A 56,153-nucleotide genomic window follows, 5' to 3' on the forward strand; every position below is an offset into this window, starting at 1 on the left:
GTCCGCACTCCATGCGGCGGTTGTTCATATACGGTTCTGGCTCGGTTTCATACGCCCAGTTGTAGCGCTTGCCCTGCAGCGGAAACGCCAGCGCGGCGGGCATCTGGGTGCGGAAGTCAAAACGGTAATCCGGGCCGCCCGCTTCAAGCAGCAGTACGGTGGTGTTCGGATCTTCGGTCAGTCGTGTTGCCAGCACGTTGCCGGCAGAGCCGGCTCCAATAATGATGTAGTCAAATTGCAAATAAACCTCCCGGTTAAAATATGGACTGGAATTTACCCATCTCAACCTGGATGGACTTCACCTGGGTATAGCTCTGGAGCGTCATCACCCCATTCTCGCGGCCAATGCCGGAGTGTTTATAGCCGCCGACCGGCATCTCTGCGGCGGATTCACCCCAGGTGTTGATCCAGCAGATGCCCGCTTCGAGCTGGTGGATTGCACCGTGGGCGCGGTTCAGATCGGCGGTGACGATACCTGCCGCCAGGCCGTAGTCGGTGTCGTTGGCGCGACGGATGGCTTCTTCGTCAGTGTGATAGGTGAGAATGGACATCACCGGCCCGAAGATCTCCTCGCGCACGATGGTCATCTCGTCGGTGCAGTCGGTGAACACGGTCGGGGCCACCCACGCGCCGTTGTCAAAGCCTTCACCTTTCAGCACGTCGCCGCCGCACAGTACGCGCGCGCCTTCCTCTTTGCCTTTGGCGATGTAGCGCAGCACGTTGTCGCGGTGCGGGAAGCTGACCAGCGGGCCAAAGTTGGTGTTTTCATTGAACAGATCGCCCGCACGGATGCGGCCCACGCGCTCGACAATTTTCTGCTCAAATACGGCTTTGTATTTCGCAGGCACAAACACGCGGGTGCCGTTGGTGCACACCTGGCCGGAGCTGAAGAAGTTGGCCATCATGGCGATGTCTGCCGCGAGATCGAGATCCGCATCGTCGAAAATAATCAGCGGTGATTTGCCGCCCAACTCCATCGTCACCTCTTTCAGGGACGAGGCCGCCGAGTTTGCCATCACTTTTTTGCCGCTGGCGACACCGCCGGTAAAGGAGACCTTCGCGATGCCCGGATGTTCGGTCAGGAACTGGCCGGTTTCTGCCCCTACGCCCGGCAGGACGTTAAACACGCCGTCCGGCAGGCCCGCCTCGGTGTAAATTTCGGCAAGCTTCAGGGCGGTGAGTGGGGTGACCTCGCTCGGTTTGAAGATCATCGCGTTGCCCGCCGCCAGCGCCGGCGCGGATTTCCACAGGGCGATCTGGATCGGGTAGTTCCACGCGCCGATCCCCGCCACCACGCCTAACGGCTCGCGACGGGTGTAAACGAACGAGGTATCGCGCAGTGGGATCTGGCTGCCTTCCAGCGCCGGGATTAACCCCGCGTAGTACTCCAGCACGTCCGCGCCGGTGACGATGTCGACGGTGCTGGTTTCGGAAAACGCTTTACCGGTATCCAGCGTTTCGAGTTTTGCCAGCTCGTCGTTACGCTCGCGCAGGATCTCCACGGCGCGGCGCAGAATGCGCGAACGCTCCATAGCGGTCATCGCCGCCCAGATCTTTTGCCCGCGCTGTGCGCTTTCTACCGCGCGATCAACATCCTCGCGACCGGCGGCCTGCACCGTCGCCAGGACGTCACCGTTGGCCGGGTTGATGGTCTCGAAGGTGCGACCGCTGGTGGCGGATGTATAACCACCATTGATATAAAGCTGCTGTTCTGCCATTCGGGACATACTTTCTCCTCGGTTAATCGGTCGGTAAATGCTGGCTGATAAAGTGGCTGGTGAGCGACTGGGCCAGGGTTTTATCCAGTGGTTTGCCGCTGAGGGCAGCGCGTAGCCACAGCCCGTCGATCAGGGCCGCCAGCCCGTAGCCTGCCTCCTGCGCCTGGTCACGCGGCAGTTCACGACGAAACTCGTACACCAGGTTCGACAGCAGGCGGCGGCTGCTCACCTGCTGCAATCGGTAAAGCATCGGCTGGTGCATGCTGCTCGCCCAGAAGGCCAGCCAGGCTTTCATTGCTGCGCTGCTGACCTGGGTTTCATCGAAGTTGCCGCTGACAATTGCCTGCAAACGCTGTTCGGCGCTGCCGTGCGGCAAGGCGTGCAGGCGGTTCAGCACCGCGTCGCGCAGCTGGCCCGTGATGTCGCGCATGGTCGCTTCCAGCAGGCCGTTTTTGTCTTTGAAGTAGTGGCTGATGATCCCCGTGGATACCCCCGCCCGGCGGGCGATCTGCGCCACGGTGGCGTCGTGCATTCCCACTTCATTAATTGCTTCCAGCGTGGCGTCGATCAGCTGCCTGCGCCGGATCGGCTGCATCCCCAGTTTGGGCATTTTTGCCACTCCATTCATCAGCGTTGGTAATACATTAAAGCGGTTTTTGATTGGACGTTCAATATAAAATGTGTCTTAATTGTTGCGGATTTGGATTTCAATAGTTACAAAAACAGTGGGGATACTGGATGACAGACCTTTCACAAGACAGAGAAAAAGACAAAATCAACCCGGTCGTTTTTTATACTTCCGCCGGGCTGATTTTGTTGTTTTCCCTGACGACGATCTTCTTTCGTGATTTTTCTGCCGAGTGGATCGGGCGCACCCTCAACTGGGTGTCGAAAACCTTCGGCTGGTACTATCTGCTGGCGGCGACGCTCTATATCGTCTTTGTGGTGTGCATTGCCTGCTCGCGCTTCGGTTCGGTGAAGCTCGGGCCAGAGCAGTCAAAGCCCGAATTTAGCCTGCTGAGCTGGGCCGCCATGCTGTTTGCCGCGGGCATCGGTATCGATTTGATGTTCTTCTCGGTGGCCGAGCCGGTGACACAGTATATGCAGCCGCCGGAAGGGGCGGGGCAGACCATTGAGGCCGCGCGCCAGGCGATGGTCTGGACGCTGTTCCACTACGGCCTGACCGGCTGGTCGATGTACGCCCTGATGGGGATGGCGCTCGGATACTTTAGCTATCGTTATAATTTGCCCCTGACCATCCGCTCTGCGCTCTATCCGATTTTCGGCAAAAAAATTAACGGGCCGATTGGGCATACCGTGGATATCGCGGCGGTGATCGGTACCATCTTCGGCATCGCCACCACGCTGGGGATTGGCGTGGTGCAGCTCAACTACGGGCTGAGCGTGCTGTTTGATATCCCGGATTCGATGGCGGCCAAAGCGGCGCTGATTGCGCTGTCGGTGATTATCGCCACCATTTCGGTTACCTCCGGCGTGGATAAAGGGATCCGCGTGCTCTCCGAGCTGAACGTCGCGCTGGCGTTGGGGCTGATACTGTTCGTGCTGTTTATGGGCGACACCTCGTTCCTGCTCAACGCGCTGGTGCTTAACGTCGGCGACTACGTGAACCGCTTTATGGGTATGACGCTGAACAGCTTCGCCTTTGACCGCCCGGTGGAGTGGATGAACAGCTGGACGCTGTTCTTCTGGGCGTGGTGGGTGGCCTGGTCGCCGTTTGTCGGCCTGTTCCTGGCGCGTATTTCGCGCGGGCGCACCATCCGCCAGTTCGTGCTGGGAACGCTGATTATCCCGTTCACCTTTACGCTGCTGTGGCTGTCGGTGTTCGGCAACAGCGCGCTGCACGAGATTATTCACGGAGACGCGGCGTTTGCCCAGGAGGCGATGGCGCACCCGGAGCGCGGCTTCTACAGCCTGCTGGCGCAGTATCCGGCGTTTACCTTTAGCGCCTCCGTGGCGACCATTACCGGCCTGCTGTTCTACGTCACCTCGGCGGATTCCGGCGCGCTGGTGCTGGGGAACTTCACCTCGAAGCTGAAGGACATCAACAGCGACGCGCCAAACTGGATCCGCATCTTCTGGTCGGTCGCCATTGGCCTGTTGACGCTCGGCATGCTGATGACCAACGGTATTTCCGCCCTGCAGAACACCACGGTGATCATGGGGCTGCCGTTCAGCTTTGTTATCTTCTTCGTGATGGCCGGGCTGTACAAATCGCTGAAGGTGGAAGACTACCGCCGCGAAAGCGCCAGCCGCGACACCGCCCCGCGCCCGATGGGCTCGCAGGACCGCCTGAGCTGGAAAAAACGCCTGTCGCGCCTGATGAACTACCCCGGCACGCGTTACACCAAACAGATGATGGAGACGGTCTGCTTCCCGGCAATGGAAGAGGTGGCCCAGGAGCTGAAGTTGCGCGGTGCGCACGTTGAGCTGAAAAGCCTGCCGCCGGAAGAGGGCGAAACCCTGGGGCACCTGGATCTGCTGGTGCACATGGGCGACGAGCAGAACTTTGTCTACCAGATTTGGCCGCAGCAGTATTCCGTTCCCGGGTTTACCTATCGCGCACGCAGCGGGAAATCGACCTACTACCGGCTTGAGACGTTCCTGCTGGAAGGCAGCCAGGGCAATGACCTGATGGATTACAGCAAGGAGCAGGTGATTACAGACATTCTGGACCAGTATGAACGGCACCTGAACTTTATCCACCTGCACAGGGAAGCGCCGGGAAATAGCGTGATGTTCCCGGATGTGTGAGGAGTGAAATGAAGTGAAAAAACGGGGCCAGTGGATGTTATCTCTGGCCCCGTTCTACTGTAGTATTATTCTCTGAGATTATCAGAAAAATATTATCTCAATCGTTTTTTCATATTTGTCTCCTTTATCCTGATTTAATCAGTAATTTCTTAAGCACAAATCCATTAATTCAAAAAGATAATTACGAGCATACTGCTGGCTTTTATAAGGAGATAAAAATGGCTATTCCAGCTTACTTGTGGCTCAAAGACGATGGTGGTGCTGATATTACAGGTTCTGTAGATGTAAAGGGCCGGGAAGGTAGTATTGAGATTCTCAGTTTTGGACACGGGTTACACATCCCTACCGATGGTAGTACGGGAAAATTAACAGGTACTCGTATTCATTCTCCATTAACCCTGGAAAAAGAATTTGACTCCTCCTCTCCCTATCTTTACCGCGCGGTTGCAACGGGACATACGTTAAAATCGGCTGAAATAAAGTGGTATCGCATTAATGATGCGGGAATGGAAGTCGAATATTTTAATATGTTACTGGAAAGCGTAAAGGTTGTAGGTATTACACCTGTAATGCATAACATAAATAATCCATCGATGGAGAAACATAACCATCTTGAATCTGTTGAGCTCCGCTACGAAAAAATTACGTGGAAATACTGCGACGGGAATATTCAGTTTACCGACGGCTGGAATATGAGGGTTACAGCGTGATAATCGCCAGATATGCTCTTAATGGTCTGCCGACATCCATACTGACAGTGGCTGGGGTAGGTAATTTTCCGGCTTTCTCAGGCCAGATGTATGGCCGCAATAATGTGACAATGTCCAGCCGAAAAGAGATCGGCCCGATCCCCCCGGGGCGATACTTTATCGTCAATCGCCAAAGCGGAGGCAGACTAGGTGCTATATCAGATTTCGGCCTCAAGAATTTCTATGGCACCGATCGTTCCGTCTGGTTTGCCTTGTATAAAGAAGACTGGCAAATAGACGACTCTGTTTTCGTTGAAGGTGTAAAACGTGGCGCGTTTCGGTTGCACCCTGTCGGCCCGCGCGGTTTGAGTGAAGGCTGCATAACGCTTTGTCAGCAGTCTGATTTCGACTATTTAAAAGAGGCGTTGATGAATACAACAATGATGCCTGTACCGTGTTCGAGCTTCAAAGCCTACGGAACGATAACGGTGACCTGATGAGGACCTGCACCCATTTTCTTCTGTTTTGCATACAAAGTGTATTTTGGTTTTTTGTTTGCGGTTTGGTCTGGGCTACGTTTTGTCCCCTGGACAACATTCAAAGACTGGCACATATGCTTAGTATTTACGGAATAGAGGATGTATATGATTTTGCTTCGCTTCTTGATTTGTCCGTCTCGACCATCGGTGCCCTTGGGATAACAATCATTTCAATGAAATATTTGTACAGAAAGATGTAAGCCCCTCGTTGCCTGACGATTTTCCTGTCGCTGACATAACTTTAATGATAACCATTTTCATTTAAATATAGCCTGTGCTATACAATATAGCACGGGCTAATTATGCTTTGATTTTAACCATATCAGGAGACGTCTGCGATGCACCCACTGCAAGGATTGAAAAGACTGCTGCTTGGCGCGCTGTTTACCGCCGTGACCACCACTGGCGCGGTAGCGGCTGAAAAGTTCCAGGTCATCACCACCTTTACCGTTATCGCTGATATGGCGAAAAACGTGGCAGGGGACGCCGCAGAGGTCACCTCTATCACCAAACCGGGCGCGGAAATCCATGAGTATCAGCCGACGCCGGGCGACATCAAGCGCGCTCAGAAGGCGCAGCTGATCCTCTCGAACGGCATGAACCTTGAACTGTGGTTTAAGCGCTTCTATCAGCACCTCAACGGTGTGCCGGAAGTGGAGGTGACGAAAGGCATCACGCCGATGGGCATTACCGAAGGGCCGTACAACGGTAAACCGAACCCACATGCGTGGATGTCACCCGATAATGCGCTGATCTACGTCGATAATATCCGCGACGCGCTGGCGAAATACGATCCGGCTAACGCCGATACCTATGCCCGCAACGCCGAGGCCTACAAGCAGAAAATCACCCGCACCCTTGAGCCGCTGCGCAAGCAGGTGGCGGAGATCCCGCAAGACAAGCGCTGGATGGTGACCAGCGAAGGGGCGTTCTCCTATCTCGCCCGGGATCTGGGGCTGAAAGAGCTGTATCTCTGGCCGATCAACGCCGATCAGCAGGGCACGCCTCAGCAGGTGCGTAAGGTCATCGACAGCGTTAAGACGTATCACATTCCGGCGATATTCAGCGAAAGCACCGTCTCCGACAAGCCTGCACGGCAGGTGGCGCGCGAAACGGGTATCCACTACGGCGGCGTGCTGTACGTGGACTCCCTGAGCGCGGAAAACGGCCCGGTGCCGACCTATCTTGACCTGCTGAACGTCACCACCCGCACCCTGGTACAGGGCATCCGCGACGGCATGAAGGAGTAACTATGCACGAGGGGATTGTCGTAAAGGACGTGACCGTCACCTACCGCAACGGCCATACTGCGCTGCGCGAAGCGTCGTTCAGCGTACCGGGCGGGTCGATTGCCGCCCTGGTCGGGGTGAACGGGTCCGGTAAATCGACGCTGTTTAAGGCGGTGATGGGCTTTGTGCGCGCGTCGGGTACGATTTCCATTCTCGGGATGCCGCCCTCGCGGGCGCTGCGCAAGAATCTGGTGGCCTATGTTCCGCAATCCGAGGAGGTCGACTGGTCATTTCCGGTGCTGGTTGAGGATGTGGTGATGATGGGGCGCTACGGCCACATGGGGTTTATGCGCCGTCCTAAAGAGAACGACCGGCGCATCGTGGCGCAGGCGCTGGAGCGTGTCGATATGCTCGATCTGCGCCACCGGCAGATTGGTGAGCTGTCCGGCGGGCAGAAGAAACGTATCTTCCTGGCGCGCGCCATCGCCCAGCAGGGGGAGGTGATCCTGCTCGACGAGCCGTTTACCGGCGTGGACGTCAAAACCGAAGCTAAAATCATCGACCTGCTCCGCGAACTTCGCGACGAGGGCAAAACCCTGCTGGTGTCGACCCACAACCTGGGATCCGTGACCGAATTCTGCGATTACACGGTGATGGTCAAAGGCACCGTGCTGGCGAGCGGTCCGACGGAAACCACCTTCACCGCAGAGAACCTTGAGCGCGCGTTTAGCGGCGTGCTGCGCCACGTGGTATTGAGCGGCTCGGAGGAGCGCATCATCACTGATGACGAGCGGCCCTTCGTCACGCACCGTCGGGAGGGAGCATGAACGCGCTACTGGAACCGTTTGGCTATGAGTACATGCTCAACGCGATGTGGGTCTCGGCGATGGTGGGCGGGCTGTGCGCGTTTCTCTCGTGCTACCTGATGCTCAAAGGCTGGTCGCTGATCGGCGATGCGCTGTCGCACTCGATTGTACCGGGCGTTGCGGGAGCGTATATGCTCGGGCTGCCGTTTTCGCTCGGGGCGTTTTTATCCGGCGGGCTGGCGGCGGGCAGTATGCTGTTTCTTAATCAGCGCAGCCGCCTGAAAGAGGATGCGATAATTGGCCTGATCTTCTCCTCCTTCTTCGGGCTGGGGCTGTTTATGGTGTCACTGAACCCCACCTCCGTGAACATCCAGACTATCGTGCTGGGCAATATCCTCGCCATCGCGCCGGAAGATATCCTCCAGCTGTCGATCATCGGCGTGGTATCGATGCTGGTCCTGCTGTTCAAATGGAAGGATCTGATGGTCACCTTTTTCGATGAGAACCACGCGCGGGCGATCGGCCTGCGTCCGGAGCGGCTGAAGATTTTATTCTTCACGCTGCTGGCGGTCTCGACGGTGGCGGCGCTGCAAACCGTCGGCGCATTCCTGGTTATCTGCCTGGTGGTGACCCCCGGCGCGACGGCGTGGCTGCTCACGGACCGTTTCCCGCGCCTGCTGATGATTGCGGTTGCCATCGGGAGTATCACCAGCTTCCTCGGCGCGTGGGCGAGCTATTATCTCGACGGCGCGACCGGCGGCATTATCGTGGTGGCGCAGACCCTGCTGTTTCTGCTGGCGTTTGTCTTCGCGCCGAAGCACGGCGTACTGGCTAACCGCCGACGGGCGCGTGCGGCGCTGGAGGTGCAGCCATGATGACCCTGTTACTGGAACCCTTCCAGTTTGCGTTCATGAACAACGCATTGCTGATTTCGCTGATGGTCGCCGTTCCCTGCGCGCTGCTATCGGTGTTCCTGGTGCTGAAGGGCTGGGCGCTGATGGGAGATGCCATGAGCCACGCGGTCTTCCCCGGCGTGGTGCTGGCGTGGATGGCCGGTCTGCCGCTGGCGGTCGGGGCTTTTGTCGCCGGGCTGTTCTGCGCGGTGGCAACGGGTTATCTCAAGGACAACAGCCGCATCAAGCAGGACACCGTGATGGGCATCGTCTTTTCCGGTATGTTCGCCGCCGGGCTGATTTTGTACATAGCCGTGAAGCCGGAAGTGCACCTCGACCATATTCTGTTTGGCGATATGCTGGGCATTAACGGGGCGGACATGCTGCAAAGCGGCATCGTCGCCGCGCTCATCGCGCTGGTTATCGGCGTGAAGTGGCGGGAGTTTCTGCTGTTTTGCTTTGATTATCAGCAGGCGCAGGCCAGCGGATTACGCACGCGCTGGCTGCACTACGGCTTGCTGTGCATGGTTTCGCTGACCATTGTCGCCACGCTGAAAGCGGTGGGGATCATCCTGTCGATTTCACTGCTGATTGCCCCGGGGGCGATTGCGGTGCTGCTCACCCGACGCTTCCACGTCGCGCTGCTGGTGGCGGTGGCGGTCTCCGGGCTGGTGTCGGTCTGCGGGGTATATCTCTCGTTCTTTCTCGACAGCGCGCCCGCGCCGACCATCGTGGTGCTGTTCGCGCTGGTGTTTATTGTTACCTTTGCGGCAACCAGCGTTAGCGCGAAGCGGCGGGAACGGGCGGGAGCAGTGTGATCAGCGTGTTGCCGTCGCGCAGCCAGTACAGCGTGAAGGCATCATCCTGCGCAAACCCCGCCAGCGGGCGGGTCAGCGCCAGCGTCAGGCTCGTCTCGTCGAGCGCCGTGACGCGAGCGCTGTCAAAGCCCATCATCGCGTGAACCTGTGAAAACAGCGCCTTAAAGAGGCTCTCTTTGGCGCTAAACGCCAGCGTCAGCGCCTGCGCAAACGGCAGGGCGGCGTGGCGCAGCAACGCGTCCTCGGCGGGACTCACTATCCCGTCTTTGATCTCCTCCGCTTCGTCATCCGCGAGGATGATTTCCCCGTCGATACCCGTTAGCCCGCTTTGCGTGACAACGGCCAGCGCCCGCGTGGCCGTATGGCTGATGCTGCCCGTCACGCCGACAGGCCACAGCGGCTCCCCGCTGCTGCCGATAGCCGGTATGGATGTGATGCCGTAGTCCCGCAGGGCATGGGCGGCGGCGAGGCGGCCGGCCAGGTGTTCGGCTTTCCGTTTGGGCGCGGCGTGAGCCAGCGTATCGTGATGGGGGAGCCAGAGAAGATCGGCGTCGGTGACGGTTGCAGGGTTGAAGATGATTTGATGGACCGCGTGTCCGGCAAGACGAAATGTGGAGTGGGTGGTGCGCATGTTTTGTCCTGACGTTGTGGAGTTGTGCGGCCTGATGCCCTCACCCCGACCCTCTCCCACGGGGAGAGGGAGAAAAACGAAAACCCGCTCGTTCGAACAAAGGTGAGGGGGAAAATTAAAAACGGCAACCGAAGTTGCCGTTTTGCGTTCACCTTAGAAGTGCGTATTCACGCTCATGTACCAGGTTCGGCCTGGTTCATTATACGTATAGGCGCCTGCACCGTACATATACGCCCCGGTGGTGGTGTTGCCGGTAGTCTGGGCATTCCCCGCGCGCCACTGGCGCTTGTCGAACACGTTATCCACGCCGCCGGTCAGGCTGACGTTTTTGGTCACGTCCCAGGTCGCGCTCAGGCCAACAATGCTGTACGGGCTGACTTCGTCTTTCTCAGACCCGGTAACCGGCTGGCCTTTGTAGTTGTACTTCTTCGGCTGCTGCTTGCCGTACCAGGTGAAGGTCGACTGCAGGGAGACGTCCTGACGCACCTGCCAGCTCAGCGTAGAGTTCAGCGTGTACTCCGGGATAATCGACAGACGGTCGCCGGTCTCTTTGTTCTTACTCTGCAGCATGTAGGTAATGTTGTTGGTCCAGTTGATCGTGTCGCTGACCGGCACGTTCAGGGAGCCTTCAAGACCTTCTACCACCGCTTTCGGCACGTTTTCCCACTGATAGATATCGGTGGTCACTTTGCTGGTGGATGTCTGGCCGATTGGTGCATAGCCCGCTTCAATCTTGTCGCGGTAGTCGTTGCGGAACCAGGTCACACCGGCCAGCCAGCCGTCGTGTTTCCACTCAAGGCCAATCTCTTTGTTGATGCTGGTCTCGGCTTTCAGATCGTCGTTACCCATCATGTAGCAGCCCACGCCGTCGGAGCTTGCGTAGCAGCCCTGGCCTTTACTGTACAGCAGGTAGTTCGGGTTGGTCTGATACAGGCTCGGGGCTTTATAGGCGCGCGCGATACCCATCTTCAGGGTGAAGTCGTCGCCCAGACCTTGCGACAGGTTCAGGGACGGGCTCCAGTTGTTGCCAACGATGGTGTGATGGTCGAAGCGCAGCGCCGGGGTCAGCATGGTGCTGTCGGTCAGCTCCATGTTGTTCTCGGCAAACAGCGAGAAGATCTCCGCCGAGGAGTACGGGCTGCGATCGTCGCTCATGCCGGGAATGGTGCCGCCCTGCTGGGCCTGCGTATTAGAGGTCGAGTCCTTCATACGCTGCTGGTTCCACTCGGTGCCGAGCGTCAGGTTCTGGTTAACGAGGAAATCAATTGGCAGGTTGATCTCACTGTGCAGCATCACGTCGGCCAGGTCGGTGTCGGTGAATTTATTGCTGTTGAACAGACCTTCAAGGCCGCCCGCCAGGCCTTCGCCCAGACGCGAGTTGCGGGTGTGCTCGTACTGCGCCCAGTTGCTGGTGGTAATGCCGTTATCCCAGCCGCCGTTCCAGGTCACCGCGAAGTTCTGGCGATAAATACGGTTAGTCTCTTTACCGTAGTTTTTCTTCACCAGGCCGCTTGAGCTGTTGTCGTTGTTGGTGTTCTGGGTGTCGCCGGCGTAAAGGTTGTTCTGGCGGCTGTAGCCCGCCTCAAACTCCAGGGACTGCATAGGCGCAAAGTCCCAGCGCACCACGCCGTTGATGTCTTTGTTCTCGACCCCTTCACGGCCTGCCGGCAGCGTGTCGGCGTAGGCACCGGTACGGTCGGACTGATGGCCCTGGTTAATGTCCCATGCATCGGCCTGGGTTTTATCGAGGTTACCAAACATGCGGAAGCTGAAGTCGCCGCCCAGTGGGCCGCTCAGGCTGAAGTTGGTGCGCTTGGTAGACCCTTCGTCCTTGTGTTCCGGGGCGTTCAGGTAGGTGTTCCAGGAGCCATGCCACTGGTCATCGAATTTTTTGGTGATGATGTTCACCACGCCGCCTGCCGCACCGTTACCGTAGCGGGCTGCAGCCGGGCCGCGGATCACTTCGATACGTTCGATCATCTCTGGCGGCACCCAGCCGGTGTCACCGCGGGTATCGCGCTCGCCGCGCCAGCCGAGTCGGATCGAGTTGCGGCTGGTAACGGGCTTGCCGTCGATCAGGATCAGGGTGTTTTCCGGCCCCATGCCGCGAATGTCAATCTGACGGTTGTTGCCGCGCTGGCCGCTGGTAGAGTTACCGGTCAGGTTGACGCCCGGCATGGTGCGGATGATTTCGGCGACGTCGCGAGCGGGCGGGTTTTTACGGATTTCATCAGCCGTGATGGTTGATACGCCGGGTGCCTGCAGGTTCTGCTCTGCGGCGGTGATCACCATCGTGTCTTCGTGCTGCGCGCTGGCGGCGGTGTCGTCAGCCAGCGCAGGCATCGCGACGCCGTAAATCCCTAAGTTGACCAGCAAGGCCAGGGAGTGAATCTTCTTATTCATTGTACGTCCTGCTTTTCGCGCCGCATCCCCTGGTCTCCGTTCCCGAAAGGGAGAGGAGGCGGCATGTTGTCACCCGCCATTGCGTAAGCAGCCCTGTCCTCGAGCGCACACAATTCGTGGCATGATTAATTTATGAGCGCGCTTCCCACAGCGCGGGCACTACGCTATTGCAAATGCAAATAGTTATCAATAATATTATCAATAATTTTTGTCTTACAACAAAAAATGACTCGTTAAACATGAGGTTATAGTGACGGCGTTAACAACGGGAAGTGAAGCCTGGTGGAAGTCGAAAACCGGGCCGGAGTGGGTTCGCGACGGTGAGAGGTATCGCGTCACGTTCTGGTGGCGCGATCCGGCGGGCACGCAGGCCACATCGGTGACGCAGCGCGTCTGGCTCTATATCACTGGCGTCACCGATCACCATCAAAATGCTCGTCCGCAGTCTCTCGAACGCCTTCCCGATACTGATGTCTGGCAGTGGCAGGGCGATTTCAGCCCCGAATGGCGCGGCAGCTACTGTTTTATCCCTTCTGATAACGAACACGATTTTGCCGATGCGGTGTTTGCAGGCGAACAGCCGGACCGCATGGCGCTGCGTGAAGGCTGGCGCAAGCTCCTCCCGCACGCGGTATCCGACCCGCTGAACCCGCAGAGCTGGCGCGGCGGGCGCGGTCACGCCGTCTCGGCGCTCGAAATGCCCGAGGCCCCGCTACAGCCGGGCTGGAACCATTCTGAAACGCCTTACACCCAGCCTGTTTGTATCGAATGGAACAGCGCGCGGCTGGGCAACCGCCGCCGCGTCTGGATTTTTACCACCGGTGACGCCAGCCCCGAACGCCCGCTGGCGGTGCTGCTCGACGGCCAGTTCTGGGCCGAAAGTATGCCCGTATGGCCTGCGCTGACGGCGCTTACCGCGGCACGCCAGCTGCCGCCTGCGGTTTACGTGCTGATCGACGTCATCGATACCGCGCACCGCAGCTGCGAACTGCCCTGCAACCCTGCGTTCTGGCTGGCCGTGCAGGAAGAGCTTCTCCCGCAGGTGAAAGCCATGACGCCCTTCAGCGACCGTGCCGATCGTACCCTGGTGGCGGGGCAGAGCTTCGGCGGGCTGTCCTCCCTTTATGCGGGCCTGAACTGGCCGCAGCGGTTTGGCTGCGTGCTCAGCCAGTCCGGCTCCTTCTGGTGGCCGCACCGTGGCGCGCAGCAGGACGGGCTGCTTATCGAACAACTCAAAGCGGGGGAAAAAACCGCACACGGGCTGCGCATTGTCCTTGAGGCCGGGCGCAACGAGCCGCTTATCTTCCGCGCTAATCAGGCGATTTACGCCGAACTACAACACACACAGCAACCGGTTATCTGGCGTCAGGTTGACGGCGGACACGATGCGCTTTGCTGGCGCGGTGGGCTGACGCAGGGGCTCATGACCCTCTGGCAGCCGCTTATTCACTAACGGAGTCTGTATGGAATTCAGCAATCCTTTCGATAATCCGCAGGGACAGTTCGCCATTTTGCGTAACGACCAGGCGCAGTACAGCCTGTGGCCGCAGCAGTGCGATCTGCCCGCAGGCTGGCACGTGGTCTGCGAGCCGCAGTCTCAGGAAGCGTGCCAGCAGTGGCTGGCCGAACACTGGCAAACCCTTGTGCCGTCTCATTTTGCGAAGGAGAGCGTATGAACCGTCTTCCTCTCGTCGCCGCTCAGCCGGGCATCTGGATGGCAGAGCAGCTCTCCTCCCTGCCAAACGCCTGGAGCGTGGCGCACTACACCGAGCTTAAGGGCGACATCGACGCGCCGCTGCTGGCAAAAGCCATTGTCGAGGGCATGATGCAGGCCGATACCCTGCGCACGCGTTTCACCGAAGATAACGGCGAAGTGTGGCAATGGGTTGATGAATCGATGATTTTAGCTGCACCGTCCGTAGTGCGCGTCGGTTCGCATGACGAAGCCGTGGCGCTGATGGAGGCCGACCTTCAGCAAAACCTGCGCGTGGACGGCGGCCAGCCGCTGGCGTTTCATCAGCTGATTCAGGTAGGCGAGGGGCACTGGTACTGGTATCAGCGCTATCACCACTTAGTGGTGGATGGCTTCAGTTTCCCGGCCATTACCCGCCAGATCGCCGCGATTTATAGTGCCTGGAAAAACGGTGAAGCTGCGCCAGCCTCGCCGTTCACGCCGTTTGCTGAGGTGGTGGAAGAGTATCAGCGCTATCGCGACAGCGACGCGTATCAGCGCGACGGTGCCTTCTGGGCCGAACAGCGCAGGCAGCTGCCGTCTCCGGTCTCGCTTTCCGCCGCGCCGTTGCCGGGCCGGGCGGCCACCACCGATATTCTGCGACTGAAAATGGATGCTGACCGCCACGCGTTTAGCCAGCTTGCGCAGGCTGCAGGGCAGGTGCAGCGTACCGATCTGGCGCTTGCGCTGGTGGCCCTGTGGCTGGGCCGCCTGACCGGGCGACTGGACTACGCCGCCGGGTTTATCTTTATGCGCCGCATGGGCTCTGCTGCGCTTACCGCCACCGGGCCGGTGCTCAACGTGCTGCCGCTGGCGGTAAATATCGATCCGCAGGCGCGCCTGCCGGAGCTGGCGCTGCGCCTGGCGAACCAGTTAAAAAAAATGCGCCGTCATCAGCGCTACGACGCCGAGCAGATCGTCCGCGACGCCGGGCGTGCGGCGGGAGACGAGGCGCTGTTTGGCCCGGTATTGAACGTCAAGGTGTTCGATTACCAGCTGAATATCGACGGCGTGGAGGCCACCACCCACACGCTGGCGACCGGCCCGGTTAACGACCTTGAACTGGCGCTGTTCCCGGACGAGCAAGGGGGGCTGAGCATTGAAATCCTCGCCAATAAACAGCGCTACGATGAGGCGACGCTTAAGCGCCACGTCGCGCGTCTGAACGCGATGCTGGCCCAGTTTGCGGCCAATCCGGACCTGCGCTGCGGTGAGGTCGAGACCGTTTCGGAGCCAGAGTACGCACAGCTCGCGCGCATCAACGACACCGGGCATCACGTACCGGCAACCACGCTGGCAGCGCTGGTCGCGGAGCAGGCGAGCAACATGCCAGACGCCCCTGCGCTGGCGGATGCGCACGTTGAACTGAGCTATCGCCAGATGCGCGAGCAGGTCGTCGCGCTGGCGAAACTGCTGCGTGAACGCGGCGTGAAGCCCGGCGACAGCGTGGCGGTGGCGCTGCCGCGCTCGGTGTTCCTGACCCTGGCGCTGCACGGCATCGTCGAAGCAGGCGCCGCATGGCTGCCGCTCGATACCGGCTACCCGGACGATCGCCTGCGGATGATGCTGGAGGACGCGAAGCCGTCGCTGCTGATTACCACCGACGAGCAGCTGGCGCGCTTTAGCGATCTGCCCATCGCCTCCTTTAGTTACAACACACTATTGCCGGGCACGGATGTTGAACCTCTGCGGCTGGCGACGCCGGAGCAGACCGCGTACATCATCTTTACCTCCGGTTCGACAGGCCGCCCGAAAGGGGTGATGGTGGGGCATACCGCCATCGTTAACCGCCTGATGTGGATGCAGGATCACTACCCGCTGACCGCGCGCGACGTGGTGGCGCAAAAAACGCCGTGCAGCTTTGACGTATCGGTGTGGGAGTTCTGGTGGCCGTTTATCGCCGGAGCGAAGCTGGTGATGGCCGAGCCGGACGCGCACCGCGATCCGCAGGCGATGCAGCGCTTTTTCGCGCGCTACGGCGTGACCACCACCCACTTTGTGCCGTCGATGCTGGCGGCGTTTGTCGCCTCGCTGACCCCGGAAAACGCTGGCTGCTGTAAAACGCTCGATAAGGTGTTCTGCAGCGGCGAAGCGTTGCCAGCCGGGCTGTGCCGTGAGTGGGAGCAGCTTACCCACGCGCCGCTGCATAACCTCTATGGCCCCACGGAAGCGGCGGTGGACGTGAGCTGGTATCCGGCGTTTGGCCCGGAACTGGCGGCGGTCGAGGGCAACAGCGTGCCGATTGGCTTCCCGGTCTGGAACACCGGGCTGCGTATTCTGGATGCGATGATGCGCCCGGTGCCGTTTGGCGTGGCGGGCGATCTCTATCTTACCGGCATCCAGCTGGCGCAGGGCTATCTTGGCCGCCCGGACCTCACCGCCAGCCGCTTTATTGCCGACCCGTTTGCCCCCGGCGAGCGGATGTACCGCACTGGTGACGTCGCCCGCTGGCTGGAGAACGGCGCGGTGGAATATCTGGGGCGTAGCGACGACCAGCTGAAAATTCGCGGGCAGCGTATTGAGCTGGGCGAAATCGACCGCGCGATGCTGTCGCTGCCGGACGTAGCGCAGGCCGTAGCGCACGCCTGCGTGATCAACCTGGCGGCGGCCACGGGCGGCGATGCCCGTCAGCTGGTGGGCTACGTCGTCTCTGAATCCGGCCTGCCGCTGGATCGCGATGCGCTGCTGGCAGCGTTGAAAGCGCAACTGCCGCCGCACATGGTGCCGGTGGTGCTGCTGCAAATCAGCGCGCTGCCGTTAAGCGCCAACGGCAAGCTGGATCGCAAGGCGCTGCCGCTGCCGGATCTGACCCGTACCACCTCTGGCCGTGCACCCGAAACGGCAACCGAAATCGCCGTTGCCGAGGCGTTCTCTGCGCTGCTGGGCTGCGAGGTGAACGATATCGAGGCCGATTTCTTTGCCCTCGGCGGACACTCGCTGCTGGCAATGCGCCTGGCGGCACAGCTGAGCCGCACGTGTGAACGCAAGGTCACGCCGGGGCAGATCATGGTCGCCTCGACGGTCGGCAAGCTCAGCGAGCTCTTGGGATTGCAGATGAGCGACGAGCAGGCGCAGCGTCTGGGGTATGAAACCCTGCTGCCGCTGCGCGAAAGCGACGGTCCGACGCTGTTCTGCTTCCATCCGGCGTCCGGTTTTGCCTGGCAGTTCAGCGTGCTGGCGCGCTATCTCAGCCCACGCTGGTCGATTATCGGCATTCAGTCCCCGCGCCCGAACGGGCCGATGCAGCAGTGTGCGGATCTGGACGGCGTAATTGAACATCATCTGAAGACGTTGCGTAAGCAGCAGCCGCACGGGCCGTACTACCTGTTTGGCTACTCGCTGGGCGGCACGCTGGCGCAGGGCATTGCCGCGCGCCTTAGCGAGCAAGGTGAAACGGTGGCGTTCCTCGGCCTGCTCGATACCTGGCCGCCGGAAACCCAGAACTGGGCGGAGAAAGAGGCCAACGGACTGGATCCGGAAGTGCTGGCCGAAATCGAGCGCGAGCGCCAGGCGTTTATTGCCGCGCAGCAGGGGCAAGGCTCCAGCGAGCTGTTTACCGCCATTGAAGGCAATTACGCCGATGCGGTGCGGCTGCTCACCACGGCGCACAGCTCGCGGTTTGATGGCAAAGCGACGCTGTTTGTCGCCGAGCGCACGCGAACGATGGATCCGCAGGTCGCCTGGGCACCGTGGGTGGGTGGGCTGGAGGTCTACAGTCAGGATTGCGCCCACGTGGATATCATTTCACCGCAGGCGTTTGAGGGGATTGGACCGGTGTTGAAGGGGATATTGGGGTAGAGCATATGCCCGGTGGCGCTGTGCTTACCGGGCCTACGGGGGCAAAATGTAGGCCGGGTAAGGCAAAGCCGCCACCCGGCGTTTACCGCCGACCCAGCGGCACCACCAGCGGCGTACCCGCCACCGGATCCTCAATAATCATGCAGCGCATGCCGTAGATCCGCGCGATCAGATCCGGCGTGACAATCTCTTTCGGCGCGCCCTGCGCCACGATCTCGCCATCGCGCAGCGCAATCAGGTGCGTGGCGTAGCGGCATGCCTGATTCAGGTCGTGCAGCACCGCCGCCAGGGTATAACCCTGCGTGCGATTCAGGTCGCTCAACAGCTCCAGCAGGTCAATCTGATGGCTGATATCCAGCCACGTCGTCGGCTCGTCCAGCAGCATGATCGACGTCTCCTGCGCGAGGACCATCGCAATCCACGCGCGCTGGCGCTGGCCGCCGGAGAGGGTATCCACGCTCTGCTGAGCAAGATCGGTGATGCCCGTTGCGCGCATGGCCCGGTTGACCGCGTCGTCATCCTCTTTGCGCCAGCGGGTGAACAGCGGCTGGTGCGGGTAACGCCCGCGCGAGACCAGCTCCTGCACCGTGATGTCGCCCGGCGTCGTCGCGTTTTGTGCCAGCAGCCCAATACGTCTGGCCACTTCTTTGCTGGCGAAACGCTGGATCTGCTCCCCGTCGAGGAACACGCTGCCCGCCACCGGCGTCATCAGGCGGCTGAGGGTGCGCAGCAGGGTCGATTTACCGCAGCCGTTGGGGCCGATAATCGCCGTAAAGTGGCCGTCCGGAATGGCGACGGTCAGGTCCCGGGCAACGATCTTTTTGCCATAGCCGAGGGTTAAATTTTCGCCGCGCAAGCGGGGGGTTGAGTCTGTCATTTCTTGCGTGACTCCTGAACGAGCAAGACGATGAGGTAAATCCCGCCAAGGCTGACGGTCACTACCCCCACCGGAAGTTGATACGGCATAAACAGCTGCTGGGCGCAGAGATCGGCGGCCAGCAGCAAAAGCGATCCGCACAGCGCTGCCTGGGTTAAGCCCCAGCGCGCGGTGCCGCTGACGCGCCGCGCAATGTGCGGGGCCACCAGTGCGATAAACGAAATCGGCCCGGCGATGGCGGTGGCGGCGGCGGTGAGCAACACGGCGACCAGCATCAGCAGCAGGCGTGAGCGCTCGACGCCCACCCCGAGTGCGCTCGCGGTGTCGTCGCCCATCTCCAGCAGGCGCATACGCCGCACCAGCAGCAGCGCGCCGATGAACATCAGTAAAATCAGCGGCGCGGCGGGCCAGACTTTGCCCCACGTCAGGCCGTTAAGCGAACCGGCGTACCACAGCCCGGCGGAGACCGCGGTCTCCAGCGAGGCCTGTAACAGCAGCCAGGTGTTGAACGCCATCAGCATGGCGCGAATGCCGATGCCGATGATGATCAGCCGGAAGGTGTCGATGCCGTTGCGCCAGGCCAGCGCCCAGATAAGCAGCGAGGTTAAAATCCCCCCGGCCATTGCCGTAAAGGTGATGGCCGTCAGGTGCTGACCAAACAGCACCATCGCCACCAGCACGCCGCTCCACGCCCCGGTATTAAGGCCCATCACGTCCGGGCTGCCAAGGGGGTTGCGCATCAGCGACTGGAAAATCGCGCCGCTGACTCCGAGCGCCGCGCCGACGAGGATCGCCATCGCTACTCGCGGCAGTCGCCACTCCGTGACCACCATCGTGATATTCCGTGGCGCACTGCCGAACAGGGCATGTAAGACCTGAGTGAAATCGAGCGTCACCGCGCCGCTGCGCAGGCTCCAGGCCGCAAGCAGCACGATGGCGACCGCCAGCAGAGACACGCTGACCGTTAAACGACGGGACGGGGCCATCATGCGCCACCTCCGCGCCTGCGGCGGACAAGGAATATCAGCACCGGCGCGCCGATAAAGGCGCTCACCACCGAAACGCGCACTTCGCCGGGCACCAGTACGCGCCCCAGAATATCGGCGAACAGCAACAGGGCCGGGGTTGCCAGCAGGGTGACGGGCAACGACCAGCGGTGATCGGCCCCCACCAGCCAGCGCGCCATGTGCGGCATCATCAGGCCGATAAAGGCAATCGGGCCCACCACCGCCGTGGCGCTACCGCACAGGACGGTAATCGCCAGTAAGCCGATTAACTGCGTGCGCGCCACGCGGTTGCCAAGCGCGGTCGCGGTGTCGCTGCCAAGGCTCAGGCTGTTCAGCGCCCGGCTTAAAAACAGCGCCACGGCGGCGGCAATGATCACCGGGATCACCACCACGCTGAGTGTTTCGAGGGTGCGGATATCCAGCGAACCAGCCTGCCAGAAGCGTAATTGATCGTAGACGTCGGGGTTAAGCAGGGCGATGCCGTTAGATAACCCTTCCAGCACCGCCGCCAGCGCCACGCCTGCAAGGGTTAAACGCACCGGGCTGAGCTGGCCGCCGCCCTGGCTGCCGGTAAAGGCGACCACCAGCGAGGCCGCCAGTGCGCCGCAAAAGGCCATCACCAGCTGTTCTGACGGTGAAGTGAAGCCGAACAGCGCCGCGCCAAGCACGATGGCAAAGCTGGCACCGGAGTTCACGCCGAGAATACCGGGGTCGGCTAATGGATTACGGGTAAGGGTTTGCATCAGGGCACCGGCAAGGCCGAGGGCGCCGCCCGCCAATAGTCCGGCAAGGGTGCGGGGTAAACGGGCATCAAGCACGATAATGCAGTCGGCGCTCTGACAGCTGCCGGACAGCGCATCAACAATCACCGACGCGGGAAGCGGCTTCGCGCCGACCAGCAGGCTGAGTGCCATCGCGAGGAGTAACAGCAGCAATAAAACGGGCACGGCAATGGCGCGCACCGCAGAAGAGGAAAACGACATAGCAACATCCATGATTTGATAATGATAGTAATTATCGTTATCTATCTTATTTGGCTATGTTAGCATGTGCCGCCATGAAATTGGTAGAAATACACTCAAGGCCTTGTCATGAATCAAAAATCCTGGCTGCTCAATCTAAGCCTGCTGAAGACTCACCCGGCGTTTCGTGCCGTCTTTATCGCCCGCTTTATCTCGATTTTATCTCTCGGCCTGCTCGGCGTGGCCGTGCCGGTACAGATCCAGGCCATGACCCACTCCAGCTGGCTGGTGGGGTTGTCCGTCACCTTAACCGGCGGGGCGATGTTTATCGGCCTGATGGTCGGCGGCGTGCTGGCGGACCGATACGAGCGTAAAAAGCTGATCCTGCTGGCGCGCGGGACCTGCGGGGTGGGGTTTGTCGGGCTGTGTCTGAACGCCATGCTGCCGGAGCCATCGCTGATCGCGATTTACGCGCTGGGGCTGTGGGACGGCTTCTTTGCCTCGTTAGGCGTGACGGCGCTGCTGGCGGCCACGCCTGCGTTGGTGGGGCGCGAGAATCTGATGCAGGCCGGGGCGATCACCATGCTTACCGTGCGTCTCGGTTCGGTGATTTCGCCGATGGTGGGGGGATTATTGCTCGCCACCGGCAACGTGGCATGGAACTACGGGCTGGCAGCGGCGGGGACCTTTATCACCACGCTGACGCTGCTGCGTCTGCCGCAGTTGCCGCCGCCGCAGCAGCCGCGCGAGCACCCGTTGAAATCGCTGATGGCGGCGATCCGCTTTCTGTTCAGCAACCCGCTGATTGGCGGCATTGCGTTGATTGGCGGCCTGCTGACGATGGCGAGCGCGGTGCGTGTGCTGTATCCGGCGCTGGCGGGCGAGTGGCAGATGAGCGCTTCGGAGATTGGTATATTATATGCGGCGATCCCGCTCGGCGCGGCCTGTGGCGCGCTGACCAGTGGAAATCTGGCGCACAGCGCGCGGCCAGGGCTGATCGTGCTGCTTGCGACCCTGGCGGCGTTTATCGCGATTGGCTTCTTCAGCCTGATGCCGGTGTGGGCACTGGGCGTGCTGTGTCTGGTCATTTTCGGCTGGCTTAGCGCAATCAGTTCGCTGCTGCAGTACACCCTGATCCAGACCCAGACGCCGGAAGGGATGCTGGGCCGCATCAACGGCCTGTGGACCGCGCAGAACGTGACGGGCGATGCGATTGGCGCGGCGATCCTCGGGGGATTAGGCTCGATGATGACCCCGGTGGCGTCGGCGAGCAGCAGCGGGTTTGCATTAGCCCTTATTGGCGGGATTTTAGTGCTGGCGCTGGTGGAGTTGCGGCGGTTCAGGCAGGAGAGTGCTCCGGCGTGATTTTCCGGGTGGCGGCTTCGCCTTACCCGGCCTACATTTTGCACCCGCAGGCCCGGTAAGCGAAGCGCCACCGGGCGCAGGCATTACCCAAAAATTGCCTCTAAACGCTGCAACACCAGCATCGCGCTGTAATAATCCAGGCGGAAGGTTTCCGTGCCCAGCGCCCAGACGCGCTTGTTTTTCACCGACGGTAAATGGGCCAGCAGCGGATTGGCGTAAATCGCCTCTACATCCTTCTGGTCACCGGCAAACAGGAATAACCCTTCACCGTTTAACCCCGTCGCCAGGTTTTCTCCCCCCAGCTGAATTATATCGTGGCGTTTTCCCTGGCTTTTAGAGGTTTGCAGCCCGGCGGGGAGGTCGGCCAGCGTAAAGCCCAGCTGGTGCAGCAGCTTGCCCTGCGCGGACTCCGGGGTCCACAGGTTGGCGCTGTGCGCGGCGGCAGTGTAGACGATGGCATTCACCGGCTGCGGCGGTAGCGTCATCTGCTGTTTCACCTGCGCGAGCTGTTTATCAAACGCGGCGATGCGTCCGGCGGCCTGCTTTTCCTGGCCGGTAATGGTCCCCAGCTGTGTCAGCAGTTCCTGCCAGCTCTTGTCGTCGTAGTTAATGACAAGCGTCGGCGCGATGGCGGAAAGCTGGTCGTAAAGCGCCAGCGCGGAATCCCCGCCGGTGGCGCTGATCAGGATCAGGTCCGGCATTTGGGCCGCTACCGCTTCGGCGCTCGGCTCGCCAATGTATAACCGCGCGAGCTTACGTTGTCTGGCGACATCCCCCCACTGACGCAGAAAGCCCTGCGCATCGGCCACGCGGTTGTTTGGCGTGGTGGCTCCGCTGGCAACCACCGGCGCGTCAATCGCCAGCAGGGAGCCGGTTAAGGTCACGCTGGTAGAGACAATGCGCGTTGGTTTGCTCTCAAGGGTGTGAACGCCGTGGCTGTCGCTCACCTGACGAGGCCAGTCGGCGGCGGCAGCTGAGGTTAGTCCTAAAACAAAAAGTGCTGTTAATAGAAGGGCATTACGGCAAATGGCAGGGAATTTCACAACGCGGCATCCTGTTTTTGTTGAAGTTAATGCTTCTCATTTTCATGATTGCGCGAGAGGGATGCAAGCGTTAGTCGCACAAGTTGCTTGCTCTGCGGTTGACACCGGGGCGCTGTGCGATTAGGTTAGCCGTCGAAAATATAAATGATAATCATTATTACTGCTTTTATCATTTTAGGAGGATGATATGGATACGTCATTGGCTGAGGACATCCAGCACACCGCGACCACGCTGCAATCAGACAGCTTTTTCTTTATGTCGCCTTATCGCAGTTTTACCACCTCAGGCTGTTTTGCCCGTTTCGCTGAGTCCGCCGTCGGCGGCGACGATCCGGCCGGCCATTTCCAGCAAAAATTAGCCCAGGCTTTCGGGCACGCAAAAGCCAGCGGCATTGCCCATCCGATCATGGTGGGTGCCATCCCGTTCGATACCCGCAAACCGTCGTCCCTGTTTATCCCACAACGCTGGCAGACCTTCTCTCGCCCGGCGCGCCAGCAGTCTTCCCGCTATTTCTCCGGCGCACAGACGCTGAACGTGGAAAAGCGCACCGAGATCCCTGCTCAGCCCGTGTTTGAGGAGATGGTCGCCCGCGCTGCGGCGCTGACCGCCACCCCGCAGGTGAATAAGGTTGTGCTGTCGCGCCTGATTGATATCGAGACCGACAAAACCATTGATAGCGGTGCGCTGCTTGAGCGTTTGATCGCACAGAACCCGGCAAGCTTTAACTTCCACGTTCCGCTGGAGGACGGCGGTGTGCTGCTTGGTGCCAGCCCGGAACTGCTGCTGCGCAAAGAGGGCGCGCACTTTAGCTCGCTGCCGCTGGCAGGCTCCGCGCGCCGTCAGCCGGACGATGTGCTGGATCGCGAGGCGGGCAACAAGCTGCTGGCCTCTGAAAAAGACCGCCACGAGCACGACCTGGTTACCCAGGCGATGAACGCCATTCTGGCACCGCGCAGCCATCAGCTGACCATGCCGTCTTCTCCGCAGTTGATCACCACGCCGACGCTGTGGCACCTGGCTACCCCAATTGAAGGCGAGGCGCGTGAAAACGAAAACGCCCTGACTCTGGCCTGCCTGCTGCACCCGACCCCTGCGCTGAGCGGTTTCCCGCATCAGGCGGCTAAACAGCTGATCGCCGAGCTCGAGCCGTTTGACCGCGAGCTGTTCGGCGGCATCGTTGGCTGGTGCGACAGCGAAGGTAACGGCGAGTGGGTGGTGACCATCCGCTGCGCGCGCCTGCATGAAAATACCGTTCGCCTGTTTGCCGGTGCGGGCATTGTGCCTGCCTCCTCGCCGGTGGGTGAGTGGCGTGAAACCGGGGTGAAACTCTCCACCATGCTCAACGTATTTGGCTTGCACTAAGGACGCATCATGACCATTCCCTTTACCCGCTGGCCCGAGGATTTTGCCCGACGCTACCGTGAGAAAGGCTACTGGCAGGATCTGCCGTTGACCCACATCCTGACGGATCAGGCCAACAATGACGCCCTGGCCATCATTGACGGCGAGCGTCGGCTGACCTATCGCGCGTTCAATCAGCAGGTCAACAACCTGGCCTCTGCGCTACAGGCTCAGGGGATCGTGCGCGGTGAAACGGCGCTCGTTCAGTTGGGCAACGTGGCTGAGTTTTACATCACCTTCTTCGCCCTGCTGCAAATCGGCGTTGCGCCGGTGAACGCGCTCTTTAGCCATCAGCGCAGCGAGCTGAACGCCTACGCCGCGCAGATTAAACCGGCGGTGCTGATTGCCGATCGCCATCACCCGCTGTTTGCCGATGAAGCGTTTCTCAACACCTTCGTGGACGAACACCGCTCGGTCCGCGTGGTGCTGCTGCGCGGCGATAAAGGCGAACATGCGCTGGAAACGGCGATTGCGCGCCCGGCGGATAATTTCATTCCGACCCCGACGCCTGCCGATGAGGTCGCGTTCTTTCAGCTCTCCGGTGGTAGCACCGGCATGCCGAAGCTTATCCCGCGTACGCACAACGACTACGATTACAGCATACGTCGCAGCAACGAGATTTGCGGCATCACCGCCGATACCCGTTACCTGAACGCGCTGCCCGCGGCGCATAACTACGCCATGAGCTCGCCGGGATCGCTCGGCATCTTCACCGCTGGCGGCTGCGTGGTGCTGGCAAATGACCCAAGTGCTACGCTCTGTTTCCCGCTGATTGAACAGCATCAGATCAACGTCACCTCGCTGGTGCCGCCTGCGGTCAGCCTGTGGCTACAGGCGATTGCCGAAGGAGCGGGGAATGCGCAGCTGCGGTCTTTAACGCTGTTGCAGGTTGGCGGCGCTCGTCTGTCTGCCACCCTTGCCGCGCGTATTCCCGCCGAAATTGGCTGCCAGCTTCAGCAGGTGTTTGGCATGGCCGAGGGGCTGGTGAACTACACCGCGCTCGACGATACGCCGGAGCGCATCATGAATACTCAGGGCCGCCCGATGTGCCCGGACGACGAAGTGTGGGTGGCGGACGAGCACGGTAATCCGTTGCCGCGCGGAGAAGTCGGACGTTTGATGACGCGCGGGCCGTACACCTTCCGCGGCTATTTCAACAGCCCGGAGCACAACGCCAGCGCCTTTGACGCCGACGGTTTTTACTGCTCCGGCGACCTGATCGCCATCGACGAACAGGGCTATATCACCGTGCAGGGGCGCGAGAAAGATCAGATCAACCGCGGGGGCGAGAAGATCGCCGCTGAGGAGATCGAGAACCTGCTCCTGCGCCACGAGTCGGTGATCCACGCAGCCCTGGTGAGCATGGAAGACAGCCTGCTCGGCGAGAAAAGCTGCGCGTATCTGGTGGTCAAACAGCCGCTGCGCGCGGTCGAGGTGCGTCGCTTCCTGCGCGAGCAGGGCGTTGCCGAATTCAAACTGCCGGACCGCGTGGAGAGCGTTGACGCGCTTCCGTTAACGCCGGTCGGTAAAGTCGATAAGAAACAGCTGCGCCTGTGGCTCGCGGAACGCGCACAGGGCTGAGGAAAAAAATATGGCTATCCCAAAATTAACCGCTTACGCGCTGCCAACCGCCGCAGACCTGCCGAACAACAAAGTGAACTGGGCCTTTGAGCCAGAGCGCGCCGCGCTGCTGATCCATGATATGCAGGAATACTTCCTGAACTTCTGGGGCGAAAACAGCGCAATGATGGCGCAGGTGGTGGCGAACATCGCGAGACTTCGCGATTACTGCAAAGAACACAACATCCCGGTTTACTACACCGCCCAGCCGAAAGAGCAAAGCGACGAAGACCGTGCCCTGCTGAACGACATGTGGGGGCCGGGCCTGACCCGTTCGCCGGAGCAGCAGCGTATCGTCGCTGAACTGACGCCGGATGAAGCCGATACCGTGCTGGTGAAATGGCGCTACAGCGCGTTCCACCGCTCGCCGCTGGAGCAGATGCTCAAGGAGACCGGCCGCAACCAGCTGCTGATCACCGGCGTTTACGCGCACATCGGCTGCATGACCACCGCCACCGACGCGTTTATGCGCGACATCAAGCCGTTCTTCATCGCCGATGCGCTGGCAGATTTCACCCGTGACGAGCACCTGATGTCGCTCAGGTATGTGGCAGGGCGTTCCGGTCGCGTGGTGATGACCGACGAACTGCTGCCGTCCGTTCCGGCTTCGAAAGCCGCGCTGCGTGAGCTCATCCTGCCGCTGCTGGACGAATCCGACGAGCCGATGGATGACGAAAACCTGATCGACTACGGCCTGGACTCGGTGCGCATGATGGCGCTGGCGGCGCGCTGGCGCAAAGTGCATGGCGACATCGACTTCGTGATGCTGGCGAAAAAACCGACCCTTGATGCCTGGTGGGCGCTGCTTTCCCGCGAGGTGAAGTGATGGCGGGATTTGATTTTACCGGCAAAACCGTCTGGGTAACGGGCGCGGGTAAGGGCATTGGCTACGCGACGGCGCAGGCCTTCGCGGAGGCCGGCGCACAGGTTACCGGGTTCGATCTGGCGTTTCCCCAGACGCATTATCCGTTTGCCACTGAAACGCTGGACGTGGCCGACGCCGCGCAGGTTAAAGCGGTGTGCGGACGGTTGCTGCAGAGCACAGCGCGTCTTGACGTGCTGGTGAACGCCGCCGGGATCCTGCGCATGGGCGCGACTGACCAGCTCTCGCAGGAGGACTGGCAGCAGACCTTCGCGGTCAATGTCGGTGGTGCGTTCAACCTGTTCCAGCAGACGATGGACACGTTCCGTCGCCAGCAGGGCGGGGCGATTGTCACCGTGGCGTCTGACGCGGCGCACACTCCACGCATCGGGATGAGCGCCTACGGTGCCTCGAAGGCGGCGCTGAAAAGCCTGGCCCTCACCGTCGGGCTGGAACTGGCGGGCAGCGGCGTGCGCTGTAACCTGGTTTCCCCTGGCTCAACGGATACCGATATGCAGCGCACCCTGTGGACCAGCGACGATGCTGAACGCCAGCGTATCCGTGGCTTTGGCGAGCAGTTCAAGCTTGGCATTCCGCTGGGTAAAATCGCCCGTCCGCAGGAGATCGCCAGCACCGTGCTGTTCCTGGCGTCCGATGCCGCAAGCCATATCACCCTGCAGGATATCGTGGTGGACGGCGGCTCCACGCTGGGGGCGTAAGATGATCTGGAAACGTCATTTGTCGCTTGAGGCACTGAACGCCACCAGTCAGAACACGATGGTGGCGCATCTGGGCATTGTCTATACCCGCCTTGGTGATGACAGCCTGGAAGCGGAGATGCCGGTGGACGCCCGCACCCATCAGCCGTTTGGCCTGCTGCACGGCGGAGCCTCCGCTGCGCTTGCGGAGACGCTCGGTTCTATGGCCGGGTTCCTGATGACCCGCGACGGGCAGAACGTGGTGGGAACGGAGCTGAACGCCACGCACCACCGCGCCGTGGCGCAGGGCAAGGTGCGCGGCGTGTGTCAGCCGCTGCATCTGGGGCGCACCAGCCAGAGCTGGGAAATCGTGGTGTTCGACGAGCAGGGACGGCGCTGCTGTACGTGCCGGTTAAGCACGATGGTTCTGGGGTAGGGTTGTGCCTGAATTGCCGGGTGGCGGCTTCGCCTTACCCGGCCTACATGCAGAGGGTAGGCCCGGTAAGCGAAGCGCCACCGGGCGGTGCCTTACAGCATCGAAACAACCCGTTTCAGCAACCGGATCCGCGGCTCAATCGACGCTTTATCCAGCCACTCCGCCGGGCTGTGGAAGCCTGCGCCAATCGGCCCTAAGCCGTCGAGCGTCGGAATGCCGAGCGCCGCGGTATGGTTGGCGTCGCTGCCGCCGCCGACCGCCTGCCAGGTGATGGCGATGTTTTCTTCTTTCCCCGCGTTCTCAACGAGCTGCATCAGCTGCTGAGTTGACTCGCCGGCCGCCATGGCTGGCTTATGATTCACGCGGCTTAGGGTGGTGGTCACGCCCTCTAAAAAGCCTTTTTCGCACAGTGCTTCAAGCGCGTGATTCACCCGGTCGTATTCATCGTTTTCCCAGAAACGCACGTCGAGTTCAGCCGTGGCGCTGTCGGCCACCACGTTGGCCGCGCTGCCGCCGTTAATGACCCCGACGTTCAGGGTGGTGCCGTGCGTCCAGTCGGTGAGCGAATTTATCGCGGTAATCGCATGCGCCAGCGCGGTGATGGCCGAGCGGCCTTTTTCCGGATCGTTACCCGCGTGCGCCGCCACGCCGCTAAAGGTGAGGTGATAGCCCGCCATGCCTTTGCGCGCCTTCACCAGCGAGCCGTCGGCGCGGGCCGCTTCGCACACCAGCACGCAGCGAGCGCGTTTTGCCAGCCCGCCGATCCATTCATGGGAATAGACCGAGCCGGTCTCTTCGTCCGGGTTCATCGCCACCGCAATCGACAGACGATCCTTGTCCGCCGCGTCCAGCGCGCGCATTGCCCATAATATATTCAGAAGACCGCTCTTCATATCCGATACGCCGGGGCCGTACAGCCGCGTCTCATCCTCGCGCATCGGGCGTTCGGCCACGGTGCCGGGGGCAAACACGGTATCGAGATGGCCAACCAGCAGCACGTCAAACTGCTCCGCTCCGGGACGGTTGCTGACAAACACGCCGGGGCCGACCTTGTCGCCCAGATTAACCTGCTCGGTGTGCCAGCCTTCGCGCTGCCAGAGCGCCTCAATAATGCCTGCCACGGTGGCGACGCCGGCGACGGTCTGGGTGCCGCAGTCGACGTTTACCAGGGTTTTCAACTCTTCAATGTATTGGTCAAGATTCATGTTCACGTCCTGTTCAGAAATGATGTGCATCAGCAGCTCGGTAAAAACGTTGCGTCATTCTGGCCGGGTTACGTGCAAAAAAAATGATACAAATCATCCCGTAATAACGTGCCTGGCTGAAAAAGGTAAAAGTGTGACCGCTGACGGCGCGAAAGTGATCGGCTTAACACTGTGGTGTAAATGTCTGGTACGACCCCACATTATTGCGTTTCAGAGTTGTTAAATTTTGGCGGGTGTTCTAGAAACAAAATGTAACATCTCACTGTTTCACAACAACGGACACCAACTATGAACAACTCAGGGAAATACCTTCTGTGGGCAGGGCTCTCCGTTGTGGGAGCCTTTGCCCTGGGCTATATCGCCCTCAATCGGGGGGAGCAGATCAACGCGCTGTGGATCGTCGTCGCCTCCGTCTGCATTTATCTGATCGCGTATCGTTTTTATGGCCGCTATATCGCTAAAAACGTGCTGGGCGTGGACAGCACGCGCATGACACCAGCGGTGCGCCATAACGACGGGCTGGACTACGTGCCGACCGACAAAAAAGTGCTGTTTGGTCACCATTTTGCGGCCATTGCCGGGGCAGGGCCGCTGGTGGGGCCGGTGCTGGCGGCGCAGATGGGCTACCTGCCGGGGATGATCTGGATCCTCGCGGGCGTGGTGCTGGCCGGGGCGGTGCAGGACTTCATGGTGTTGTTCGTCTCTACGCGCCGCGACGGACGTTCGCTGGGCGAGCTGGTGAAAGAGGAGATGGGAGCCACTGCCGGGGTGATTGCCCTGGTGGCGACCTTTATGATTATGGTGATCATCCTGGCGGTGCTGGCGATGATCGTGGTGAAAGCGCTGACCCACAGCCCGTGGGGAACCTACACCGTGGCCTTTACCATTCCGCTGGCGCTGTTCATGGGGATCTACATTCGCTATCTGCGCCCGGGGCGTATTGGCGAAGTGTCGGTGATTGGCCTGGTGTTCCTGGTATTCGCCATTATCTCCGGCGGCTGGGTGGCGGAAAGCCCCACCTGGGCGCCGTGGTTTGACTTCACCGGCGTGCAGCTGACGTGGATGCTGGTGGGCTATGGCTTTGTGGCGGCGGTGCTGCCGGTGTGGCTGCTGCTGGCCCCGCGCGACTATCTCTCCACGTTCCTGAAAATCGGCACGATTGTCGGGCTGGCGATCGGCATTCTGATTATGCGCCCGACCCTGACCATGCCCGCATTAACCAAATTCATCGACGGTACCGGCCCGGTCTGGACCGGCAACCTGTTCCCGTTCCTGTTTATCACCATTGCCTGCGGAGCGGTATCGGGCTTCCATGCCCTGATTGCCTCCGGCACCACGCCCAAGATGCTGGCGAATGAAAATCAGGCCTGCCTGATTGGCTACGGCGGTATGCTGATGGAGTCTTTCGTGGCGATCATGGCGCTGGTCTCCGCCTGTATTATCGACCCGGGCGTTTACTTTGCGATGAACAGCCCGATGGCGGTGCTGGCCCCTGCCGGAACCGTGGACGTGGTGGCTTCTGCTGCGCAGGTGGTCAGCGGCTGGGGCTTTGCGATTACCCCTGAAACGCTGACGCACATCGCGAATGAAGTGGGCGAGCAGTCGATCATCTCCCGAGCGGGCGGCGCACCGACGCTGGCGGTGGGGATGGCCTACATTCTGCACGGCGCGCTGGGCGGGCTGATGGATGTCTCGTTCTGGTATCACTTTGCGATCCTGTTTGAAGCGCTGTTTATCCTGACCGCGGTGGACGCAGGCACGCGCGCGGCGCGCTTTATGCTGCAGGATCTGCTGGGCGTGATTTCGCCGAACCTGAAGCGTACCGACTCCCTCCCGGCGAACCTGCTGGCGACGGCGCTGTGCGTGCTGGCGTGGGGCTACTTCCTCCATCAAGGGGTGGTCGATCCGCTGGGCGGGATTAACACCCTGTGGCCGCTGTTCGGCATCGCCAACCAGATGCTGGCGGGGATGGCGCTGATGCTCTGTGCGGTGGTTCTGTTCAAAATGAAGCGCCAGCGCTATGCGTGGGTGGCGCTCCTGCCTACCGCGTGGCTGCTGATTTGTACCCTGACGGCAGGCTGGCAGAAAGCCTTCAGCCCGGATAACAAGGTGGGCTTCCTGGCGATTGCCAACAAATTCCAGGCGATGATCGACAGCGGTAAAATCCCGGCGCAGTACACCGAATCGCAGCTGTCGCAGCTGGTGTTTAACAACCGTCTGGACGCCGGGCTGACCATCTTCTTTATGGTGGTGGTTGTGGTGCTGGCGTTGTATTCTCTGAAAACCGCGCTGGCGGCCCTGAAAGTGGACAAGCCGACGGCGAAAGAGACGCCGTACGAGCGGATGCCTGAGAACCTGGATGAGATTGTGACCCAGGCGAAAGGGGCGCATTAACCTGTGTGCCGGGTGGCGGCTCCGCCTTACCCGGCCTACATTTCCTGTGAGACCAGAATAATGTTCGACACCCTCTCCAAAGCTGGTAAGTACCTGGGCCAGGCCGCCAAAATGATGATTGGCGTGCCGGACTATGACAACTACGTCGAGCATATGCGCGTCACCCATCCGGACCAGACGCCGATGACCTACGAAGAATTTTTCCGCGATCGTCAGGACGCCCGCTACGGTGGCAAGGGCGGGGCGAAGTGCTGTTAACCCTCTTTTGGTAAATAGAGGCTGATCTGCTCCTGCTTACAGCCGTAAATGGCCGCCAGCTTTTCGCGGGTGCGCTTTTGCGGGCGCGAGTCGATGGCCTCAAGCTGCGACACGGCGGACTGGCTGATGCCGAGTTTCTCCGCCACCGCCTGCTGTGATAACCCGCAATGGATGCGCCACGCGGCCTGCAAGCTGACGTTCTGCCAGGTCATGATGCTGCATACTTCACCGGGCAATTCAACGTCATCCAGACTATCGTGTTCGACTTCAATATCCTCCAGATCGTCGTCGGTTTCGTCGTCAATCTCAGCCATCTGCAAGCACATGCGGAAGTATTCGTGATAAGGAATAACCACGTACTGCGTTTTACCGTTATCGTCCTTAATTAGCTGAACAGCCATAGGTGGCTTTCTCCTCGTGCAGGTAAGTTGTTGATGTTCTGCGCTTGATGGCCAGAACATAACAATGGTCATCGGGATCGTCCCGAAGCGTATAGATGATGCGGTAATCGCCAACGCGAAGCCGGAAATGATTTTCTGTCGTCGATATTTTTTTGATATCGGGCCGGGGAGCCGAGCGGTCATCCAGCTCGGTAAGCTTTACCTCAATGCGGCGCTGATACCGCTCGTCAATTCTGGAAAAAGCCTTTTTTGCACCATTAGACCAGACTATCTTCATCCGTACCTCCACTGTACGCCCACACAAAATATAAGGAAATAATAAGACTATTAGATAAATTCCGAATTTCTTATGGGAGCACTGTAGAGCGGAGCGCTGGCGGGATAAAGCGGCAAAACGCGAACCGTCGAGGCGGCTCGACAAAGCCTCTGCCGGGCGACAGAGGCGTGCAGAAAATATGCGATCAGGCGTTCAAACCGCCGTCCACGTCCAGACCGGTGCCGGAAATTTGCCCCGCTGCCGGGCTGGCGAGGAAGGTGACCGCCGCAGCCACGTCTTCCGGCTGGCCGTAATGCCCCACTGCGATAAGCTGTCGCTGCGAGTCGGCCTGCTCACCGTCATCCGGGTTCATGTCGCTGTTGGTCGGGCCGGGGTGGACGAGGTTCACGGTGATCCCGCGCGGGCCTAAATCGCGGGCCAGACCACGGGTCAGGGAGTTGAGTGCGGATTTGGTCATTGAGTAGACGGCAATTCCCGGCTGCGCCACGCGGTTCGCCAGACAACTGCCGATGTTGATGATGCGCCCACCGTCGGACATGTGGACCAGCGCCTCCTGAATGGCGATCACCACGCCGCGAATGTTGACGTTGATAAGCGCATCGATATCCGCCAGCGTCATGGTCTCCAGCGGGCCGCCACGGGCGATCCCGGCGTTGTTGACCAGAATGTCCAGCCCGCCGAGGGAGCGTGCCGCATGGGTGACGGCATCCTGAATGGCCTGCGCGCTGTCCGCCTGTATCGCCTCGCCGTGCCGCCCGAGTGCCGTTATCTCATCGACGACGGCCTGCGCTTTATCCGCGGATTTTTCATACGTAATAACCACATCGGCACCGGCGCGCGCCAGCGACAGTGCAATTGCACGACCCAACCCACGGCTGGCGCCGGTAACCAGCGCCTTCTTACCTGTTAAATCGATCTGCATGATGACCTCGTTGCGAGAGTGGTGAGAATCATCATTAGGTATAGACGGTCGGCGCGTTTAGCGGGGGAATGTTTCCACCTTCTCAAACGCAGCGCGCAGCACGTCCGGGCTGAGCGTAACCGGCAGGTAGTGAATCGACTCGACCGGACGCAGGGTATGGGCAATCACCTTGTCCAGCTCGTCACGGTTGTTGATATCCACCTCCAGTTCACGCAGGGTGGTCGGCAGGTTAAAGCGCTGATAGGCCGCCACCAGCTGCGCCAGCATCTCATCCTGACCGAGCAGCGCGCTTTGCACCAGAATGCCGTAGGCCACTTTGGTGCCGTGCAGGTATTTTTCCGTCTGCGGCAGCACCGTTAAGCCGTTGTGTACCGCATGCGCGGCGGCCACGCGGGTAAAGCGTTCGCCAAGACCACCAACCATCCCGCCTCCGGCGATGATGGCATCCACCACGTCGCGGAACGCCTGCGTCTGTTCACCACGCTGCTGGTCGGCCAGCGCCTCCTCGCTGCGCGCCAGCAGCACGTCGCGGATTGCCAGTGCGCCGTTAATGCCCAGCCGCACGGTCAGCGGCAGATCCTCCGGCTGCGGGGCGAGGACCACCGCCTCGTACCACTTCGCCAGCGTGTCGCCGATGCCCGCCAGCAGGTATTCCGCCGGGGCGTTGAGGATGATTTGCGGCTCCACCAGCACCAGAAAATTGGCGTCGTCGAAAATCTCGAACTGAAGCGCCTGACCGGCATCGTTGTACCAGACGGAGAGCGGCGTCCACGCGGCGCAGGTGGCAGCGATGGTCGGCACCGCCACGACAGGCACGCCCAGACGGCGCGCCACGGCTTTGGCGGTATCAAGCAGCGCGCCGCCGCCCACCCCAATCACCACGCTGGCGTCGCCGCCGGCCTGACGGACCAGGTCTGTCACGTCGCGCTCGCTGCAGTGGCCTTTAAATAACAGGCGTTTTGCCCCCGGGGCGTTAAAGCTTTCCGGCAGGAACGGGCGAGCGCCTTCGATGGCGCGTTCGCCGTAAATCCACACGGCGCGGGAAAGCTGCTCCGGGGTAAAAAATTCGCTCAGGCGCGCAAGGCTCCCGGCGTGAGAGAAGTAGTTCGCCGGGCCGGGTACGACGCGGATATAGGTGTTGCTCATGGTGTTGTCCTTTTTCGCAAGCGCTAACCCGATGTTATGTCTGGACATCCGGATGGCTAATAATATTTCGCTTTATCTTATGCCTTTTCCGTCGTTGTCAGTCAACCGGAGCTGTGAAAAATTCGCTAAATCAAAAGAGTAATGAAGGATTTACGCAGATGGTTTCCAGTCGCCTTGAAATGCGCGGTATCAGTCTGGCCTTTTCCGGCTTTCAGGCGCTGACGCGCGTGGACTTTACGCTGGCGGGCGGCTCGGTACATGCGCTGACCGGCGCAAACGGCGCGGGGAAATCGACGTTGATGGCGGTGCTGTGCGGAACACACGATCGTTATGAAGGCGAGATATGCATTAACAACCAGCCGGTGACGATCCGCGAGCCGCTGGACGCCAAACGTCTGGGGATCCACCTTGTTCAGCAGGAGGTGGACGTGGCGCTGGTGCCGGGGTTGAGCATTGCCGAAAACATTATGCTCGACCAGCTGGCGCAGCCGGGACACCGCTACCGCTGGCGCACCATTCGCCAGCAGGCGAGACAGGCGCTGGCGCAGCTTGATGTCTCGCTGGACGTCCGCCGCACCATCGACGGCTGTACGCTTGCCGAAAAGCAGCAGATTTTGCTGGCGCGGGCGCTGTCACACCACTGCCGCTTTCTGATCCTCGATGAGCCTACCGCGCCGCTCGACGCCCACGAAAGCGAGCGCCTGTTTGCGGTGGTGAGACGTCTGCAACAGCAAGGCATCGGCGTGGTGTTTATCTCGCACCGTATCCACGAGCTGAAGGCCATCTGCGACACCCTGACGGTGCTGCGCGACGGCAGGCTAATTGAGTCCGGCCCGATGGCCGATCTCAGCGGTGAGGCAATCGTCGAGAAGATGCTCGGCCATGTGTTGAGTGATATCTATCCGCCCGCGCGCCCGCCGCACGGTGACGAGACGCTGCTGCGGGTAGAAGGGCTGCACGACGAGGCCCTGCTAAAAGATATCTCTCTGCACCTGCGCAAAGGCGAAATTCTCGGCATTGCCGGGCTGGCGGGGGCGGGTAAAACCGAGCTGTGCAAGGCGCTGTTTGGTGCAACCAAAAGCCGCATCGATCGCGGTGAGTTGAACCATCAACCCTGGCAGCCGCGCGACCCGGCGGACTCGGTGCTGCGCGGTCTGGCGCTGGTGCCGGAGGAGCGGCGCAAAGAGGGCATTTTTATTGATGAACCGATCGGCATGAACCTGGCGGTGACGGCGGACAAGACGTTTTCGCGCTGGAGCCTGTTCGGCCATCGTCAGGCGTGGCGCTGGGCAGAGGAGGTGATTGCCCGGGTTGGCGTGCGTGCGCGTGGGCCGGGGCAGGTGCTGCGCCGCCTGTCGGGCGGTAACCAACAGAAGGTCGCCATTGGCAAATGGCTGCGCAACGACGCCAGCGTATTGATTTTCGATGAGCCGACCAAGGGCGTCGACGTGAAGGCCAAAACCGATCTGTTTCAGCTGATCGACGGCCTGGCGCGCGAGGGCAAAGGGGTGATTTACGCCTCCGGTGAGTTCGCCGAGCTTGTCGGGCTGTGCGACCGCATCTGCGTACTGTGGGACGGGCGCATCGTGGCGGAAATTGCCGGGGCCGGGGCCCGCGAAGAGACACTACTTTATTATTCAACCGGAGGAACGGCGACGTGAGCAAGGCCCTTTCAGTGACCGCGGCGGCGTCGGGCCGCCAGCAGATTTTCGATTTTCTCTACCGGTGGGGCATGCTGTTGACCGTCGTCGCGCTGGTGGCGTTCTTTGGTCTGGCGTCAGACAGCTTCCTCGACCCGAACAACATCATCAATATCCTGCGCGCAATTGCCATCGTGACGGTGATTGCCGTGGGGGTATCGATTTCCCTCACCGTCGGCGGGTTTGATCTGTCGGTGGGGTCAACGGCATCGCTGGCCAACGCGCTGGTGATTTCACTTTTCGTCTGGCACGGCTTCGGCACCACCACGTCGATCCTGATTACCCTCGCGCTCTGTACGCTGGTGGGGCTGTTTAACGCCTTTCTGATCGTCATCCTGCGTATCCCGGACATGCTTGCCACGCTTGCCAGCCTGTTTGTGGTTCAGGGCGTGGCGATGACCTACAGCTACGGCGGGTCGATTACCGAAAACATGGTGCTGCCGAGCGGCGACATGGCGGAGGGGACCCTTCCGGCAGCGTTCAGCCTGCTCGGGCAGGTGCCGACCATCGTGATTGTCATGCTGGTGGTGACCGTACTGGCGCAGCTCGGGCTGTCGCTGACTACCCATGGCCGCCGGATGTACGCCATCGGCGGTAACCCGGAGGCGGCGCGCCTTTCGGGCATTCGGACCACGCGCTACAAGGTGGCGGCCTATGTGATTGCCTCGCTGCTGGCCGGGCTGGGCGGTATTTTGCTGGCTTCGCGCATTGGCTCATCGCAGGTGAATGCGGGCGGCGGCTATCTGATGGACGCGGTAGCGGCGGCGTGGATCGGCTTTTCGCTGGCCGGATCCGGGAAACCAAATGCGCTGGGCACCCTGGTGGGCGCGGTAATTCTGGGCGTGCTGTCGAACGGCCTGGTGATGCTCTCCGTGCCGTATTACGCGATGGACATTATAAAAGGGCTGGTGCTCGCCGTGGCGCTGGCCATTACCTACATACAAAAACGTTAAGGGATAGCACAATGAAAACAGTGACACGCGCTGTGGTGGCGCTCGGCTTTCTGACCACGCTGCCGGGATTCGCGGCAACGCCCGCACCGCTTCCTGCGGCCATTGCCAGCCATGACGGACCCATCCGCATTGCGGTGATCCGCAACCTCGGTTCCGATGACAACACCACCCAGTTTGTCGCCGGAGCCATCCAGCAGGGGAAAAAGCTTGGCTTTAAGGTCAGCACCTTCTTAAGCAACGGCGATGATGCCAAATTCCAGGACTTCGTTAATCAGGCGATCAGCCAAAAGTATGACGGGATTATTCTCTCGCAGGGGCGCGATCCGTATTCAACCGCGCTGGTGAAAAAAGCGGTGGAGGCCGGGATTAAGGTCTCGGTATTTGATACCGCCGTAAACGGTGACATTCCGGGCGTGACCGTGACCCAGCAGGATGACGCTTCCCTGACCAACCTCTCTTTCGGCCAGCTGGCGAAAGATTTCAACGGCAAAGCCAACATCGTCAAGCTGTGGGTGGCGGGCTTCCCGCCGATGGAACGCCGTCAGGCGGCCTATCAAGCGCTGCAAAAGCAGTACCCGGGCATCAAAGAGCTGGAGTCGATTGGCGCGGTCTCTTCTGACGTGCAGGGCGATACCGCCAACAAGGTGGGCGCGATCCTGGCGAAATACCCGAAAGGCAAAATCGACGCCATCTGGGGAACCTGGGACGCGTTCAGCCAGGGGGCATATAAGGCGCTGAAAGAGAATGGCCGGACCGAGATCAAACTCTACAGCATTGATATCTCTAACCAGGATCTCCAGCTAATGCGCGAGCCGGGCAGCCCGTGGACGGTGAGCGTGGCGGTGGATCCGAAACTCATCGGCGCGACCAACGTCCGCCTGATTGCCAACAAGATTGCCGGAGAAACCACGCCTGCAACCTACGACTTTAAAGCGGCGGCGATCCCGCAGGCGTTGCTCACCGCCCAGCCTGGCGCGGTGAACGTGGCTACGCTTGGGAAAATCATTCCGGGGTGGGGTCAGACCGACGATTTTATCGCCCCGTGGTTTGCGACGCTGGAAGCCAAATCTAAATAATACCCGGTGGCGCTTTTGTAGGCCGGATAAGGCGCAACCGCCATCCGGCGAAAGGACGAAAATATGTCTGCATTACCTCAACCCGAATACAGCCGCAATATGCGGCTGATAGGTCATAGCGACCAGGGCGGCCGGCCGGACGGCGTGCAGCTGATGGTTCATCGCGGCTTTGCTTACATCGGCCATATGGTGTCGCAGGGTTTTTCAATTGTTGACGTGCGCGACCCGAAAAACCCTAAAGCAGCAGGGTATGTGCCCGCGCCACCCGGCACCTGGAACGTGCACCTGCAGGCGCACGACGATCTGCTGCTGGTGATTAACGCCCGCGATCTGTTTGCCGATGCCCGCTTTGCCGACGAAAAGGTGTACTACACCCGGCAGGTGGGCGAGACCGTGCGCGACGTGCAGGACACGGGCTGGAGCGCCGGGCTGCGCGTGTTTGACATCTCCACGCCGGATGCGCCACGTGAGATCGGTTTTCTGTCGCTGACCGGCATTGGCATTCACCGCATCTGGTACGTGGGCGGGCGCTGGGCATACGTATCGGCGCTGATCGACGGTTTTACCGATTATATCTTCCTGACCATCGACCTGGCCGACCCGCGCAAGCCCGAGGTGGCGGGGCGCTGGTGGCTGCCGGGGATGAACCAGGCCGACGGCGAACAGCCGACCTGGCCCGAAGGCAAACGCTACGCGCTGCACCACGCGATTATCACCGGGGATACCGCGTACGGCAGCTGGCGCGACGGCGGGCTGACCCTGCTGGACGTTAAGGACCGAGCGAATCCGACGCTGATTAGCCATCGCAACTGGAGTCCGCCGTTTGGCGGCGGTACGCACACCGCGCTGCCGTTGCCGGACCGCGATCTGCTGGTGGTGCTGGACGAGGCGGTGCTGGATAACCAGGAAGACGGCGAGAAGCTGATCTGGCTGTTTGATATCCGCGAGCCGTCTAACCCGGTGAGTATTTCCACCTTCCCGCAGCCCGATGAGCGCGATTACGTGGCGAAGGGGGCGCACTTTGGCCCGCATAACCTGCACGAGAACCGGCCAGGGAGCTTTGTCAGCTCCACGCTGATTTTTGCGACGTATCAGAATGCGGGCGTGCGAGCGTACGACATTTCCAACCCGTATCGCCCGGTGGAAACCGGCGCGCTGGTGCCCGCTGCGCCGCAGAAGATGATGGATACGCGGCCCAACCGCCCGCAGGTGATCCAGTCGTGCGATGTGTTTGTGGATGCGCAGGGGATTATCTACAGCACGGATTATAACGGCGGGTTATCGGTGATTGAGTATCTGGGGTGAGTGCGGTTTGATGCCCTCACCCCGGCCCTCTCCCACAGGGAGAGGGAGAAAATCAGGATCGTAGGCCGGGTAAGGCGAAGCCGCCATCCGGCAAAAGCACTCAGCTGTACTGCCGCACCCGCGCCACCAGCTCTTCCGCGCTGTCGATGCGATCGGCAATCACAATCAACGCTTTGCCGAGCGTGATGGCGTGACGCAGGCATTCGTGGCGCATCGCCTCGTCCCGAATGGTGTCGATATCCGCCACGTGCGACAGCCCCACGCTGCGGCGAATCAACTCGGTACCGCAGAAGCCAATCGCGTCCTGCCAGACTTTTTTCAGGAATTCCGTGGCGTAGCCCGGTGCGCTCAGCGCGGCGTCGCGCGTTTTCTCGTGTGCCAGCGCCTGGAAGCGTTCCGCGAAGGTGTGCCACAGCGTCTGGATATCGGTCAGACGCTGCTCGCGGGCGGCGGCGGCATCGCGAATGCCCAGATGACCCGGCAGGCCGCAGAAGTTCAGCAGCAGGTTGCCGATGGCGGTACCCATGTCGAAGCCAATCGGCCCGAAGTAGCCGAATTCGGCGTCAATGGCCTTCAGGCTGCCTTCCGCCACGAAAATCGAGCCGCTGTGAATATCGCCATGCAGCAGGGCTTCGGCCTGTGAGAAAAAGCGGTGCTTCAGGGACGCCACCGCAATTTTCAGTTGGGCGTCGTCACGCAGGGCGGCCACGTCATTTCCCAGCTCGGCAGGGTAGTTATTGCGCGCGTGGATCTGGTACGGATCGTTAAAGAACAGATCTTCGGTGATCTCGCACATCTCCGGGTTGATGAACTGCGCCACCCGCGCTTTTTTCTCGTGGGGATGCAGGTAAAAATCGCTGGTGTGAAACAGCGTGTGGGCGAGATATTCCCCCAACTGGCTCGCTGCCTGCGGGTAGGATACGTTACCGATCAGCTCGCCGCGCCAGATGCGATGGCTGGAGAGATCTTCCATCACCATCACCGCCAGCGCTGGATCGAAGTGGTGGATTTTCACCGTATGCTGCGGGCTGTGTTTGTAATGCTCGATCAGCGTTTGCGCTTCCAGGCGGGCGCGGTCCAGCGTCAGCGGCCAGGATTCGCCCACGCAGCGCACGTAGGGCAGCGCCTGCTTGACGATGATGCGGCTTACGCCTGCGCTGTCAAAAATTTTAAATACCAGATTGAGGTTGCCGTCGCCCACTTCCTGCGCCTCTACCAGCGTTGAGGGATCATCAAGGCCCCCGAACTGCTTTGCATACTCCACGGCGTCCTGGGCGGTAAAGGTACGGTATTGCGACATCGCTGTTCCTCACGAGAATGACTAATTAAGACATGTAGACGTCTATACATCTGGATTTCATCCTGACACAATGTGCTACAACAACGCAACAGGGAATTAACGACATGCAGACATTACAGACGACCAGCCTGCGGGTGGCGGAAAATCAGCTCTTTATTCTCGACCAGCAGGCGCTTCCGCAGGAGAAACGCTGGCTGGATGCCTCCAGCCTAGAGGCGCTGGTCGGGCACATTCACAGCCTGCGGGTGCGCGGCGCGCCGCTGATTGGTCTTTCTGCAAGCCTGCTGCTGGCACTGCTGGCAGAAAAGGGCGCACGTCGTGACGAACTGGCGGCGGCGCTGGCGATCCTGCGGGCGTCACGTCCGACGGCGGTCAACCTGATGAACAACCTCGACCGCATGAAGCTGGCGCTCGACGAGGCGGATTTTGTCCCGGCGCTGGTGGCCGAAGCGCTGCGCCTGATTGACGAAGACAAACAGCTCTGTAATGCGATCGCGAAAGCGGGCAGCGCGCTGGTTAAGCCTGGCAGTCGCCTGCTGACCCACTGCAACACCGGCGGGCTGGCGACGGCGGGCGTCGGCACGGCGCTGGGCGTCATTGCCCGCGCGCATCAGGAAGGTAACGTGACCAACGTCTGGGTGGATGAAACCCGCCCGCTTTTGCAGGGTGGCAGGCTGACCGCATGGGAACTCGGCGAGCTGGGCGTGCCGTATCAGCTGATCACCGATTCGATGGCCGCCAGCCTGATGGCAAAAGGACAGGTAGACGCCGTGTGGGTGGGGGCTGACCGCATTGCTGCCAACGGCGACGTGGCGAACAAAATTGGCACCTATTCGCTGGCGGTACTGGCGAAATTCCACGGCATACCGTTTTACGTCGCCGCGCCGCACACCACCCTCGACCGCGACTGTCCGAACGGCGAGGCGATCCCGATTGAGCAGCGCGCCGCCAGCGAAGTGACAGGCGTCGCCGGAAGCTTCGGTGCGGTACAGTGGGCGCCGGAGAACGCGCAGGTCTACAACCCGGCGTTTGACGTCACGCCTGCCTCGCTGATTAGCGGCTGGGTGCTGGATACGGGCGTGGTTACGCCGAAAGAGGTGGCAGAAGGGAGATTTGCCTGATTCCGGCTATCCTTTAAGGGGTTCCCTTACGAGGACGTTATCATGACGCTCGATCCTGATACTGACTTAAAACTGGAACGCGTGGTGGATGCACCGCGCGATCTGCTGTGGCTATGCTGGACCACGCCAGAGCACATCAAAAATTTCTTCATTCCTGCTCCTTACACAGTAACCGATTGCGATCTCGACCTGCGCGTGGGCGGACGGTTTAACACCGTGTTTGAGGTGGACGGGCAGCGGATGGACAACCGGGGTGTGTTTCTTGAAATCGATCCCGGTAAAAAGCTGGTTTTTACCGACGGCTATACCGAAGGCTGGAAACCCGCCGAGAAGCCCTTTATGACTGCAATTCTGTTGCTGGAAGACGTCGGGGAGGGTAAAACCCGCTATACGGCGATTGCGCGCCATCCAACAAAAGAAATCCGGGAACAGCATGAGCAAATGGGCTTCCACGAAGGGTGGGGGATAGTGCTGGATCAGCTGGTGAGGTATGTGAAGGAATTGAAGCGGTAGTGCTTTTAGACCCCCTCTCCCTTGAGGGAGAGGGCAGGGGTGAGGGGGAAACGCCGCTGATCATGTTAAACAGGTTTTTTTCCTTGTCGCTCTCATCTGACGAAATATTGGCTCCCCCTTTTCATCAATGTATCTTTCGGGCCATATCACATCCGGCTGAACGTTCAGCGCCTGAGCGATGAGTAATTCTCCTTTAGGCCATGGACGCGATAGTGCGTTTGCCAGTGTGGAAGATGAAAGGCCAGCCTTGCGTGACAACGCTGCCAGGCTTGTTCCCTGTTTCTTGAGTGCGGCGATGATATCGGCGGGATGCCAGTTTGTATGACGCATTGTATCCTCCTTAAGTGTGTTCGTTACGCGCTCAATTATCCTTTTTTGGGATAAAAACACAACGAGAGGATATTCGATTTCAGGATATTTGTATGGAATCGGAACAATGGCCTCAGTCTATTCAGAAGAATATCAACTTGTTATCAATACGTTGAAAAAAGCTCGCAAGGATAAGGGGATGACTCAGGCGCAGCTTGCGGAGGCGTTGGGCAAACCGCAGTCGTTTATTGCGAAGGTGGAAAACGGTGAGCGTCGGTTGGATGTGGTGGAGTTTGTGCATCTGGCGAGACTGGTTGGCGCTGATTTGCAGAGGATTATCGCCAGCATTTAATCAACGTTGCAAAAAGGTTTATTAGCGCGCGGTTTCCCCTCACCCTAACCCTCTCCCCGGAGGGGCGAGGAGACTGATCTACGCTCACCCACCCGAATAGCGATAAAAATCAGGCCAGACGTGGATACGCATCCGCAATCGCATCGCCCGTAAACTGCGCAATCCATCCTTCCGGGTTATCGAAAATACGGATGGCGGTAAAATTCGGCTCGGACCCCATATCAAACCAGTGCGGTGTACCCGCGGGGACGGAAATCAGGTCGTTTTTCTCACACAGTACCTGATACACCTCGTCCCCGATGTGCAGGCAGAACAGCCCAGCGCCCTCGACGAAGAAGCGTACTTCGTCTTCACCGTGGGTGTGTTCGTTGAGGAACTTCTCGCGCAGCGCCTCTTTCTGCGGGTTATCGGCGCGCAGGCTGATGACGTCCCAGCTCTGATAGCCTTTTTCCGCCACCAGTTTGTCGATCGCATGTTGGTAAGCGTCGATCACCGCGTCGGGGGTTGGATCGTGGCCTAAATCACGATCCGCCGCCCAGCGTTCAAATCGCACGCCTTTGGCGTTGAGCTGCCGGGCGATCTCGTCGGCGTCGGTGCTGTGCCACAGGTGCTGGTGCGGATCGTTAACAGAATAAAGGGTTAATGCGCTCATGAGGGGATCTGCTCCGGATTTATCTCGTCAAACTGGTGGACCTGATGGTGGTGGCTCGCGCCATCGTCATCGCCGCGAATCAGTTGCAGGGTGCGAAAACTCGCCTGTTCAGCGGCGTCCAGCTCCTGGTGAATGTCCGACAGGAACAGAATTTGCGACGCAGGGATACCCGTCTGCGCGGCAATGTTCTGATAGGACTGCACCTCGCGCTTGCCACCGATACGCGTGTCAAAGTAGCCGCTGAACAGATGAGTAATATCACCTTCATCGCTGTAGCCAAATAACAGTTTCTGCGCCGCCACGGAGCCTGAGGAATAAACATAGAGATCAATCCCTTGCGCTTTCCATTTTTCCAGCGCGGGCAGGACGTCCGGGTAGAGGTGGCCGGTAAAGTCGCCGTTGACGTAGCCGTCGTGCCAGATAATGCCCTGCAGCGCCTTCAGCGCCGTGGATTTACGATCCTCATCCATAAAGCCATACAGGGCATCAATAAGCTCGCTGACGCTGGCGTGCGGATGACCGGTTTCATCGCGCAGGTTGTCCAGAATCGATTTGACCGGCTCGGCGTACTGCTGGGCAGTTACGAAGGCCGCCAGCCGCTCACGCGCGTAGGGGAACAAAACCTCATGGACAAAACGAATATCGCTGGTGGTCCCTTCAATATCCGTCACAATCGCGCGAATCATACTCTCTCCCATTGGCGTAAACGCATTTCGCATTCAAATAAGAATTCTAATCCTTCCAGATGACGGCGGGCTTCTGCCACATCGCGTCCCCAGCAGGTTAAGCCATGGCCGCGCAGAAGAAAACCATAATTCAGCGGGCGCTCACGGGCATAATGGGCGATGCGCGAGGCGAGGGCGTCGATATCCTGGTCGTTATCAAATACCGCAATGGCCACCGTATCCTTATGCGTGGTCTGTCCTGCGAGCGATTTCTGCATCTCAAAGCCGCTGATTTTCAGCTCGGTATCGCGAACCAGGCGTGAGAGCACGGTGGCGTTGACGGTGTGAACGTGCAGCACCGCGTTAGCCTCCGGGAACAGACGGTAGAGTAAGGTATGCAGCCCGGTTTCTGCTGAGGGCCTGCGGCCAGACGGCGCGCGGTTGGTGGCGATCTCCACCTGCAGAAAATCGTCCGTCGTGAGGCTGCCCTTATCTTTGCCGGATTCGCTGAGCCAGCACAGGTGCTCATCCTGACGTACGGACATGTTGCCGCCGGTGGCGGGTGCCCAGCCTTTGGAACCAATCCAGCGGCAGGCGTCGACCAGATGCGTGAGTTGCAGGTTGTCTGTCATTTTCCTTTTACCCTCTCGTCAGGCAGGAATATTCATATGGTTTAGACGTCTAAGCGTCTTGATTGCCAAAGACTAACATCGTGTTATAGTGTCAGCAACATAAGTATTACACGCAGGCACAACGCAATGAGCAATAACCCCTTGATTCCGCAAAGTAAACTTCCCAGTCTCGGCACCACCATCTTTACGCACATGAGCGCGCTGGCGCAGCAGCACAACGCCATTAACCTTTCCCAGGGATTCCCGGATTTTGACGGCCCGGCTTATCTGCAGGAGCGCCTGGCGTACCACGTTGCGCAGGGGGCGAACCAGTACGCGCCGATGACCGGCGTGCAGGCGCTGCGTGAAGCCATTGCTGATAAAACGGCGGCGCTTTATGGCTACACGCCGGATGCCAACAGCGAAATCACGGTGACGGCAGGGGCCACCGAAGCGCTGTATGCAGCCATTACCGCCCTGGTGCGCACCGGGGATGAAGTGATTTGCTTTGATCCGAGCTACGACAGTTACGCCCCCGCCGTTGCGCTTTCTGGCGGTGTGGTAAAACGCGTGGCGCTTCAGCCGCCGCATTTCCGCCCGGACTGGCAGGCCTTTGCCGCGCTGCTGAGTGATAAAACGCGCCTGGTTATCCTGAACACGCCGCACAATCCGTCCGCGACGGTATGGCAACAGTCGGATTTCGCCGCCCTGTGGCAGGCCATCAGCGAACGCGAAATTTACGTGCTAAGCGATGAAGTGTATGAGCACATCTGTTTTGCGAAAGAGGGGCATGCCAGCGTGCTGGCGCATCCGCAGTTGCGCGAGCGCGCCGTTGCGGTGTCGTCATTTGGCAAAACCTACCATATGACCGGCTGGAAAGTGGGCTACTGCGTGGCACCGGAGGCCATCAGCGGGGAGCTGCGCAAAGTGCATCAATACCTGACCTTTGCGGTCAATACGCCCGCCCAGCTGGCGCTGGCGGACATGGTGCGCCATGAGCCGGCGCATTACCGCGAGCTACCGGATTTTTATCGCGCCCGCCGGGATCTGTTTGTGGATGCGCTTAGCAAAAGCCGGCTGAAGATTCTGCCGGGGGAAGGCACTTACTTCCTGCTGGTGGACTACAGTGCGATTTCCGATCTGGATGACGTGAGTTTCTGCCAGTGGCTGACCAAAGAGGCGGGCGTGGCGGCCATTCCGCTGTCGGTATTCTGCGCCGATCCCTTCCCGCACAGGCTGGTTCGCCTCTGCTTTGCGAAACAGGAATCGACGCTGTTGGCCGCGGCAGAGCGCCTGAACGCCCTCTGATTATTTCACCGTCCAGGCTTCGGAGTAACGGCGGTCTGCAAACAGCTCCAGCAGGCCGTTAATCTGCTTCAGACGCAGCACTTCGTCACAGTCCATCCCCAGCTCTTTGCCGATTTTCTCGTCAGGCCAGCCAAGCTGCGCCAGTTCACGTACGATGTCGGACATGGCGTTGATCTGGTGTCGACCCCGCGCACGGTTGTGGCGAATGGTGGCGGCCATCCTGTCGACTTTCTCCCGGCGCTCTTTGCGCAGGCAGGTGACGGGCAAATAGCCCCGGAGCTGGCGCTTGAGCGCTGCCCGATTTTTGCCAATCTCGTGTCGGTGAAAGCCATCGACGATTTCATAGTGCCGGGATTTGCCTTCCGTCACCACGATTGGCTGGGTGAATCCATCAAGCTCAAGCGACTGCGTAAGAAGACGCTTTTCCGGAGGGGCAACGTTATTGGGGTTGTAATCATTGGCGATAATCTCGTCCTGTTTAATCCACAGCACGCAGTCGATAGGTTGCTCGCGAAAAGGACTGTCTTCATGCAGCGCCTCGCGGAATTTGTTGATCGCCTCGATTTTTTGCTCTTCCGGCAGTGACGACAGATAGCGTTTGATATCGTTGATTAATCGTTGTTGCATAAGATCCCCCACTCCTTGCGTTTTAATTTCATCCGTTCGCTGTATCGCTGGTAATGCTTTGGCTTGTTAGGGCTGAACGACAGCGCGCGACACCAGTAGTCGTTATTGAGAAGTACCTTGCAGATGCGCCGCCACGACGGAATGTCTTTTGACCCGATGTCGCCCTCCTGGGTATCGGGGATCTCTGGCATCCCCTTTTTTTGGAACCAGTGCAGGTAAACGGCAATTTTATTGCGGTAATGTTCAGAGGTGGTTTGCGGCATGCTGTCGAGCAGCAGAAGGGCATATTCTTGCCAGGTGAGGTGCTCGGGTTTGAGTATTTTACGGTGACCGTAGAAGTGATTATCGTGGCCCGCGTAGATCCCCCCGCTCCTGACGCCGCTGACGCGCTCACACATCGCGGCCCACCGCTCCGGCTCCAGCACATGATAAAGCCACAGCCCCTGACGTTGCTCCGGGCCGAAGGGTTCACAGATGCGCATATAGCGCGGCGGCACCCCGGCCTGGTACATCAAATCGTACAGCGGATTATAGCTGGAGCCGGTTTTGGCAAACCACGTCCAGATGTCAGCCGTTTTCCAGTCATAGAGCGGGTAGACATACCAGGCATGCCCGCCGGGAGCGACGGTGGTCCAGGGTTTATCATCGGCAAAACGCTGCTTGCGCGCGTTGGCGATGGTCAGAAAGCGGTTGTAGGACTCATCGGCGCGAATACCGATCATCACGGTGGCAGGGCGGTTTTGAGCAAACCAGTCGGAAAAGGCGCGAACAAACGCTTCAAACGTCATGCCCTGCTGGTAAAAATCAAAGTAGCCGGGATCGGTAATGGCATCGGTCGGCGGCTGGCGCACCCACTTCGCGCCCGGCTCCCAGCATTGCCATTCGGGCTGAAATTGAGAAAGGGCATTTTGGGTGGTCAGCGGCAGTGCAACCCACCAGAAATTATCGATGACGTCACAAAACTGGGCTCGCATATTTTCGACATGCTGGATGGTTGTGGAAAATTGCGCTTCCCAGTCGATGAACAGGACGTCGATTTTGCGCTGCATCTTGCGCGCGCATTCACACGCCAGGTGGAGCATGACCGTGGAGTCTTTCCCGCCAGAAAATGACACACATACCCGGGAGAAATTTTCCAGCGTCCATGCAATTCGCTCCTGTGTTGCGTTCAGGACATTTTGGTTAAGGGGGAGCTTATATAATGACATATTCTTCCTCATCCTGAGTAAGTTACGCTGTGTCAGCATGGGCCGAACAGCGTGAAGAATAATATCATTATTTTTTCAATGGGTTAGCTGAAAAATTGTGAATATTTGAAAACGGTAACGTGGAACCCTGTTCTTATTGCCCCCGGCTGCTTTAAGAAAAGCAGCCGGAAGGGGGTTATAAAACCGGTATTTCCTCAATGAAACTCGAAAATACCGAGCTATTAAGCGCCGAGCGGTTGTACAGCATATAAATATCAACGGTAGGAAGAACAATATCTGTTTCCAGCGCTTTCAAACCCAACGCATCTCCGTATTGCCTGAAGGCATTCTCCGGTACAACGCCCACTAAATCGGAAACGGTAAGCATCGATAATATTGTCAGATAAGAATCGCTTCGGAAACTGACCGTTCTTTCTGGTAGCGTGCGTTCAATTTTTTCCTGAAAACTTTTTACGCCAGAACCGTCGCTTAAGTAAGCGGCAAATTTCTCATTAAGAAGATCTTCGCGGGTAGGCGACGCGCTCAGTCGTGGATGCCCCTTGCGGCAGACGAGGTTCATCTGCAATTTATGAAACAGGTTGCAGGCGAGCGAGCGGTTGTTCACCGGCGCGATAGCAAAAACCAAATCGGCCTTACGATAGGCCAGCAGGTTCTCTGCGGAGTCCGGCGAGACCATGACGTCATGCAGTTCGATCTCGTAATTATGCTTATCCATGAGAAGCTTAATAGGGTTGAGAAGGATGTTGGGCGTCAAAATTTGCGGGCAATAGATCACAAAGTTTTTCTTTAGCCCTGAGCTGTGCATAATGTTGATGGTCTGCTCAAGCTGGTTCAGGTTTTGTTCCAGATGATGATGCAGATTTACCCCGACAGTGGTAGGCGTGATACCTTTACCCGAACGGATAAAAAGGGGATCATTAAGCTGGTTGCGCAGACGTTGCAGAGACTGGCTTACCGCTGAAGGCGTAATGTAAAGGGTTTCTGCGGCCCTGCTGATGCTCAGATTCTGATAAATGCACTCAAAAATAACTAAAAGATTTAAATCAAACTTTTTGAGATCGTAGAGATTAGCCATGTTTCATCCTGATGTTGCTTCGTTGTCATGTTGTTAGTGCATTTGTATTAACTATAGATTGAAGCGAACCATTTACAATCCTTGTGGTTAACTTACTTAATGCCACATTAAAACGTACTTAATATATCACGCCATCAGATAAATGAAATAGTTCTGAAACGGAAGTTAAGATATTATTATCTTTGAAAGGTTGACGTTTCGATTTAAAAAAGCTTGAACTATTTTTTTTACGCCTTCAACGTTTTTATTTGTTAAATTTCATGGGTGAAAATAGTAAACATTATTCACGCCATAAATAAAACTAACCGTCTCCTATTCGTTATTCGATCAAACCTATCGCAGCCATAGGCAGTAACGCGGCCAGACCGATTGCCCTCAGCAGGGGCGGGTGCTTTAATCACGTTGCTGTTACGACCTTGATATTACGGTTTGTAAAGCGCAACGCAACGCCAGCGTCTGCTGGCACTGAAAGTTCCTGTGGGAAGTTCAGGTATCAGGGCCGCCCAATGGGCGGCCTTTTTACTTTCAGGCTTAGCTTCTTTCAGGTCACTACGCTTTGAAGTGCGTTTGTAAGGTATCGCTGATTGATTTGATAAAGTAAACGCATTAGCCCCTTCAGCGAAAGTTCGATACCTTACATCTCAACGAAAACACGGAGGAAGTACAGATGTCCTTGATTAACACCAAAATTAAACCTTTCAAAAACCAGGCGTTCAAAAACGGCGAATTCGTAGAAATCACCGAGAAAGACACCGAAGGCCGCTGGAGCGTGTTCTTCTTCTATCCGGCTGACTTTACCTTCGTTTGCCCAACCGAACTGGGTGACGTGGCAGATCATTACGACGAACTGCAGAAGCTGGGCGTAGACGTTTACTCTGTTTCTACTGACACCCACTTCACCCACAAAGCGTGGCACGGCAGCTCTGAAACCATCGCAAAAATCAAATATGCGATGATCGGCGACCCAACCGGCGCCCTGACCCGTAACTTCGACAACATGCGTGAAGATGAAGGCCTGGCCGATCGTGCCACCTTCGTTGTTGACCCGCAGGGCATTATTCAGGCCATCGAAGTGACCGCTGAAGGCATCGGCCGCGACGCATCTGACCTGCTGCGTAAAGTGAAAGCAGCCCAGTACGTTGCTTCTCACCCAGGCGAAGTGTGCCCGGCGAAATGGAAAGAAGGCGAAGCGACCTTAGCGCCATCTTTGGATCTGGTCGGTAAAATCTAAATTTCCGTCGTCTTTCACGCCATTGCTGCGTTGGCGTCGCCTGCTCACCCCGGTCACTTACTTCAGTAAGCTCCCGGGGATTCACAGGCTAGCCGCCTTGCTCTGACGCGAAATACTTTGGAAATTGTTTCAGTTATGGGCGCACCCGCGCCCATTTTATCCCAGCACCATGATGCAAGTTGCATTCAGGTTGCCCGTTTAAGGCAATTTGCATGATGACGTTTTAAGAGAGGGAAGAACAATGCTCGACACCACAATGAAAAGCCAGCTCAAGGCGTACCTTGAGAAATTAACGAAGCCTGTTGAGCTGATTGCCACGCTGGACGACAGCGCAAAATCGGCAGAAATCAAAGAATTGCTGACTGAGATCGCTGAACTGTCGCCAAAGGTGACCTTCAGAGAAGATAACGCGCTGCCCGTTCGCAAGCCGTCATTCCTGATCGCTAACCCAGGCTCTGACCAGGGGCCGCGCTTTGCCGGTTCTCCGCTGGGGCACGAATTTACCTCACTGGTGCTGGCCCTGCTGTGGACCGGTGGTCATCCGTCGAAAGAGGCGCAGGCGCTGCTGGAGCAGATCCGCGATATCGACGGTGATTTTGAGTTTGAAACCTACTACTCGCTCTCCTGCCACAACTGCCCGGACGTGGTGCAGGCGCTGAACCTGATGGCAGTGCTGAACCCGCGCATTAAACACACGGCGATTGACGGTGGCACCTATCAGAACGAAATCACCGAACGTAACGTGATGGGCGTTCCGGCGGTCTTTATGAACGGTAAAGAGTTCGGTCAGGGCCGCATGACGCTGACGGAAATCGTTGCCAAAGTGGACACCGGTGCGGAAAAACGTGCGGCAGACGCGCTGAACAAACGCGATGCGTACGACGTGCTGATCGTCGGCTCCGGCCCTGCGGGCGCAGCGGCGGCGGTGTACTCCGCACGTAAAGGCATTCGTACCGGCCTGATGGGCGAACGCTTTGGCGGACAGGTGCTGGATACGGTAGACATCGAAAACTACATCTCTGTGCCGAAAACCGAAGGCCAGAAGCTGGCAGGCGCACTGAAGGCGCACGTTAGCGATTACGACGTGGACGTCATCGACAGCCAGAGCGCCAGCAAGCTGGTCCCTGCGGCAGTGGAAGGCGGTTTACACCAGATTGAAACGGCCTCCGGCGCGGTACTGAAAGCGCGCAGCATTATCATTGCCACCGGCGCAAAATGGCGCAACATGAACGTGCCGGGTGAAGATCAGTACCGTACCAAGGGTGTGACCTACTGCCCGCACTGCGACGGCCCGCTGTTTAAGGGTAAACGCGTGGCGGTAATCGGCGGCGGTAACTCCGGTGTGGAAGCGGCCATTGACCTGGCGGGTATCGTTGAACACGTTACGCTGCTGGAGTTTGCCCCGGAAATGAAGGCCGACCAGGTGCTGCAGGACAAAGTGCGTAGCCTGAACAACGTCGACATCGTGCTGAACGCGCAGACGACGGAAGTGAAAGGCGACGGCAGTAAAGTGACGGGCCTGGAATACCGCGACCGCGTAAGCGGGGATGTGCACAGCGTTCCGCTTTCCGGGATCTTCGTGCAGATTGGTCTGCTGCCCAACACCACCTGGCTGGACGGGGCGATTGAGCGCAACCGCATGGGCGAAATCATCATCGATGCCAAATGCGAAACCAGCGTGAAGGGCGTGTTTGCGGCGGGCGATTGCACCACCGTTCCGTACAAACAGATCATCATCGCCACGGGCGAAGGTGCGAAAGCGTCGCTGAGTTCCTTCGACTACCTGATCCGCACCAAAACAGCATAATAAAAGAAAGTAAGACTACACCTGCATACCGCCTCATCACGAGGCGGTTTTTTTATTTCCACGCTTTTTTAATATTATTTTCCGCGCAAAATATTTTGCATCCCGAACCGACAGCCTGCCTTGATCAAAGAAATTGCCGAATATGTTGATAATATCTGCCAGATTTTCGTTGCAGATAATTATTTATATTTCCTATGAAAGATAAAAATACATTCGCAAATTCAATATATGACAATCTGCCATTATTTGAATTAACCGGGTTAGCCTTACGCGATTTTTTTAGCGCCGCAGAAATGACGGCACGACAGCGGGCGTTGCGTCAGCTTTATCCGCAGTGTAAAGCATGGGACGACAGCGCCTGGCTGGAGATGGAGTACGATTTCAGCGCGCTGTTTGTCGGGCCGATGGCACCGCTGGCCGCGCCTTACGCCTCGGTCTGGCTCGACGAGGAGCCGCTGGTTATGGGGCCGACAACCCTTAACGTACGCGAATTCTTAGACAGCGTGGGTCTGGTGGTGGGGGAGGACAGCGCGGCACCGGACGACCATATCAGCATCGAGCTGGAGCTGGTGGTTATGCTCTGTGCCCACGCTCGTCATTTACCGCAATATCATGACGCTTTGACCCGCTTTATAACGGGCCATCTGGCGCTGTGGCTGCCCGCATTTATCGACAACATTAATAACAATGCGAAAACATCTGCAATAAGAGATGTCGCCCTGCAACTTACTAATTGGTTAGATGAATTGAAAGCGAGAGTAATATTATGAGCATTGATAAAGGACAGCTAAACCGGCGCTCCTTTTTAAAAGGTCTGATTGCATTAGGTACCGTTGCGGCACTGCCTGGCGGGTTATTATCTTCCCGCTGCGCGATGGCCCAGCCGCCGATTCCGTTTAACCCTAAAACCTACAAAATCTTTCGCAATGCCTGTCCGCGTAACTGTTATGACACCTGCAGCCTGAAAACCTGGGTGAAGGACGATGTCATCACCTTCGTGGAGGGGGCGAGCGAATCGACCTACACCCACGGCGCGCCGTGCGTGAAAGGCTTGACCTATCCGCGACGCGTTTATTCCCCGGACCGTATTAAGTATCCGATGATTCAGGACGGACGCGGCAGCGGTAAGTGGCGACGCATCTCATGGGACGAGGCGATGCAGCGCATTGCCAGTAAAATGCTGGAGATCAAAAAGAAAGATGGCTCCCTGCTGGGGCTGGGGCTGACCAAATACTCCGGCAACCTCGGCGTGATGAGTTACGCCGTGGAAGGGATGATGTCCTCTCTGGGATACACCACCCGCTTTGCCGGGACCCCTTGCTGGCCAGCCGGAATTGACGCCCAGCATTACGATATGGGCGACATGTGGTGTAACGACCCGGAAGATATGGTGAAGGCCAAATACATCATTCTCTGGGGCGCGAACCCGGCCTGGTGCTCCATGCACTCGATGAAATACATCTATCAGGCGCGCGAGAAAGGGGCGAAGGTTGTGGTTATCGATCCGCTGTTCTCGCAAACCGCCGCAAAAGCCGATCACTATCTGCGCGTGCGTCCCGGCTCTGACGGCGCGCTGGCGCTGGGCATGGCGCGTCACCTGCTGGATTTAGGCCGCGTTGATCAGGAATTTGTGACCCAGTTCGCCCACGGCTACCCCGAGTTTGAGCAGTACCTGCGCAACAACATTACGGTGGAGTGGGCGTCCGAAATTTGTGGGCTGGCCCCGGACGTTATCCGGCAGCTGGCGAACGAGTTTACCGCCGTTAAGCCCGCCACCGTCTGGATCGGCTACGGCATGCAGCGTCACGTCAACGGCGGGGCGAACGTGCGCGCCATCGATGCCTTTGTGGCGATGACGGGTAACATCGGGGTTGAAGGCGGCGGGGCGCGCTACGGCCATCTGCAAACCTGGGGCTATAACTACCATGCGATGGCGCAAAAGCCACCGGCAGGCTCCGTCGGTATGACGGGGGCCGCGGGTCCGGTTGGGGAATTTGTCAGCGACAGCGGCGAGAAAAGTCAGTATTCAGACCGCGCGCTGAACCTGAACCAGACCGCACAGAGCATTCTTGACGCTAACGATCCGCCGGTTCGCATGCTTTGGGTCGCCTGTAAGAACCCGTTCGCGCAGGATTTCGATCGCAACAAAATGGAAAAAGCGTTCGAGAAGCTGGAGATGGTGGTGTGCGTGGATCAGTTCTTTAACGAGACGGTACAGCACGCCGACATCGTTCTGCCTGTCACCACAACCTTCGAGCACTGGAGCGCCTCGTCCTCTTACTGGCACTACTGGCTGACGGTGAACGAACCGGCAATCAAGCCGATGTACGAATGCAAGAGCGACCTGGATATTGCCGTGCTGCTCTCGCGCACCATCAACAAAATGGATCCGGGTTCATGCACCTTCCCGCAGGATGTCGATCAGAAAAAATGGCTGGACCTCGAGTTTAACGACGGGCTGGCGAAACAGTTCGGCATCAGCTCGTGGGACGACCTGCTGGACGGCCCGGTGAAGGCCAAAATGCCGAGCAGCGCCGCCTGGTACGATCGCAAATTCAAAACGCCGTCCGGCAAGTACGAGTTCCTCTCTGAGCTGTGCGAGAAAAACGGCCACAAGGCGCTGCCGGAATATCTGCCTGCCGCCGAGGGTAAACTGCCGTTCCACCTCTTTACGCCGCATCTGCAGTACGGCCTGCACTCACAGTTCGTCAACCTCGACTGGATGCAGGTCTTCTGGCCGGAGCCGTTCGTCTATATCCATCCCGTCGCCGCGAAGAAAAAAGGCATCCGCGATCTGGCTACCGTCCGGGTATTTAACGAGATCGGCGAAGTTGAACTGCGCGCGAAGGTCACCACCAACGTGCCGGAGGATTTCCTGGTGATGTATGAATCCTGGTTTAACAAGCTCAGTTACAACGTGCAAAACGTGGTGAAAGACACCCCGGCCGATATGGGCCTGATGGCAACCGGCGCGCCCGGTGCGGCCATTCATGACCAGTTTGTTGACATTGTCCTCATTGCAAATGAAGGAGTAGAGGCATGAGACGCGCATTTTTAGTGAACAGTGATAAGTGCATTGGCTGCCGTGGGTGCGCTATGGCCTGTAAAAGCTTTAACCAGCTGGAGCCGGACCGCTTCTGGCGCTATGTCTATCCGCTGGATAAAGCCATTTACCCGCACGAAGAGCGCGCGTTTTTCTCGCTGGCCTGTAACCACTGTGAAAATCCGGCCTGCCTGGCCGCCTGCCCGGTGGAAGCCTACACCAAACGTGATGACGGCGTGGTGGTGCATAATCCTGAGCGCTGCATTGGCTGTAAAAACTGCATTCGCAACTGTCCTTACGGCGCGCCGCGCTTTAACGAAGAGACGCAAAAAGCCGAGAAGTGCAGCATGTGCTACGAACGTCTGGATATCGGCATGAATCCGGCCTGCGTGAA

53 protein-coding genes (2 of these 53 cut by a window edge) are annotated in these 56,153 nt (G+C 59.0%); 31 read left to right on the top strand and 22 right to left on the bottom strand.

All coding sequences use genetic code 11. The features are described from left to right. The 3 genes in view from betA to betI are tightly spaced (at most 13 nt apart) and all read right to left on the bottom strand, a layout consistent with a single transcriptional unit that may run on beyond the window. Positions 1-241: the 5' end (the start) of a choline dehydrogenase gene (betA, locus tag QLG21_RS18640; protein WP_282484962.1), read on the bottom strand. The gene continues 1,424 nt to the left of window position 1, outside the view; the window shows 241 of its 1,665 coding nt (coding positions 1-241); it begins with the start codon at positions 239-241; its stop codon lies beyond the left edge, outside the window. Between the two features lie 13 nt (positions 242-254). Next, entirely contained in the window at positions 255-1,727 is a 1,473-nt protein-coding gene (gene betB / locus QLG21_RS18645) for a betaine-aldehyde dehydrogenase (RefSeq protein WP_282484963.1), read from the bottom strand. 13 nt (positions 1,728-1,740) lie between these two features. Continuing rightward, a complete protein-coding gene (gene betI / locus QLG21_RS18650) occupies positions 1,741-2,328 on the bottom strand; it encodes a transcriptional regulator BetI (protein ID WP_042320939.1) in 588 nt (195 codons plus the stop codon). 128 nt (positions 2,329-2,456) lie between these two features. Between betI and betT the strand changes: the two genes are divergently transcribed. The 7 genes from betT (at position 2,457) to QLG21_RS18685 (ending at position 9,464) form a co-directional block, all read left to right on the top strand. Then, positions 2,457-4,490 carry a choline BCCT transporter BetT gene (betT, locus tag QLG21_RS18655; protein WP_006177060.1) on the top strand — a complete coding sequence of 678 codons (2,034 nt, stop codon included), beginning with the start codon at positions 2,457-2,459 and terminating at the stop codon, positions 4,488-4,490. 218 nt (positions 4,491-4,708) lie between these two features. Continuing rightward, positions 4,709-5,200, top strand: coding sequence for an Hcp family type VI secretion system effector (locus tag QLG21_RS18660; protein ID WP_282484964.1), 492 nt, complete (start codon positions 4,709-4,711; stop codon positions 5,198-5,200). Then, positions 5,197-5,676: a DUF2778 domain-containing protein gene (locus tag QLG21_RS18665; RefSeq protein WP_282484965.1), complete on the top strand. Its 480-nt coding sequence runs from the start codon at positions 5,197-5,199 to the stop codon at positions 5,674-5,676. The genes QLG21_RS18660 and QLG21_RS18665 overlap by 4 nt, the downstream gene beginning before the upstream one ends. Before the next feature lie 380 nt (positions 5,677-6,056). Then, positions 6,057-6,968: a metal ABC transporter substrate-binding protein gene (locus QLG21_RS18670; protein ID WP_006177063.1), complete on the top strand. Its 912-nt coding sequence runs from the start codon at positions 6,057-6,059 to the stop codon at positions 6,966-6,968. Positions 6,969-6,970: 2 nt separating this feature from the next. Beyond that, positions 6,971-7,774: an iron/manganese ABC transporter ATP-binding protein SitB gene (gene sitB / locus QLG21_RS18675; RefSeq protein ID WP_282484966.1), complete on the top strand. Its 804-nt coding sequence runs from the start codon at positions 6,971-6,973 to the stop codon at positions 7,772-7,774. Further along, positions 7,771-8,628 (top strand): iron/manganese ABC transporter permease subunit SitC, encoded by an 858-nt coding sequence (gene sitC / locus QLG21_RS18680; RefSeq protein WP_006177065.1) that lies wholly within the window; start codon positions 7,771-7,773, stop codon positions 8,626-8,628. Before sitB ends, sitC begins: the two co-directional genes overlap by 4 nt. Then, a complete protein-coding gene (locus tag QLG21_RS18685; RefSeq protein ID WP_006177066.1) occupies positions 8,625-9,464 on the top strand; it encodes a metal ABC transporter permease in 840 nt (279 codons plus the stop codon). Before sitC ends, QLG21_RS18685 begins: the two co-directional genes overlap by 4 nt. On the opposite strand, the gene entD is transcribed toward QLG21_RS18685, so the two are convergent. Both entD and QLG21_RS18695 read right to left on the bottom strand, forming a co-directional pair. After that, complete coding sequence (gene entD / locus QLG21_RS18690; RefSeq protein WP_137849117.1) at positions 9,427-10,095, bottom strand: enterobactin synthase subunit EntD; 669 nt, start codon at positions 10,093-10,095, stop codon at positions 9,427-9,429. The genes QLG21_RS18685 and entD overlap by 38 nt on opposite strands. Positions 10,096-10,248: 153 nt before the next feature. Then, on the bottom strand, positions 10,249-12,498 hold the full coding sequence (locus QLG21_RS18695; RefSeq protein ID WP_282484967.1) for a TonB-dependent siderophore receptor: 2,250 nt from the start codon (positions 12,496-12,498) through the stop codon (positions 10,249-10,251). Positions 12,499-12,748: 250 nt separating this feature from the next. On the opposite strand from QLG21_RS18695, the gene fes reads away from it, so the two are divergent. The 3 genes from fes to entF are packed head-to-tail and all read left to right on the top strand — an operon-like array spanning position 12,749 to position 18,028. Beyond that, positions 12,749-13,951 (top strand): enterochelin esterase, encoded by a 1,203-nt coding sequence (fes, locus tag QLG21_RS18700; RefSeq protein WP_282484968.1) that lies wholly within the window; start codon positions 12,749-12,751, stop codon positions 13,949-13,951. A 10-nt stretch (positions 13,952-13,961) separates the two neighbouring features. Beyond that, positions 13,962-14,174 (top strand): MbtH family NRPS accessory protein, encoded by a 213-nt coding sequence (locus QLG21_RS18705; RefSeq protein ID WP_153688792.1) that lies wholly within the window; start codon positions 13,962-13,964, stop codon positions 14,172-14,174. Next, positions 14,171-18,028 (top strand): enterobactin non-ribosomal peptide synthetase EntF, encoded by a 3,858-nt coding sequence (entF, locus tag QLG21_RS18710; RefSeq protein ID WP_282484969.1) that lies wholly within the window; start codon positions 14,171-14,173, stop codon positions 18,026-18,028. Before QLG21_RS18705 ends, entF begins: the two co-directional genes overlap by 4 nt. An 82-nt stretch (positions 18,029-18,110) precedes the next feature. Here the strand turns inward: entF and fepC are convergent, their stop codons facing one another. From fepC to fepD, 3 genes are read right to left on the bottom strand one after another with little or no spacing between them, the layout of a single operon-like run. Continuing rightward, positions 18,111-18,905: an iron-enterobactin ABC transporter ATP-binding protein gene (fepC, locus tag QLG21_RS18715; protein WP_006177072.1), complete on the bottom strand. Its 795-nt coding sequence runs from the start codon at positions 18,903-18,905 to the stop codon at positions 18,111-18,113. Beyond that, positions 18,902-19,891, bottom strand: coding sequence for an iron-enterobactin ABC transporter permease (gene fepG, locus QLG21_RS18720; protein ID WP_088207914.1), 990 nt, complete (start codon positions 19,889-19,891; stop codon positions 18,902-18,904). The genes fepC and fepG overlap by 4 nt, the downstream gene beginning before the upstream one ends. Further along, a complete protein-coding gene (gene fepD / locus QLG21_RS18725; RefSeq protein ID WP_282484970.1) occupies positions 19,891-20,895 on the bottom strand; it encodes a Fe(3+)-siderophore ABC transporter permease in 1,005 nt (334 codons plus the stop codon). Before fepD ends, fepG begins: the two co-directional genes overlap by 1 nt. A 108-nt stretch (positions 20,896-21,003) precedes the next feature. On the opposite strand from fepD, the gene entS reads away from it, so the two are divergent. Then, positions 21,004-22,239 (top strand): enterobactin transporter EntS, encoded by a 1,236-nt coding sequence (gene entS / locus QLG21_RS18730; protein WP_282484971.1) that lies wholly within the window; start codon positions 21,004-21,006, stop codon positions 22,237-22,239. An 83-nt stretch (positions 22,240-22,322) separates the two neighbouring features. Here the strand turns inward: entS and fepB are convergent, their stop codons facing one another. After that, a complete protein-coding gene (gene fepB, locus QLG21_RS18735; RefSeq protein ID WP_137271750.1) occupies positions 22,323-23,282 on the bottom strand; it encodes a Fe2+-enterobactin ABC transporter substrate-binding protein in 960 nt (319 codons plus the stop codon). Between the two features lie 187 nt (positions 23,283-23,469). Here fepB and entC point away from each other — a divergent pair, with 187 nt between their 5' ends. The 5 genes from entC to entH are packed head-to-tail and all read left to right on the top strand — an operon-like array spanning position 23,470 to position 28,300. Next, positions 23,470-24,645: an isochorismate synthase EntC gene (gene entC / locus QLG21_RS18740; RefSeq protein WP_006177078.1), complete on the top strand. Its 1,176-nt coding sequence runs from the start codon at positions 23,470-23,472 to the stop codon at positions 24,643-24,645. A 9-nt stretch (positions 24,646-24,654) separates the two neighbouring features. After that, complete coding sequence (gene entE / locus QLG21_RS18745) at positions 24,655-26,265, top strand: (2,3-dihydroxybenzoyl)adenylate synthase EntE (RefSeq protein WP_282484972.1); 1,611 nt, start codon at positions 24,655-24,657, stop codon at positions 26,263-26,265. A gap of 10 nt (positions 26,266-26,275) precedes the next feature. After that, on the top strand, positions 26,276-27,130 hold the full coding sequence (locus tag QLG21_RS18750) for an isochorismatase (protein ID WP_282484973.1): 855 nt from the start codon (positions 26,276-26,278) through the stop codon (positions 27,128-27,130). Then, a complete protein-coding gene (entA, locus tag QLG21_RS18755; protein WP_153688788.1) occupies positions 27,130-27,885 on the top strand; it encodes a 2,3-dihydro-2,3-dihydroxybenzoate dehydrogenase EntA in 756 nt (251 codons plus the stop codon). Before QLG21_RS18750 ends, entA begins: the two co-directional genes overlap by 1 nt. 1 nt (position 27,886) lies before the next feature. Next, positions 27,887-28,300 (top strand): proofreading thioesterase EntH, encoded by a 414-nt coding sequence (entH, locus tag QLG21_RS18760; RefSeq protein WP_006177082.1) that lies wholly within the window; start codon positions 27,887-27,889, stop codon positions 28,298-28,300. A 92-nt stretch (positions 28,301-28,392) separates the two neighbouring features. Here entH and QLG21_RS18765 read toward each other — a convergent pair whose 3' ends face one another. Further along, positions 28,393-29,505: a M20 family metallopeptidase gene (locus QLG21_RS18765; RefSeq protein ID WP_282484974.1), complete on the bottom strand. Its 1,113-nt coding sequence runs from the start codon at positions 29,503-29,505 to the stop codon at positions 28,393-28,395. Positions 29,506-29,793: 288 nt separating this feature from the next. On the opposite strand from QLG21_RS18765, the gene cstA reads away from it, so the two are divergent. Both cstA and QLG21_RS18775 read left to right on the top strand, forming a co-directional pair. Next, the gene (gene cstA / locus QLG21_RS18770) at positions 29,794-31,899 is read left to right on the top strand and encodes a pyruvate/proton symporter CstA (RefSeq protein ID WP_006177085.1); all 2,106 of its coding nucleotides are present in this window, start codon (positions 29,794-29,796) and stop codon (positions 31,897-31,899) included. 60 nt (positions 31,900-31,959) lie between these two features. Next, a complete protein-coding gene (locus QLG21_RS18775) occupies positions 31,960-32,157 on the top strand; it encodes a YbdD/YjiX family protein (protein WP_006177086.1) in 198 nt (65 codons plus the stop codon). On the opposite strand, the gene QLG21_RS18780 is transcribed toward QLG21_RS18775, so the two are convergent. The 4 genes from QLG21_RS18780 to QLG21_RS18795 form a co-directional block, all read right to left on the bottom strand. Continuing rightward, complete coding sequence (locus QLG21_RS18780; protein WP_102892082.1) at positions 32,154-32,558, bottom strand: helix-turn-helix transcriptional regulator; 405 nt, start codon at positions 32,556-32,558, stop codon at positions 32,154-32,156. The genes QLG21_RS18775 and QLG21_RS18780 overlap by 4 nt on opposite strands. After that, positions 32,539-32,835 (bottom strand): type II toxin-antitoxin system RelE/ParE family toxin, encoded by a 297-nt coding sequence (locus tag QLG21_RS18785; protein ID WP_166717356.1) that lies wholly within the window; start codon positions 32,833-32,835, stop codon positions 32,539-32,541. Before QLG21_RS18785 ends, QLG21_RS18780 begins: the two co-directional genes overlap by 20 nt. Before the next feature lie 184 nt (positions 32,836-33,019). Beyond that, positions 33,020-33,757, bottom strand: coding sequence for a 3-oxoacyl-ACP reductase family protein (locus QLG21_RS18790; RefSeq protein WP_282484975.1), 738 nt, complete (start codon positions 33,755-33,757; stop codon positions 33,020-33,022). Between the two features lie 57 nt (positions 33,758-33,814). Further along, a complete protein-coding gene (locus QLG21_RS18795) occupies positions 33,815-34,903 on the bottom strand; it encodes an oxidoreductase (RefSeq protein WP_282484976.1) in 1,089 nt (362 codons plus the stop codon). A 158-nt stretch (positions 34,904-35,061) separates the two neighbouring features. Between QLG21_RS18795 and QLG21_RS18800 the strand changes: the two genes are divergently transcribed. The 4 genes from QLG21_RS18800 to QLG21_RS18815 all read left to right on the top strand — a co-directional run bounded on the left by QLG21_RS18800 (position 35,062) and on the right by QLG21_RS18815 (position 39,937). Further along, entirely contained in the window at positions 35,062-36,564 is a 1,503-nt protein-coding gene (locus QLG21_RS18800; protein WP_282484977.1) for a sugar ABC transporter ATP-binding protein, read from the top strand. After that, complete coding sequence (locus QLG21_RS18805; RefSeq protein WP_102891265.1) at positions 36,561-37,556, top strand: ABC transporter permease; 996 nt, start codon at positions 36,561-36,563, stop codon at positions 37,554-37,556. Before QLG21_RS18800 ends, QLG21_RS18805 begins: the two co-directional genes overlap by 4 nt. An 11-nt stretch (positions 37,557-37,567) precedes the next feature. Beyond that, positions 37,568-38,632 carry a sugar ABC transporter substrate-binding protein gene (locus QLG21_RS18810; RefSeq protein ID WP_137271758.1) on the top strand — a complete coding sequence of 355 codons (1,065 nt, stop codon included), beginning with the start codon at positions 37,568-37,570 and terminating at the stop codon, positions 38,630-38,632. A gap of 63 nt (positions 38,633-38,695) precedes the next feature. Further along, positions 38,696-39,937 carry an LVIVD repeat-containing protein gene (locus tag QLG21_RS18815; RefSeq protein WP_282484978.1) on the top strand — a complete coding sequence of 414 codons (1,242 nt, stop codon included), beginning with the start codon at positions 38,696-38,698 and terminating at the stop codon, positions 39,935-39,937. Between the two features lie 100 nt (positions 39,938-40,037). Here the strand turns inward: QLG21_RS18815 and mtnK are convergent, their stop codons facing one another. Further along, positions 40,038-41,237 carry an S-methyl-5-thioribose kinase gene (gene mtnK, locus QLG21_RS18820; protein ID WP_282484979.1) on the bottom strand — a complete coding sequence of 400 codons (1,200 nt, stop codon included), beginning with the start codon at positions 41,235-41,237 and terminating at the stop codon, positions 40,038-40,040. 104 nt (positions 41,238-41,341) lie between these two features. Between mtnK and mtnA the strand changes: the two genes are divergently transcribed. Together mtnA and QLG21_RS18830 are read left to right on the top strand one after the other, a co-directional pair. Further along, a complete protein-coding gene (gene mtnA, locus QLG21_RS18825; protein ID WP_282484980.1) occupies positions 41,342-42,358 on the top strand; it encodes an S-methyl-5-thioribose-1-phosphate isomerase in 1,017 nt (338 codons plus the stop codon). Positions 42,359-42,400: 42 nt separating this feature from the next. Continuing rightward, complete coding sequence (locus QLG21_RS18830; protein ID WP_137849097.1) at positions 42,401-42,871, top strand: SRPBCC family protein; 471 nt, start codon at positions 42,401-42,403, stop codon at positions 42,869-42,871. 60 nt (positions 42,872-42,931) lie between these two features. On the opposite strand, the gene QLG21_RS18835 is transcribed toward QLG21_RS18830, so the two are convergent. Next, complete coding sequence (locus QLG21_RS18835) at positions 42,932-43,201, bottom strand: helix-turn-helix transcriptional regulator (RefSeq protein WP_137849096.1); 270 nt, start codon at positions 43,199-43,201, stop codon at positions 42,932-42,934. A gap of 106 nt (positions 43,202-43,307) precedes the next feature. Between QLG21_RS18835 and QLG21_RS18840 the strand changes: the two genes are divergently transcribed. Next, complete coding sequence (locus QLG21_RS18840) at positions 43,308-43,532, top strand: helix-turn-helix transcriptional regulator (protein ID WP_058610641.1); 225 nt, start codon at positions 43,308-43,310, stop codon at positions 43,530-43,532. A gap of 109 nt (positions 43,533-43,641) precedes the next feature. Here QLG21_RS18840 and QLG21_RS18845 read toward each other — a convergent pair whose 3' ends face one another. Genes QLG21_RS18845 through QLG21_RS18855 form a run of 3 tightly spaced genes read right to left on the bottom strand, consistent with a single transcriptional unit; the run spans position 43,642 to position 45,481 of the window. Further along, entirely contained in the window at positions 43,642-44,184 is a 543-nt protein-coding gene (locus QLG21_RS18845; RefSeq protein WP_088207709.1) for an acireductone dioxygenase, read from the bottom strand. Beyond that, complete coding sequence (mtnC, locus tag QLG21_RS18850; RefSeq protein ID WP_137849095.1) at positions 44,181-44,870, bottom strand: acireductone synthase; 690 nt, start codon at positions 44,868-44,870, stop codon at positions 44,181-44,183. Before mtnC ends, QLG21_RS18845 begins: the two co-directional genes overlap by 4 nt. Beyond that, positions 44,867-45,481 (bottom strand): methylthioribulose 1-phosphate dehydratase, encoded by a 615-nt coding sequence (locus QLG21_RS18855; protein WP_137849094.1) that lies wholly within the window; start codon positions 45,479-45,481, stop codon positions 44,867-44,869. Before QLG21_RS18855 ends, mtnC begins: the two co-directional genes overlap by 4 nt. A 126-nt stretch (positions 45,482-45,607) precedes the next feature. Here QLG21_RS18855 and QLG21_RS18860 point away from each other — a divergent pair, with 126 nt between their 5' ends. After that, complete coding sequence (locus tag QLG21_RS18860) at positions 45,608-46,768, top strand: pyridoxal phosphate-dependent aminotransferase (protein ID WP_137849093.1); 1,161 nt, start codon at positions 45,608-45,610, stop codon at positions 46,766-46,768. Here QLG21_RS18860 and QLG21_RS18865 read toward each other — a convergent pair whose 3' ends face one another. From QLG21_RS18865 to QLG21_RS18875, 3 genes are all read right to left on the bottom strand, one after another. Further along, the gene (locus tag QLG21_RS18865; protein WP_137849092.1) at positions 46,769-47,395 is read right to left on the bottom strand and encodes a ParB/RepB/Spo0J family partition protein; all 627 of its coding nucleotides are present in this window, start codon (positions 47,393-47,395) and stop codon (positions 46,769-46,771) included. It lies immediately after the preceding gene. Continuing rightward, on the bottom strand, positions 47,380-48,603 hold the full coding sequence (locus tag QLG21_RS18870; protein WP_137849091.1) for a phosphoadenosine phosphosulfate reductase: 1,224 nt from the start codon (positions 48,601-48,603) through the stop codon (positions 47,380-47,382). Before QLG21_RS18870 ends, QLG21_RS18865 begins: the two co-directional genes overlap by 16 nt. A 175-nt stretch (positions 48,604-48,778) precedes the next feature. Beyond that, positions 48,779-49,678, bottom strand: a complete 900-nt coding sequence (locus QLG21_RS18875; RefSeq protein WP_137849090.1) for a LysR family transcriptional regulator — start codon at positions 49,676-49,678, stop codon at positions 48,779-48,781. Positions 49,679-50,345: 667 nt separating this feature from the next. Between QLG21_RS18875 and ahpC the strand changes: the two genes are divergently transcribed. The 5 genes from ahpC to QLG21_RS18900 form a co-directional block, all read left to right on the top strand. Then, positions 50,346-50,909 carry an alkyl hydroperoxide reductase subunit C gene (gene ahpC, locus QLG21_RS18880; protein ID WP_006177103.1) on the top strand — a complete coding sequence of 188 codons (564 nt, stop codon included), beginning with the start codon at positions 50,346-50,348 and terminating at the stop codon, positions 50,907-50,909. Between the two features lie 241 nt (positions 50,910-51,150). After that, positions 51,151-52,716, top strand: coding sequence for an alkyl hydroperoxide reductase subunit F (gene ahpF, locus QLG21_RS18885; RefSeq protein ID WP_088207703.1), 1,566 nt, complete (start codon positions 51,151-51,153; stop codon positions 52,714-52,716). Between the two features lie 293 nt (positions 52,717-53,009). Continuing rightward, positions 53,010-53,486: a molecular chaperone TorD family protein gene (locus QLG21_RS18890; protein WP_282484981.1), complete on the top strand. Its 477-nt coding sequence runs from the start codon at positions 53,010-53,012 to the stop codon at positions 53,484-53,486. After that, positions 53,483-55,759, top strand: a complete 2,277-nt coding sequence (locus tag QLG21_RS18895) for a molybdopterin-dependent oxidoreductase (RefSeq protein ID WP_282484982.1) — start codon at positions 53,483-53,485, stop codon at positions 55,757-55,759. The genes QLG21_RS18890 and QLG21_RS18895 overlap by 4 nt, the downstream gene beginning before the upstream one ends. Then, positions 55,756-56,153: the 5' portion of a 4Fe-4S dicluster domain-containing protein gene (locus QLG21_RS18900; RefSeq protein WP_042320954.1), read on the top strand. 160 nt of this gene lie beyond the right edge of the window; 398 of the gene's 558 nt are visible here — the first part of the coding sequence; its start codon is at positions 55,756-55,758; the stop codon falls past the right edge of the window. The genes QLG21_RS18895 and QLG21_RS18900 overlap by 4 nt, the downstream gene beginning before the upstream one ends.

Origin of the sequence: Enterobacter sp. V87_3 (assembly GCF_029967835.1) — a bacterium.
GTDB lineage: Bacteria > Pseudomonadota > Gammaproteobacteria > Enterobacterales > Enterobacteriaceae > Enterobacter > Enterobacter cancerogenus.

What these genes read in the sequence shown, in the direction of transcription:
- betB (WP_282484963.1), bottom strand. Translation starts at nt 1,727, where the DNA reads ATGTCCCGAATGGCAGAACAGCAGCTTTATATCAATGGTGGTTATACA.
- betI (WP_042320939.1), bottom strand. Translation starts at nt 2,328, where the DNA reads ATGCCCAAACTGGGGATGCAGCCGATCCGGCGCAGGCAGCTGATCGAC.
- betT (WP_006177060.1), top strand. Translation starts at nt 2,457, where the DNA reads ATGACAGACCTTTCACAAGACAGAGAAAAAGACAAAATCAACCCGGTC.
- QLG21_RS18660 (WP_282484964.1), top strand. Translation starts at nt 4,709, where the DNA reads ATGGCTATTCCAGCTTACTTGTGGCTCAAAGACGATGGTGGTGCTGAT.
- QLG21_RS18670 (WP_006177063.1), top strand. Translation starts at nt 6,057, where the DNA reads ATGCACCCACTGCAAGGATTGAAAAGACTGCTGCTTGGCGCGCTGTTT.
- sitB (WP_282484966.1), top strand. Translation starts at nt 6,971, where the DNA reads ATGCACGAGGGGATTGTCGTAAAGGACGTGACCGTCACCTACCGCAAC.
- sitC (WP_006177065.1), top strand. Translation starts at nt 7,771, where the DNA reads ATGAACGCGCTACTGGAACCGTTTGGCTATGAGTACATGCTCAACGCG.
- QLG21_RS18685 (WP_006177066.1), top strand. Translation starts at nt 8,625, where the DNA reads ATGATGACCCTGTTACTGGAACCCTTCCAGTTTGCGTTCATGAACAAC.
- entD (WP_137849117.1), bottom strand. Translation starts at nt 10,095, where the DNA reads ATGCGCACCACCCACTCCACATTTCGTCTTGCCGGACACGCGGTCCAT.
- QLG21_RS18695 (WP_282484967.1), bottom strand. Translation starts at nt 12,498, where the DNA reads ATGAATAAGAAGATTCACTCCCTGGCCTTGCTGGTCAACTTAGGGATT.
- QLG21_RS18705 (WP_153688792.1), top strand. Translation starts at nt 13,962, where the DNA reads ATGGAATTCAGCAATCCTTTCGATAATCCGCAGGGACAGTTCGCCATT.
- entF (WP_282484969.1), top strand. Translation starts at nt 14,171, where the DNA reads ATGAACCGTCTTCCTCTCGTCGCCGCTCAGCCGGGCATCTGGATGGCA.
- fepC (WP_006177072.1), bottom strand. Translation starts at nt 18,905, where the DNA reads ATGACAGACTCAACCCCCCGCTTGCGCGGCGAAAATTTAACCCTCGGC.
- fepG (WP_088207914.1), bottom strand. Translation starts at nt 19,891, where the DNA reads ATGGCCCCGTCCCGTCGTTTAACGGTCAGCGTGTCTCTGCTGGCGGTC.
- fepD (WP_282484970.1), bottom strand. Translation starts at nt 20,895, where the DNA reads ATGTCGTTTTCCTCTTCTGCGGTGCGCGCCATTGCCGTGCCCGTTTTA.
- entS (WP_282484971.1), top strand. Translation starts at nt 21,004, where the DNA reads ATGAATCAAAAATCCTGGCTGCTCAATCTAAGCCTGCTGAAGACTCAC.
- entC (WP_006177078.1), top strand. Translation starts at nt 23,470, where the DNA reads ATGGATACGTCATTGGCTGAGGACATCCAGCACACCGCGACCACGCTG.
- entE (WP_282484972.1), top strand. Translation starts at nt 24,655, where the DNA reads ATGACCATTCCCTTTACCCGCTGGCCCGAGGATTTTGCCCGACGCTAC.
- QLG21_RS18750 (WP_282484973.1), top strand. Translation starts at nt 26,276, where the DNA reads ATGGCTATCCCAAAATTAACCGCTTACGCGCTGCCAACCGCCGCAGAC.
- entA (WP_153688788.1), top strand. Translation starts at nt 27,130, where the DNA reads ATGGCGGGATTTGATTTTACCGGCAAAACCGTCTGGGTAACGGGCGCG.
- entH (WP_006177082.1), top strand. Translation starts at nt 27,887, where the DNA reads ATGATCTGGAAACGTCATTTGTCGCTTGAGGCACTGAACGCCACCAGT.
- QLG21_RS18765 (WP_282484974.1), bottom strand. Translation starts at nt 29,505, where the DNA reads ATGAATCTTGACCAATACATTGAAGAGTTGAAAACCCTGGTAAACGTC.
- cstA (WP_006177085.1), top strand. Translation starts at nt 29,794, where the DNA reads ATGAACAACTCAGGGAAATACCTTCTGTGGGCAGGGCTCTCCGTTGTG.
- QLG21_RS18775 (WP_006177086.1), top strand. Translation starts at nt 31,960, where the DNA reads ATGTTCGACACCCTCTCCAAAGCTGGTAAGTACCTGGGCCAGGCCGCC.
- QLG21_RS18780 (WP_102892082.1), bottom strand. Translation starts at nt 32,558, where the DNA reads ATGGCTGTTCAGCTAATTAAGGACGATAACGGTAAAACGCAGTACGTG.
- QLG21_RS18785 (WP_166717356.1), bottom strand. Translation starts at nt 32,835, where the DNA reads ATGAAGATAGTCTGGTCTAATGGTGCAAAAAAGGCTTTTTCCAGAATT.
- QLG21_RS18790 (WP_282484975.1), bottom strand. Translation starts at nt 33,757, where the DNA reads ATGCAGATCGATTTAACAGGTAAGAAGGCGCTGGTTACCGGCGCCAGC.
- QLG21_RS18795 (WP_282484976.1), bottom strand. Translation starts at nt 34,903, where the DNA reads ATGAGCAACACCTATATCCGCGTCGTACCCGGCCCGGCGAACTACTTC.
- QLG21_RS18800 (WP_282484977.1), top strand. Translation starts at nt 35,062, where the DNA reads ATGGTTTCCAGTCGCCTTGAAATGCGCGGTATCAGTCTGGCCTTTTCC.
- QLG21_RS18810 (WP_137271758.1), top strand. Translation starts at nt 37,568, where the DNA reads ATGAAAACAGTGACACGCGCTGTGGTGGCGCTCGGCTTTCTGACCACG.
- QLG21_RS18815 (WP_282484978.1), top strand. Translation starts at nt 38,696, where the DNA reads ATGTCTGCATTACCTCAACCCGAATACAGCCGCAATATGCGGCTGATA.
- mtnK (WP_282484979.1), bottom strand. Translation starts at nt 41,237, where the DNA reads ATGTCGCAATACCGTACCTTTACCGCCCAGGACGCCGTGGAGTATGCA.
- mtnA (WP_282484980.1), top strand. Translation starts at nt 41,342, where the DNA reads ATGCAGACATTACAGACGACCAGCCTGCGGGTGGCGGAAAATCAGCTC.
- QLG21_RS18830 (WP_137849097.1), top strand. Translation starts at nt 42,401, where the DNA reads ATGACGCTCGATCCTGATACTGACTTAAAACTGGAACGCGTGGTGGAT.
- QLG21_RS18835 (WP_137849096.1), bottom strand. Translation starts at nt 43,201, where the DNA reads ATGCGTCATACAAACTGGCATCCCGCCGATATCATCGCCGCACTCAAG.
- QLG21_RS18840 (WP_058610641.1), top strand. Translation starts at nt 43,308, where the DNA reads ATGGCCTCAGTCTATTCAGAAGAATATCAACTTGTTATCAATACGTTG.
- QLG21_RS18845 (WP_088207709.1), bottom strand. Translation starts at nt 44,184, where the DNA reads ATGAGCGCATTAACCCTTTATTCTGTTAACGATCCGCACCAGCACCTG.
- mtnC (WP_137849095.1), bottom strand. Translation starts at nt 44,870, where the DNA reads ATGATTCGCGCGATTGTGACGGATATTGAAGGGACCACCAGCGATATT.
- QLG21_RS18855 (WP_137849094.1), bottom strand. Translation starts at nt 45,481, where the DNA reads ATGACAGACAACCTGCAACTCACGCATCTGGTCGACGCCTGCCGCTGG.
- QLG21_RS18860 (WP_137849093.1), top strand. Translation starts at nt 45,608, where the DNA reads ATGAGCAATAACCCCTTGATTCCGCAAAGTAAACTTCCCAGTCTCGGC.
- QLG21_RS18865 (WP_137849092.1), bottom strand. Translation starts at nt 47,395, where the DNA reads ATGCAACAACGATTAATCAACGATATCAAACGCTATCTGTCGTCACTG.
- QLG21_RS18870 (WP_137849091.1), bottom strand. Translation starts at nt 48,603, where the DNA reads ATGTCATTATATAAGCTCCCCCTTAACCAAAATGTCCTGAACGCAACA.
- QLG21_RS18875 (WP_137849090.1), bottom strand. Translation starts at nt 49,678, where the DNA reads ATGGCTAATCTCTACGATCTCAAAAAGTTTGATTTAAATCTTTTAGTT.
- ahpC (WP_006177103.1), top strand. Translation starts at nt 50,346, where the DNA reads ATGTCCTTGATTAACACCAAAATTAAACCTTTCAAAAACCAGGCGTTC.
- ahpF (WP_088207703.1), top strand. Translation starts at nt 51,151, where the DNA reads ATGCTCGACACCACAATGAAAAGCCAGCTCAAGGCGTACCTTGAGAAA.
- QLG21_RS18890 (WP_282484981.1), top strand. Translation starts at nt 53,010, where the DNA reads ATGACGGCACGACAGCGGGCGTTGCGTCAGCTTTATCCGCAGTGTAAA.
- QLG21_RS18895 (WP_282484982.1), top strand. Translation starts at nt 53,483, where the DNA reads ATGAGCATTGATAAAGGACAGCTAAACCGGCGCTCCTTTTTAAAAGGT.